This window comes from Flavonifractor sp. An306, from assembly GCF_002159455.1.
Taxonomy (GTDB): Bacteria; Bacillota; Clostridia; order Oscillospirales; family Oscillospiraceae; genus Flavonifractor.
The window spans coordinates 1-45851 of the sequence record NZ_NFIQ01000028.1 but is presented as its reverse complement, the minus strand read 5'-3'; the positions used below and the strand labels follow the sequence as shown (position 1 = coordinate 45851).

Below are 45851 nucleotides of genomic sequence, written 5' to 3'. Positions count from 1 at the left end.
TCTTTGTCCCGGTTGCCATCGTCATTTCCTCCAGTATGTTAATCTATCTTCTCTGTTAGACTGGATTACTCTGCTTATACGATAGCACATGAGGTAAATTCTGTCTATGCCAATGCGGTCGTTTTATCAACTAGAACAGGAAAAACCAATTACAAAAATACCCAGCTAAATATATTTTCGTACCACCACTTTCCCTACTTTTGAACTCCCTCCAGAACCCCCCTGGAATCCCTTGTGGCGGTTTTTCTATCAACTCAATCCTTGACTACCTCCACCCTTAAAACCCTGTGGCAGCCCCTTAAAAACCCATAATATCCCATTACAAAAAGCCAACTAACACATAGAACGGCCTTCCTCATTTGGTGGGAGCGTGAGCCCCCGTGTGAAAATCCGTGTGAAAATTTCCACCGACAAGGAGCTATGATTATCAACAATTATCTACGCAACACAATAAAAACCATTTCCCTCCGTTAATGTTGGCTCATCTTTTATCAAATACCAAAATGCTATATATAGCGAAAAAAGAAAGTGTACACACAATATATTGCGTAAATTAGCAATAAAAAAACAGATGGAGAAAAATCTCCATCTGTCTTTTTCTGGTTGCGGGGGAAGGATTTGAACCTTCGACCTCCGGGTTATGAGCCCGACGAGCTACCAAACTGCTCTACCCCGCGATATGGTGCCGGAGACCGGGATCGAACCGGCACGGGATTACTCCCACGGGATTTTAAGTCCCGGGCGTCTGCCAATTCCGCCACTCCGGCATGGAGGGCTCCGGTCTCGTAAAGCGCTTAATTAGAATAGCACAGGTGTTTAGCTTTGTCAAGAGAAAATTATAAATTTTTTGCCGACGGAAAGTACGCACATTTTCAGTGGGCACTGGCATATACTGATATGTACGTCACACAGGAAGGAGGAATTTCCAGAATGAGGATACATGACGAGAACGAGACCGCATCCCGCACCGAGCCCAAAGGGGACGTGGACGACCTGATCTTCCGCGCCGGCCCCGGTTGGTCGGCCAGCGACCGATAAAAACCGCCCGCCTTCGGGCGGTTTTTTGATGCCCGCACTTTACATTGCCGCCGCCGTTGGATATAATAGTAGGGCTATTTTATGGAAATGAGTGTGGATCTATGTTACAGTTCGACGAATATAAGGTAAAGCTCAACAACCTGCGGCCGGAGCTGGACGAGTTGGACCAGGCCCTGGGCCTGGACGCCGCCAGGCAGGAGGTGGAGATGCTGGAGTCGGAGAGCGCCTCCGACGGATTTTGGGACAACCTGGAAAAGGCCCAGAAGGTCCAGCAGCGGGTAAAGAATCTGCGGGACAAGATCGAGGGCCAGGAGAAGCGCAAAACCCAGTGGGAGGATCTGATGACCCTGTGCGAGCTGGGCAACGAGATGGAGGACGAGAGCCTGGTGCCCGAGGTGGAGGAGGGCTTTGCCAAGCTGGAGAGCGCCATCGAAGAGGCCAAGATGTCTACCCTGTTTACCGGAGAGTACGACAACTCCAACGCCATTCTGACCTTCCACGCCGGCGCCGGCGGCACCGAGGCCCAGGACTGGGCCCAGATGCTGTTCCGGATGTACACCCGCTGGGCGGAGCGCCACGGCTTCACCTGCAAAACCCTGGACTATCTGGACGGGGACGAGGCGGGCCTGAAGAGCGCCACTATCCTGATCGAGGGAGAGAACGCCTACGGCCACCTGCGCAGCGAGCACGGGGTACACCGGCTGGTGCGGGTTTCCCCCTTTGACGCCAACGCCCGGCGGCAGACCTCCTTCGCCGCGGTGGAGGTCATGCCCGACCTGCCGGAGGACGCCGATGTGGAGATCCGGCCGGAGGACTATGAGATGCAGGTGTTCCGCTCCTCCGGCGCCGGCGGCCAGCACATCAACAAGACCTCCTCCGCCGTCCGTCTGATCCACCACGCTACCGGCATTGTGGTGTCCTGCCAGACCGAGCGCAGCCAGTTCCAGAACAAGGACACCTGTCTGCGGATGCTGCGGGCCAAGCTGGTGGAGCTGAAGATGCAGCAGCACGCCGAGAAGATCTCCGATATCAAGGGGGTCCAGCTGAAGATCGAGTGGGGCAGCCAGATCCGCTCCTACGTCTTTATGCCCTATCAGCTGGTGAAGGACAACCGCACCGCTTACGAGACCAGCAACGTCAACGCCGTGATGGACGGCGACCTGGACGGGTTTATCAACGCCTATCTGAAGGCGGAGGCCACGGGAAACTGGGCGGAAAAATAAAATATGGAAGTCAAAGGGAGCCGGGGCAGAAATCCCCGGCTCCCTTTTCCGCATTTACAAAATGCATATAATTTTACGTCATATTTTCCACGGAAGGCCTTGTAATTAGGGTTACAATTTGTTACCATTGTAATGAATCAGCAAGACCCCAAAACCATCAAAGGAAAGGCGGTACAAAGATGAAGAAAGCTGCGGGAAAGCTCCTGTCCCTGCTGCTGTCGGCTGCCATGCTCAGCGCCCTGGCGCTGCCGGCGTCGGCTGCGGAGGAGACCGGAGCCACGGAAGACGGCGTGGTGATCCTGTACACCAACGACGTACACACCTATATCGACAACAACGTGGGAGAGGGCAACGAGAACGGTTTGACCTACTCCAAGGTGGCCGCGCTGAAGGACAGCTATGACAACGCTCTGCTGCTGGACGCCGGCGACCACATCCAGGGCACGGCCTACGGCTCCATGGACAAGGGCGAGACCATCATCAAGCTGATGAACGCCGCGGGCTATGACGCTGCCACCCTGGGCAACCATGAGTTTGACTATGGTATGGAGGGCTGCATGCAGGCCATTGAGTGGGCCGACTACCCCTACCTGTCTTGCAACTTCTACCATGAGAAGGATGGCGTGGCCGGCGACCCGGTGCTGGACAGCTACAAGGTCTTTGAGGTGGACGGCGTGAAGATCGCCATTGTGGGCATCACCACCCCCGAGTCCTTCACCAAGTCCACGCCTTCCTATTTCCAGGATGAGAACGGCAACTACATCTATGGCATTGCCGGCGGCGAGGACGGCTCCGCCCTGTACGCCGCGGTGCAGGAGGCGGTGGACGCCGCCTCCAAGGAGGCCGACTACGTGGTGGCCCTGGGCCATCTGGGCGTGGACGCCTCCTCCAAGCCCTGGACCTCTGAGGAAGTGATCGCCAACACCACCGGCCTGGACGCCTTCATTGACGGCCACTCCCACTCCACCGTGGAGATGAAAGAGGTTGCCGACAAGAACGGCGACACCGTGGTGCTCACCCAGACCGGCTCCTACCTGAACGCGGTGGGTCAGATGACCATTGCCGCCGACGGCACCATCACCACCAAGCTGCTCTCCGGCGAGGATCTGGCAGAGGTTACCCCCGACGCCGACGTGAAGGCCATCGAGGATGCCTGGGTGGCTGAGATCAACACCCAGCTGGGCCAGGTGATCGGCCACATCTCCGACACCCTGGACAACTATGACGCCGACGGCAACCGCCTGGTGCGCAAGCAGGAGACCAACACCGGCGACTTTGCCGCCGACGCGCTGTACTACCTCTTTGACAACATGGACCTGGATGTGGACGTGGCCATCATGAATGGCGGCGGCATCCGCAACGAGGCTATTACCGGCGATATCTCCTATCTGACCTGCAAGAGCATCCACACCTTCGGCAACGTGGCCTGCCTGCAGACCGTCACCGGCCAGCAGCTGCTGGACGCTCTGGAGTGGGGCGCCAAGGACGCCACCGCCGACGGCTCTGTGGAAAACGGCGGCTTCCTCCAGGTTTCCGGCCTGAAATACACCATTAACACCGCTATCCCCTCCACCGTCCAGCAGGACGACAAGGGCGTTTGGACCGGCGGCCCCACCGGGGACTACCGCGTCACCGACGTGCAGGTGCTCAACAACGAGACCGGCGCCTATGAGCCTCTGGACCTGAAGGCCAGCTACAACCTGGCCGGCTACAACTACACCCTGCGTGACCTGGGCGACGGCTTCGCCATGTTTGACGGCGCCGTTAACGTGCTGGACTACGTGATGGAGGACTACATGGTCCTGGCCAACTACGTCCAGTCCTTCGAGAACGGCGAGGTTACCGGCTATGCCCAGCCCGCCGGCCGGATCACCCTGGTGAATGAGCCTGTGGCCACCGAGTATCCCGCCGACCTGGAGGAGGGCGCCTGGTACTACAAGGCCGCCGTGTACGCGCTGGACAATGGCCTGATGAACGGCACCAATACTGGCTTTGCGCCCAATGCCAAGGTCACCACCGCCAGCGTGTATCAGATGCTCTACAACATGGAGGGCAACCCCGCTGTGGAGGAGATCACCGTTTCCGGCAGCGAGGGCGGCTGGTATACCGACTGCATCAACTGGGCAGCTTCTCAGGGCCTGTACCTGGGCGGCGACACCTTTACGGGGGACAGCGTCATCACCCGCTCCGCTATTGCCCGGCTCTTTGCCAACTACGCCGAATGGAAGGGCGTGGAGGCTCCCGCCGACGACGGCTCCATGAAGACGAAGGTGACCGACTACGACTCCATCCCTGCCGAGGATCTGGAGGGCATGACCTTCTGCTACTATGCCGGCCTGATGCGGGGCAATCAGGGCATGCTGATGCCCACCGGCGAGCTGAGCCGCGCTGAGTTTGCCCAGCTGTTGATGAACTTCGACCAGTTCATGGCCACCCAGCAGACCGACGCCGCTGCCTGAGCAGTAAAAAGACCACAACAAGAGAGGGACGCCGCACATGCGGCGTCCCTCTTTATTTATAGCTTAATCAGGCTTAGTGGTTCAGCAGGCGGACCCGGAGCACGCCCTCCAGGGCGCGGATCTCATCGGCCACCTGGTCGTTGACCCGGCTGCCCACATCCACAATGGTATAGGCGTAGTCCTTCTTGGATTTGTTGGTCATGTTTTCCACGTTGACTCCGTCCTTGGAGAGCACGCCGGTGATGTTGGCGATGGCGCCGGGAATGTTCCGGTGGATGATGCACAGCCGGGACACCCCGCTCCACTCCTGCACCAGGGTGGGCAGATTGACGGAGTTTTTGATGTTGCCGTTCTCCAGATAGTCCCGCAGCTCCTGAGCGGCCATGACGGCGCAGTTCTCCTCGCTCTCGGGGGTGGAGGCGCCCAGGTGGGGGATGGCGATAACGTTCTTGCCCTGGAGGATCTTGTTGTTGGGGAAGTCGGTGACATAGGCGGCCACCTTGCCGGACTCCAGCGCGGCCAGCATGTCGTCGTCGTTGACCAAAGTACCCCGGGCCAGGTTCAGGATGCGCACGCCGCCCTTCATCATGTGGATGGCGCCCTCGTTGATCATGCCCTTGGTTTCGGGGGTCTGGGGAACATGGATGGTGATGTAATCACAATTTTTATAGATGGTGTCCAGATCCATGGCCCGGTGGACCAGGCGGGACAGGGAGAGAGCGGCATCCACGCTGAGGAAGGGGTCGTAGCCGAACACGGTCATGCCCAGCTTGGTGGCGATGTTGGCCACCTGCACGCCGATGGCGCCCAGGCCGATGACGCCCAGCATCTTGCCGGACAGTTCGGGTCCCACAAACTGGCTCTTGCCCTTCTCCACCACCTTTTCCAGGTCGGCGCCCTCGGCCAGCTGGGCCTTGACCCAGGCGTTGCCCTCAGTGATCTTCCGGGAGGCCAGCAGCATGCCGCATACCGCCAGCTCCTTTACGGCGTTGGCGTTGGCGCCGGGGGTGTTGAACACCACGATACCTGCCTCGGAGCAGCGGTCGATGGGGATATTGTTGGTGCCCGCCCCCGCCCGGGCCACGGCCCGGAGGGAATCGGGGAACTGGTAGTCGTGCATGTCGGCGGAGCGGACCAGGATACCGTCCTCATTTTCCACGTCGCCGCTGATGGAATAGCGGGTCTGGTCCAGCACGGACAGACCGGCGGGGGAGATCTTGTTCAACGTCTTGATGCGAAACATGTGAGGGCCCCTCCTGTTCAGTTGTTTTTGTCAAAGGCTTTGATGAAGTCGCACAGCTTCTCCACGCCCTCGGTGGGCATGGCGTTGTAAATGGAGGCCCGCATGCCGCCCACGGAGCGGTGGCCCTTCAGGTTGGTGAAGCCTGCCTCCACGCTCTCCTTGATAAACTTGGCGTCCAGCTCCTCGCTGGCGGTGCGGAACACCACGTTCATGTCGGAGCGGGAGCCGGGCTCCACGGCGCAGGTGAACAGCTTGGAGTTGTCCACCACGTCGTACAGCATCTGGGCCTTGGAGTGCTTGATGGCCTCCATGCCGGGGATGCCCCCCTGCGCCTCCAGCCAGTCCAGCACCAGGCCCAGCATGTAGATGCACCAGCAGGGCGGGGTGTTGTACATGGAGTCCTTGTCGATCATGGTCTTGTAGTTCATCATCAGGGGGGTGTAGGGCAGTTCGTGGCCGGCCAGCTCCTCCTTGATGATCACCACCGTCAGGCCGGCGGGAGCCATGTTCTTCTGGGCGCCGGCAAAGATAATGCCGTACTTGCTCACGTCCACCGGCCGGGAGAGAATATCGGAGGACATGTCGCACACGATGGGCACGCCGCCCGTCTCGGGGACGTACTGCCACTCGGTACCGTAGATGGTGTTGTTGGCGCAGTAGTAGAAGTAGCTGGCATCAGGATCCAGCTTGAGCTGGTCCTGGGTGGGGATGTAGGTGTGGTTTTTATCGGCGGAGGAGGCGGCCAGGTTGATCTGGCCGTACTTCTGGGCCTCCTTGTAGGCGATGTTGGAGAAGTTGCCGGTGACGGCGTAGTCAGCCTTGCCGGTCTTGCCGATCAGGTTCAGGGGCGCCATGGAGAACTGAGAGGAGGCGCCGCCCTGGAGAAACAGAACCTTGTATCCCTCCGGCACGTTCAGCAGCTTGCGGAACTTGGCCTGAGTGTCGTCAAAGATCTTCTGGAACACCTTAGATCGATGGCTCATCTCCATAACGGACATACCGGAGCCCTGGTAGTTGGTGATCTCGGCGCCGGCGCGCTCCAGCACCTCCAGGGGCAGCATAGACGGTCCTGCGGAAAAGTTGTACACACGCTGGGTTCCCATGTTGATGGCCTCCTCTGAATTGTATTGGATTTCTGTCTGGTGTTCCACGTGGGACGAACACACTTTATTTGGATAAAGTACATTATAGCCAAACGGACAGGGAACTGTCAATAGCGTGGAATCACCAAAAGCGCCTCCGCTCAGGCAAAATCTTTGTGAATGTTTCAACGAACCCTTTGCACTCCACTGGTATTTATGGTACAATGCCTTTGAATTGAGAGTTTAGTTTTCCCCAACGGGGGAGAGGAGAGAGGCTGATGCGGCTGTCCGACATCAAACGAATTCTGAACGCCACGGTGCTGTGGGGGGAGGAGCATCTGGACCGGGAGGTCATGTCCGCCTGCGGCAGCGATTTTATGAGCGATGTGCTGGCCTATGTGAAGAATCAGGCCCTTCTGCTGACCGGCCTGGTGAATCCCCAGGTGGTGCGCACCGCGGATATGCTGGAGATGACGTGTATTATCTTTGTGCGGGGCAAGGTACCCGGACCGGGCATTGTAGAGCTGGCCCGGGAGCGGGACATTGTGGTGATGACCTGCCCCAAGCGCATGTATGAGGCCTGCGGCCTGCTATATTCCAATGGATTGCGAGGGAACTGCGATGGAGACGATTAAACTGGTGTACCCCGTGGAGGGCGGCGACCTGATTGAAGCGGGGGAGGCCTCCAGTAAGATGAAGCTGACCCTGAAGAAGCTGGGACTTCCTCAGGATGTGATCCGCCGGGCGTCCATCTGTATGTATGAAGGGGAGATCAACATGGTCATCCACGCCGACGGCGGTCAGGCCGAGGTGGAGGTGGACGCCGACCAGATCACCATTCGGATGGAGGACACTGGACCCGGCATCCCTGACGTGGCCCAGGCCATGCAGGAGGGCTTTTCCACCGCCGGGCAGACCGCCCGGGAGCTGGGCTTTGGGGCGGGCATGGGACTGCCCAACATCAAGCGGTATTCCGACGAGATGAGTATTGAGACCGAGGTGGGGAAGGGAACCACCGTGACGGTGCGCATCAAGATTCCCCAGTGATGCGCGTCAGAGCTGAGGAAGGGAGGTATGGCCTGTGGCAATGAGACATGCCGTGGTAATGGACCACAAGCGCTGCCGTGGCTGCACTTCCTGCATCAAGAACTGCCCTACCGAGGCCATCCGGGTCCGGGGCCGCAAGGCCACCATTCTGCCCGACCGGTGTATTGACTGCGGCAACTGCATCCGGGTATGTCCCCACAAGGCGGTAAAATCGGTGGGAGACAGCCTGGACATTCTGAAGGAGTACGACTGCTGCGTGGCCCTGCCGGAGCCTGCGCTCTATGGGCAGTTCCACCATCTGGACAACGTGGACGTGGTGCTCAACGGCCTGCTGAAGATCGGCTTTCATCGGGTATACGAGGTAGCCAAGGCCGCCGAGATGCTCTCCGACTACGAGCGGCAGACCATCAAGGAGGGGCCGCCGGCGGTAACCCCCCAGATCTCCTCCTCCTGCCCCACGGTGCTGCGGCTGATCCGGATGCGCTTTCCCAAGCTGATGGACCATGTGGCCTCCACCATCCTGCCCATGGAGCTGGCGGCCATTCTGGCCCGGCGGGAGGCGGCGGAGGAGACCGGACTGCCGCCGGAGCGCATCGGGGTGTTTGCCATTGTGCCCTGCTCCTCCAAGGTGACGGCGGCCCGGGTGTCCGAGGGGCTGAGCCAGCCGGTGCTGGACGGGGCCTTTGCCATCCGGGACATCTACCTGCGGTTGCTGGGTCCCATGCGGGAGCTGGAGGAGCTGGAGCCCATGTCCTCCGCCGGGATCATGGGCCTGGGCTGGGCCTCCTGCGGCGGGGAGAGCACCGCCCGCCTGGGCGAGCGGTGCGTGGCGGTGGACGGTATTGAGAACGTCATCCGGATGCTGGAGGAGATTGAGGACGGCCGCCTGCCCGAGGCGGATTTTCTGGAGCTGTCAGCCTGCACCCAGGGGTGCGTGGGGGGCTGCTTCACGGTGGAGAATCCCTACGGGGCCAAGATGCGGATGAAGAGCCTGATGAAGGGCCAGCCGGTGTCCCGCAACCGGTTTACCCTGACGGGGGCCGACCGGGAGCTGGTGCGGCGGGATAAGCAGCTGCAGTACTTACCCACCTTTGTGCTGGACCGGGACCGGGAAATGGCCATCAGCAAGCAGCGGCGGATCCAGGAGCTGGAGTCCCATCTGCCGGGGCTCCACTGCGGCTCCTGCGGGGCTCCGTCCTGCCACGCCTTTGCCGAGGACGTGGTGCTGGGCCGGGCTTCGGTGGACGACTGCATTTTCAAGGTGCGGGAACGTATGCGGACCATGGCGGGCAAGGAGGAGGCCGACGATTATCTGCCGCCCCCCTTCCGGCGCTGCCAGACAGAAGCATCCAGACGATAATCAGGCAAGCCGCCGGACCGGAACCAGGTCGCGGCGGCTTGTTTCTATAAAAAAGAGGGGGAGTTTGTATGACAGTAAAAGCGCTTCAGGAACAGCTGGGCTGGACGGTCTTTCATATGGCCGGGCCGGACCGTCAGGTGACGGGGGCCTACGCCGGGGACCTGCTGAGCTGGGTGATGGGCCGGGCGGGGCAGGACTGCGCCTGGCTTACCATCATGTCCAATCAGAACGTGGCGGCGGTGGCCCTCATGGCCGACGTGGCCTGTGTGGTGCTGACCGAGGGGGTGCGGCCCGACGAGGATCTGCTCCGCCGGGCCAGGGAGAAGGAAGTGAACCTGCTGGGGGCGGGGGAGGACACCTACACCGCCGCCTGCCGCCTTCACGACTGCCTGAAATGACCGGAAAAGAGAGCGATATCCGTGAAGTTTTACTATGATCTGCACCTCCACTCCTGTTTATCGCCCTGCGGCAGCGACGAGATGACCCCCGCCGATCTGGCGGCCATGTGCGCCCTGGCGGGGCTGGACATCGTGGCCCTCACCGACCACAATACCTGCGGCAATTGCGCCCCCTTCTGCCAGGCCGCCCGGGAGCGGGGGCTGCTGGCTCTGCCGGGGATGGAGCTGTGTACCCAGGAGGACATCCATGTGGTGTGCCTGTTCCCAGACCTGGAACGGGCGGAGGCCTTCCAGAGGCTGGTCTATGACCGCCTGCCGCCCCTGCCCAACGACCCCGCCGTCTTTGGCCGGCAGCTGCGTATGGACCGGGAGGACACCGTTCTGGGGGAGGAGGAGCGGCTGCTGGCCTGTTCTGCGGCCATTGCCGTGGAGGAGGTGCCCGCTCTGGCGGCGGGACTGGGGGGCGTAGCCTTCCCCGCTCACATTGACCGGCCTTCCTACTCCCTGCTAGGGGTGCTGGGACTGTGGGACCCCTCTCTGGGCTTTCCGGTGGCCGAGCTGTCCCACAGCTGCCCGCCGGACCTTCCCAACCGGCCGGATCTGGCCGGGGTGCGCTTTATTACCAACTCCGACGCCCACTATCTGGATCAGGTGTGGGGGGCGGAGCACGCTATGGACCTGCCCGACCGCACAGCGGAGGCGGTGCTGGACTGGCTGCGTGCTCCCAAAAAGTGAGGACGCCTTAATTTTTTCTTTACAAGAATTTGGAGGCATGTTATACTGCACCTAAGTAAAGTTTATAGGTAATAAGAATACATCTGCTGCACTGACCGGGGAGTCAGTGCAGCAGATGTCATAAAATGTGCAGTATGAAGGATATAACACAAGGTTTAGAAAGGAAGGACGCATCCATGCCAAACTGCAAGACCGTCGTTCCCTATCGGGGGACCCCTGAGCAGGAGGAGCGCCTGCGGCAGGTGATTGCCGAGCACAAGGGCCAGCCCGGCGCCACCATGCCGGTGCTTCAGGCCGCCCAGGAGATCTTTGGCTATCTGCCGGAGGAAGTACAGATTATGGTGGCACAGGGGCTGGACATCCCCCTGTCCGAGGTGTACGGAGTGGCTTCGTTTTACGCCCAGTTCACCCTGAATCCCAAGGGAAGATATCAGATCTCCATCTGCCTGGGTACCGCCTGCTACGTCAAGGGAGCGGCGGCCATTCTCAACGCCGTGGAGCAGAAGCTGGGCATCGCCCCCGGCGCCATCACCCCCGACGGCAAGTTCTCCCTGGACTCCTGCCGCTGCGTGGGGGCCTGCGGTCTGGCCCCGGTTATGATGGTCAACAACGACGTGTACGGCCGGCTCACCCCCGATCAGGTGGGGCCGATCCTGGATATGTACAAATAAGGGGAAGTTATGAAAGAGATCGCCCTCTATACCCTGGATATCGCCCAGAACTCCATCACCGCCCAGGCCAGGCATCTGGAGGTGACCCTGGCGGAGGAGGGGGAGACCATCACCCTCACCATCGCCGACGACGGGAAGGGGATGAGTCCCGAGCTGCTGGCCACGGTCAGCGACCCCTTCACCACCACCCGCACCACCCGGAAAATGGGGCTGGGGCTGCCGCTGCTGCGCATGGCGGCGGAGCAGACCGGCGGGAGCCTGCGCATTGAGAGCCAGCTGGGGGTGGGCACCACGGTGACGGCCGTCTTTCAGGCCAGTCACATCGACTGCCCCCCGGTGGGGGATATGGCGGGGAGCATCACCCTGCTGCTCCAGGGCGCGCCGGAGCTGGAACTGTGCTACACCCACAAAATGGGTGAGGAGCAGATTGGCCTGGATACCAGGCAGCTGCGTGCGGAGCTGGGGGAGGCGGTCTCCCTGGCGGAGCCGGAGGTGGTCCTCTGGGTCCGGGACTACTTACAGGAACAGGAAACGCTGTTACGAGAACATAAGGGGATGAAAGCATGAAAAGTCTGGCAGAGCTGCGGGCCATCCGGGAGCGGATGGAGAAGCAGATTGATTTGCGGGAGTCCAGCGACGACCGGATCCGGGTAGTGGTGGGCATGGCCACCTGCGGCATCGCCGCCGGCGCCCGGCCGGTGCTCAACGCCTTTCTGGAGGAAGTGAACAAGCGGGAGCTGAAGAACGTGACGGTCTCCCAGACCGGCTGCATCGGCGTGTGCCGGCTGGAGCCCATTGTGGAGGTCTACGTGCCCGGTCAGGAGAAGGTCACCTATGTGAAGATGACCCCCGACAAGGTGGCCTCCATCGTCAGCGAGCATCTGGTAAACGGCCGGGTGGTGGAAGAGTACACCATCGGCGCGGCGGAATAAGGGGAGGGGACAGAGATGAGTTTGGTTCGTTCCCACATTCTGGTGTGTACCGGCACCGGCTGCTCCTCCTCGGAGAGCCCCAAGATCATTGAGGAATTTGAGAAGCAGCTGGCCGCCCAGGGCATGGACAAGGAGGCCAAGGTGGTGCGCACCGGCTGCTTCGGCCTGTGCGCCCTGGGGCCCATCGTCACCGTCTACCCCGAGGGGGCCTGCTATACCCATGTCACCGTGGACGACGTGGAGGAGATCGTCTCCGAGCACATCGTCAAGGGCCGCATTGTCCAGCGGCTGCTGAACAAGAACGGCGGCGGCGAAGGGCCGGTGACCTCCCTGGCGGAGACCAACTTCTACAAGCATCAGTTCCGCATTGCCCTGCGCAACTGCGGCGTCATCAACCCTGAGAGCATTGACGAGTACATCGGCGTGGGGGGCTATGAGGCCCTGGGCAGGATCCTGACCGAGCAGATCCCGCCCCAGCAGGTCATCGACACCGTGAAGGCCTCCGGCCTCCGGGGCCGTGGCGGCGCCGGCTTCCCCACCGGCACCAAGTGGCAGTTCACCGCCGACGCGGTGAGCCCTGACGGCGTCAAGTACGTCTGCTGCAACGCTGACGAGGGCGACCCCGGCGCCTTCATGGACCGGTCGGTGCTGGAGGGCGACCCCCTCAGCGTCATTGAGGCCATGACCATCGCCGGCTACGCCGTGGGAGCTCACCAGGGCTACATCTACGTCCGGGCGGAGTACCCCATCGCTGTCAAGCGGCTGGAGACCGCCATCGCCCAGGCCAAGGAGTACGGCCTGCTGGGAGAGAACATCTTCGAGTCCGGCTTTGACTTCGACCTGGAGCTGCGGCTGGGCGCCGGCGCTTTCGTCTGCGGCGAGGAGACCGCCCTCATGCGCTCCATCGAGGGCCACCGGGGCGAGCCCAAGACCCGGCCCCCCTTCCCGGCGGTGAAGGGCCTGTTTGACCGGCCCACCCTGCTGAACAATGTGGAGACCTACGCCAACATCACCTGGATCTTCAACAACGGTCCGGAGAAATTCGCCGCCATCGGCACCGAGAAGAGCAAGGGCACCAAGGTGTTCGCCCTGGGCGGCAAGATCACCAACACCGGCCTGGTGGAGATCCCCATGGGCACCACCCTGCGCACTGTGGTGGAGGACATCGGCGGCGGCGTCCCCGGCGGCAAGAAGTTCAAGGCCGCCCAGACCGGCGGCCCCTCCGGCGGCTGCATCCCCGCCGCCCTCATCGACACCCCCATCGACTATGAATCTCTGGGCGCCATCGGCTCCATGATGGGCTCCGGCGGCCTCATCGTCATGGACGAGGACAACTGCATGGTGGACATCGCCAAGTTCTTCCTGGAGTTCATTGTGGACGAGTCCTGCGGCAAGTGCTCCCCCTGCCGCATCGGCACCAAGCGGCTGCTGGGCCTGCTGACCAAGATTACCGAGGGCAACGGCGAGCCGGAGGACCTGGACACCATCGAGGAGCTGTGCAACCACATCAAGCAGTCCGCCCTGTGCGGCCTGGGCCAGACCGCCCCCAACCCGGTGCTCTCCACCCTGAAGCACTTCCGGGAGGAGTACGAGGCCCACGTGTATGAAAAGCGCTGCCCCGCCGGCGTGTGTAAGGCCCTGATCCAGTACGTGGTGGACCCCACCAAGTGCAAGGGCTGTACCCGCTGCGCCCAGGGTTGTCCCACCGGCGCCATCTCTGGCGCGGTGCGGGCTCCCCATATCATCAACCAGTCCAAGTGTATCAAGTGCGGCGCCTGTATGGACCACTGCCGCTTTGACGCCATCAGCAAGCAGTAAGGGAGGGAACGGACATGGACGAAAAGATGGTATCTCTGCGCATCAACGACATCCCCGTCACCGTTCCCGCCGGGACCACTGTGCTGGAGGCGGCCCGCTCCGCGGGCTTCAATATCCCGTCCCTCTGCTTTTTGAAGGACATCAACGAAATCGGCGCCTGCCGCATCTGTGTGGTGGAGGTGAAGGGGGCCAAGAGCCTGGTGGCCTCCTGCGTCTATCCCGTAACTGAGGGCATGGAGGTGTACACCAACACCGAGCGGGTGCGCAAGTCCCGCCAGCTCACCCTGGAGCTGATCCTGTCCAACCACCGGATGGACTGCCTGACCTGCGCCCGCAACAGCCACTGTGAGCTGCGCCAGCTGGCCAGCGACCTGGGCATCGACGCGGTGCGCTACGCCAGCGACAATATGTATCCCCAGATCGAGGACTCCGCCCCCCATCTGGTACGGGATAACTCCAAATGTGTCCTCTGCCGCCGCTGCACCGCCGTGTGCCGGGCCACCCAGGAGGTGGGGGTCATCGGTCCCAACGACCGGGGCTTTGCCACCCACATCGGCTGCGCCTTTGACCGGGACCTGAACGAGGTGGACTGCGTCTCCTGCGGACAGTGTATCGTGGCCTGTCCTACCGGCGCCCTCAGTGAGAAGGACGACACCGGCAAGGTGCTGGCCGCCCTGAACGACCCCAAAAAGCACGTGGTGGTGGGTCCCGCTCCCTCCGTCCGGGTCACCCTGGGCGAGTGCTTCGGCATGCCCATCGGCACCAATGTGGAGGGCAAGATGGTTACCGCCCTGCGCCGTCTGGGCTTTGACAAGGTGTTTGACGTGGACACCGCCGCTGACTTCACCATTATGGAGGAGGGCACCGAGTTCCTCAGCCGCCTGAACGGGGGAGGCAAGCTGCCCCTCATCACCTCATGCTCCCCCGGCTGGATCCGGTACATGGAGCAGCACGCCCCCGAGATGATGGCCAACGTGTCCACCTGCAAGTCCCCCCAGCAGATGTTCGGCTCTCTGGTCAAGACCTATTACGCCGAGACCATGGGCATTGATCCCGACGACATCTTTGTGGTGTCCATCATGCCCTGTACCGCCAAGAAGTACGAGGTGCGCCGGGAGGAGCAGCGGCTGCCCAACGGCTGTATGCCGGTGGATGTGTCCCTCACCACCCGGGAGCTGGGCCGCATGATCACCCAGGCGGGCCTGCTCTTCGACCACTTGCCTGACGGTACATTTGACGAGATGCTGGGCATCTCCACCGGTGCCGCCGCCATTTTCGGCGCCTCCGGCGGCGTAATGGAGGCCGCCCTGCGCACGGTGGTGGAGCAGCTCACCGACGGCGGTATGGCCCCCCTGGAGTACAAGGAGGTCCGGGGCATGGAGGGCGTGAAGGAGGCCAGCTACGAGCTGCTCGGCCGCACGGTGCGGGTGTGCGTGGCCTCCGGCCTGCACAATGTGAAGCTGGTGCTGGACGGCATCAGGGACGGCTCCATGCAGTACGACTTTGTGGAGTTCATGGCCTGTCCCGGCGGCTGCATCAACGGCGGCGGCCAGCCCATCCAGCACGCCGACGTGCGTAACTTCACCGACATCAAGGCCCTGCGGGCCGCCGCCCTGTACAAGCAGGACGAGGATATGGAGTACCGCCGCAGCCACAAGAACCCGGTGGTCCAGACGGTGTACCACGCCTACCTGGGCGAGCCCGGCGGCCACAAGGCCCACGAGCTGCTCCACTGTACCTATATCAAGCAGAAGCGCTATCGGGTATAACACAAAAAGCGGCCAGTCCCTTCGGGGACTGGCCGTTTTCTCATTTGGAGCGGGTCAGCCTGATGCAGGTCAGGCAATAGGTGACCTGGAGCACTCCGAACACTACCAGCACCGCCAGGGCGGGCAGCAGGCCGATGTCAAAGGAAAAGTTCAGCACGGTGAACACCACCCACAGCCCCAGACAGGCGCCGGTGGTCACCCGGAGCGCCTGGTAGGACGCCTGGCCGATCTGGGCGCGCTCAGCTTCGTCGCAGCTGTCCATCCACTTCTTCTGGAACTTGGTGTCGTACACGCTGCCCCGCTTCTCCGGGTTCATCCGCCGGGTCAGGTCCACTGCCCGCTGCTGGAGCAGAACGACCAGAACGATGGAGGCCAGGAACAGAAGGGCAGTTATCAGGGGAGTGTCACTGAGAAAAGCCGCTGACAGAAAGAAAAAGTCCAGAATGGTTGCCAGAGCGGTGACCAGCAGCACATAGCTGAGGGTAATCTCGATGCTGTCTGCCAGCTGCTCATCCTCCCCGTCCCAGCGGTCGTACCGGCCCTTGGCGGAGCGGTACAGTCCCAGGCCGATACCCAGCAATACCAGCGAGCTCACCGGGATGCCCCAGGGCACCACCACCCGCAGGGCCTCTGTCAGCCCGGTCTGGAGCCAGCCGGCCAGCCCGGAGAAGCCGGCGATACTGACGAAAAAGCCGCCCGCCCCACCCAGCAGCGCAAAGAGCAGCACCGAACCCAAAAACTTGGGCAGCGCCTTGCGGTTTTCCCGCGCAACCTGATCCTTCATCCTATTCATCCTCCTCATAGCTGAAAATGTCCTCCACAGTGACGCCGCACAGCCTGGCCAGCTTCAGGGCCAGGGTGACGGAGGGGGAGTAGTCCCCCCGCTCAATCTGGCTGATGGTCTGCCGGGACACCCCCGCCATGCGGCCCAGCTCCTGCTGGTTGACCCCCAGCCGGGCCCGGTGTTCCTTCAGCCGGTTGTGTAGTGGCATCGGATCCCCTCCTTGCCTTGCTAACTATCTTTGTCAAAATGACAACTTTCCTTGTCAAACATAGGATAGCATTGACAAGGAAACTTGTCAAGAGGGGAAATAAAAAAGACCAGCTCCGTAAGGAGCTGGTCTTTGCCTGAGGAATTGGCTCAGCCGGCGTTGCCGGAGCCGGGGCCGGCCTCTTCGGCGGTGAGGGTGAGCACCCCGTCGGCTTCAACAGCGTTGATGCCCAGCAGGGTGTTGATGCCCTCGGCGGAGACATAGTAGTTGCCGCCGATGAGCAGGGCGGACACCTCCACCGGAGCGCCGTCCACGGTGACGGTCAGGTTGGCGTAATCAATGGCGGTGCCATCGGCACGGGGAGCCAGGGACGCGGCGGTATATTCGCCGCCCTTGGTGAGGACCACGCCGTTGTTCCAGGTCAGGTCAAAGGCGGCGGTGGTGCCCTTGAAGGCCACGGCCAGATCCCGCAGACGGTAGAACACCGTGTCGCCCAGACCGCTGCTCACCGCGTCGTCGGCGGAGTACAGCAGGCCGTTGACCACCACGTTGTTGGCCTCGTTCAGGTTGATGCTCTTGTTGTAGGGGGTGGCCAGCTCACCGGCATTGATCTTCTCAATGTAGGCTGCCCGCTCAGGGTTGTCCAGCTGCAGATCCACGCCGGTGATCTTCCAGTTGTTGTCCACCACGGGCTCCAGGGGATCGTGCTCGGCCAGATAGGCCACCAGCATGTCCCGCACGGAGGCAGAGGACTCCCACTGCTTCTCGCCGGAGATAATGCCCTCGTTCTTCAGACCGGTGTAGCGGTAGTCGTTGACGCAGAGGGTGAGGGTCATGTCGTCAGTGAGGGGCTCGCCCTTAAAGGTCACGTTTTCAATGCGCTCACCGGCGGGCTTGGACAGGTTGACCTCATAGTTCAGGCCGATGAAATGGTCGTGGAGGTAGCCGGCCTTGTCCGGGTTGAAGGAGATGTTGATGTCCCCGGGTTGCCACTGGTTCCAGCACTCGGCGGCCCACTCCATGTAGGCCTTCATCTCCGCGCCGGTCACCTCTACGGTGTACAGCACGTTGGGGTACTTGTAGATGTCGAACATGTTGCCGTAGTTCAGATCACCCTGCTTCAGGTCGCTGGTGTCCTTGAACAGAGCCACGGCGGTGACGTCGGCGCCGGAGTTCTCCAGCTGGACGGTGCCGATGAGGTCGATAACGGCGGTATCCTGGAGCCGGCCCTCGGGCAGGCCCTTGATCTCATTGACGGGCTGGAAGTCGGCGGCGGCGTGGCCCAGCACGTTGTCCTGAATGAAGGACACGGCTTTTTCCTGGGCGGCCTTGACGGCGGGTACATCCCGCAGGCCCTGGTCGGGCTCCACGTCCTTCATGGAGACGGTCTCCACCGTGGCGGAGGTGATCTCCTTGTCGGCGTTGAGGGTCAGGTCATAGCGGACCACCTCGCCGGCGTTGTTCTTGGTCTCGCCCACGGGGATGGCGCCGTCGTTGTTGATGTAGGTGGTGTGGGTGTGGCCCAGCTGGAGCACGTCCACCTCCGGGCACTTGTCCAGAATGGTCTGGGCGGCGTCGGCTCCATCGGTGGAGTACTCGGCGGACAGACCGGCATGGGTGGAGGCCATGATCACGTCAGCTCCGTCGCCGATTTCCTCGATGCAGTCGGCCACTGCGTCGGCCATAGACTCAAAGGTCAGGTCGGCCACGCCCTGCTTGGTGCCGTCCCACCGGGGGATGTTGGGGGTGGTCACGCCGATGATGGCGACCTTCACACCGCCCCGCTCCACAATGGTGTAGCCTGCGCCAGTGAAATAGCTGCCGTCAGCGTTCTTGATGTTGGCGGCCAGCACCGGCACATCGGTCTGGGCGATGATCTCCTTCAGGGTGTCCACCCCGAAGTTGAACTCATGGTTGCCCAGGACCCAGGCGTCATAGCCCATGTAGTTCAGAGCGGCGGGCACCGGGTGATCCGTGGTGTCCTTGGAGTACAGGTCGTCGGTCATGATGGTGCCCTGGATGGTGTCGCCCGCGTCCACCAGGATGGTGTTGGGATTCTCCTCCCGCACCTGGCTGACATAGGTGGAAATCCGGGCCAGGCCGTCTCCGGTGCTCTCCTTCATGTCCTCATAGGAGTAGCCCCAGATGTTGCCGTGGGTGTCCGAGGTGCCGATGATGGTCAGATGGGTCTCTCCATCCGCCGCCAGAGCGGTGACGGACAGGGAGAGCACCATGGCCATGCTCAGCGCCACGGACAGAATTTTGCCGAACTTTTGTTTGTGCATACAGACAGCTCCCTTCCTTTCATTGAGGTACTGTAATCATACCATAGGTTGGGATTCCTGTCGATAAAAATTGTGCAAATTTGATAAAAAGAAACAGGCGAAACTAACAGAAACTTACAAATCAAACGGAACGTTCCAGTGCATCCAGGCCGGCCTCCACCGCCGCCGTGACAGCCTCGGCAAAGGTGGGGTGGGGACGTACCGGCCGGAGCAGCTGCTCTGCTGTCAGACCCAGGGACACCGACAGGGTCAGCTCGGCGATCAGGTCGGAGGCCCGGTAGCAGCACAGCTGTCCCCCCAGCAGGGCGTGGGTTTCTTTGTGAAACACCAGCTTTACAAAGCCCCGCTTGCCCCCCTCGATAAGGGTGCGGCCATTGGCTCCCATGACGCACTTGCCGCTGACCGCCGGGATGTTCCGGGCCTTGGCCTCGTCCAGGGTCAGGCCTACCTGGGCCAGTTCCGGGTCGGTGTATACGCAGGAGGGGATGGGGGAGGTGCCGCGCAGGGGCGTTTTCCCCAGCAGCAGGTGGGCCACCACGTCCCCCTCTGCTTCCGCCTTGTGGGCCAGCATGGCCCCGCCGATGGCGTCCCCGATGGCGTAGATGGAGGGGATGGAGGTGCGGAACTGACCGTCCACCGTCAGAAAGCCCCGGTCCATGGCGGGGGAGACCCCATCAAACAGGCCGGCGGTGGCGGGTTTTCGTCCGGCGGCCACCAGCACCGTGTCGGCGGCGAGGGTGTGCTCCTCTCCCTTGTGGGTGAAGCGGACGGCGGGGCCGGGCTGGATCTCCGCCACCGAGGCCCCGGTGTACACCGTCACCCCCGCCTTTTTCAACTCCATGGTCAGGCTCTGGGACAGCTCCCGGTCCAGGTTGGCGATGAGCCGGTCCAGGGCCTCTACAATGGTGACCCTGCACCCGGCGGAGGCCCACACCCAGGCCAGCTCCACCCCAATGACGCCACCGCCGATGATGAGCAGATGGTCCCGGGGGCGAATGTCGTCCAGCAGGCCGTCGCTGTTGGATACACCGGGCAGGTCCATCCCCGGAATGGGGAGAGGGGCAGGGAGAGAGCCCACAGAGACCAGGATGGACCTGCCCTCCCAAAGCGTGCCGTCAGCGGTTCTGAGGGTGTTGGGGCCGGTGATGACAGCCTGGGCGGGGATAATCTCCACCTTGGCGGCTTTCAGCTGTTTTTCCATGCCGGAGCGGAGGGTGGCTACCACGGATTCCTTTTCTGCGGCCAGCTGGGACCAGTCGCACCCCGGCTTGGCCCCGTGGAGCAGGGCCTTGGTGGGGATGCACCCCCGGTTCAGGCAGGTGCCCCCCACCTGACGGGGCTCGAACAGGGCCACGGACAGGCCGCCTCTGGCGGCCCGGAGGGCGGCGGCGCAGCCGCCGGGTCCTCCGCCGATGATGAGTAAATCGTGCATATTCAGCCCTCCGGGAAGGAATACCGCACCACCGGATGGCGGGCGGCGGCGGTCTCATCGGGGCGGCCCACCACGGTGGAGTGGGGGGCGGCGTGGAGGGCTTCCGGGTCCTCCTTGGCCCGGCGGAGGATGTCCGCCAGCACCGCCGCCGCCTGATCCAGCGTCTCGGGGGCCTCGGTCTCGGTGGGCTCGAACATCAGCGCCTCGTGGACGATGAGGGGGAAGTACATGGTGGGCGGGTGGATGCCGTCGTCCAGCATGGCCTTGGCCACGTCCAGAGCGGATACTCCCGTCTCCTTCTTCAGCCCCTCCAGGGTGAGGACAAACTCGTGCATACAAAGCCCGGGGAAGGCGGCGGTGTAGCCCGCCTCCTCCAGCTTGCGCTTTAAATAGTTGGCGTTGAGCACCGCCCCCTGGGCAGCCTCCGCCACCCGGGCGTTGCCCAGCCGCATCAGGTAGGCAAGAGCCCGGATCACCACCAGGAAGTTGGCGTGGAAGGCCCGCACCTGGCCGATGGAGTGCTCCCCGCCGTTGCCGCACAGGGCGGAGCCGGGCATAAAGGGGGCCAGAAATTCCTTGCACCCCACCGGGCCGCTGCCGGGCCCGCCGCCGCCATGGGGGGTGGCGAAGGTCTTGTGCAGGTTCAGGTGGCACACGTCAAAGCCCATGTCTCCCGGCCGGGCTACCCCCATGATGGCGTTCAGGTTGGCCCCGTCGTAGTACACCAGGCCTCCGGCCTCGTGGACGATTTTTGTGATCTCCAGAATGTCCCGCTCAAAGAGGCCCACTGTGTTGGGGTTGGTGAGCATCAGACCCGCCGTGTCCGGGCCGCAGGCGGCCCGCAGGGCCTCCAGATCCACCAGCCCGTCGGCGTTGGAGGGGATGTTGCGGACGGTGAAGCCCGCCATGGCCGCCGAGGCCGGGTTGGTGCCGTGGGCGGAGTCGGGCACCAGGATCACCGTCCGGGCGTTGTCCCCCCGGTGGCGGTGGTAGGCCTTGATGAGCAGCAGGCCGGTAAACTCCCCGTGGGCCCCGGCGGCGGGCTGGAGGGTCACCCGGTCCATGCCGGTGATCCGGGCCAGGGCGTACTCCGTCTGGGCCATGGCCAGCTGGCAGCCCTTGACGGTGTGGCCGGGCTGGAGAGGGTGGATGCCGGTAAAGCCGGGGAGGGCGGCCATATCCTCTCCCAGCTTGGGGTTGTATTTCATGGTGCAGGAGCCCAGGGGGTAAAACCCGTCGCACACCCCGAAGGCCCGCCGGGCCAGCGCCTGGTAGTGGCGGGACAGGTCGCTTTCCCCGATCTCAGGCAGCCGGGGGGCTTTTTTGCGGGCGAATTCCTCCGGTACCGGGCACTCCGGCACGTCCAGCGGGGGCAGCAGATCGGTGCCCCGGCCGGGGCGGCTGCGCTCAAAAATCAGTTCCATATGCCCAGCACCTCCTTCACAATGGACACCGTCTGGTCCAGTTCCTCCCTGGTCTGCTTTTCGGTGACGCACCACAGCAGCCCGTCCTTCAGGGGCAGCCCTCCCAGGATGCCCTTGGCCTCCAGCCCCGCCAGCACGTCGGCGGGACCCCGCAGATCGGTGACAAACTCATGGAAGAAGGGACCGGGATAGCGTAGCTTTACGCCGGGCAGCTTGCACAGCTCTCCGGCCAGATAGTGGGCTTTGGCGTAACACTGCTCGCCCACCTGCTTCAGGCCGCCGGGACCCATCAGGGACAGGTACACCGAGGCGGTGAGGGCGCACAGGGCCTCGTTGGAGCAGATGTTGGAGGAGGCCTTCTCCCGGCGGATGTGCTGCTCTCTGGCCTGCATGGTGAGCACAAAGGCCCGGCGGCCTTCCTGGTCGGTGGTCTGCCCCACGATCCGGCCGGGGAGCTTGCGCATCATAGCCTGGGTGGTGGCCATAAAGCCCAGATAGGGCCCGCCCCAGGACAGGGGCAGCCCCAGAGGCTGGCCTTCGCCCACGGCGATGTCGGCCCCCCATGCGGCGGGGGGCTCCAGTACCCCCAGAGTGATGGGATTCACCCCGGCGATGAGCTTGGCCCCACCCTCATGGGCGATTTGGGCCAGGGCGGCCCCGTCCTCCAGCAGGCCGTAAAAGTTGGGCTGCTGGATGTACACACAGGCGGTCTCGCTGTCCACCAGCCCCGTCAGGTCGGTGCGGCCGTCCTTCACAGGGGCCACCACCACCTCGGTGCCCGCCCCGAAGCAGTAGGTCTGGATGGTGGCGATCACGTCCGGGTGGGCGGCGCCGGATACGATGGCCTTTGTCCGCTTCCGGTCCCGGCACATGGCCACCCCCTCCGCCGCGGCGGAGGCCCCGTCATACACCGAGGCGTTGGCGGCGTCCATGCCGGTGAGCTCGCAGATCATGGTCTGGAACTCGAAGATGGATTGCAGCACCCCCTGGCTGATCTCCGCCTGATAGGGGGTGTAGGCGGTGACGAACTCCTCCTTGGCGGCGATGCGGCTCACCGCCGAGGGAATATAGTGGTCGTAGGCCCCGGCTCCCCGGAGAATGGTGGAAAACCGGGTATTCTGGGCAGCCAGCTTCTCCAGGGCCCGGCGGACCTCCAGCTCGCTCTTGGGCTCCGGCAGATCCAGGGGGCCGTCGATGTACACCTCATCCGGGATATCCCGGTACAGGTCCCGGGGGCCGGTCAGCCCCAGGGCCTCATACTGCCGCCTCCGCTCCTCCGGGGCGGCGGGCAGATATCCTCCCATATTACCCCTCCTCGGCGCAGTGGGCCTCATAGGCGGCGGCGTCCAGCAGATCCTCCTCGCCGGTGAGCTGCTCCACCTTCACCAGCCAGGCCCCATAGGGGTCCTCGTTCACCAGGGCGGGATTGTCCAGCAGCTCCTCGTTGACCTCGGCCACCACGCCGGACACCGGGGAGAGCACGTCGGATACCGCCTTGACGGATTCCACGTCTCCCAGGGCCTCCCCGGCGCTCACCTGGTCCCCGGACTGGGGCAGGTTGACGAACACGATGTCCCCCAGGGCGTCCTGGGCAAAGTCGGTGAGGCCAACGGTGGCCACCCCGTCCTCTACCAGCAGCCACTCGTGGGATTTGGTATACTGCAACTCCTTGGGAATGTTCATGATGATTACCTCCTGTATATTTATGCACAATAATTACGCTCTCTTATAAAATGGGGTTTTGACGACCTCCGCCTCCACCTTCCGGCCCCGGACGTCCACCTGCACCACGGTGCCCGGTTCCTTGTAGGCCACGTCCACCATGGCCATGGCAACCGCCTGGCCCAGCCAGGGACAGTGGGTGCCCGAGGTGACCACGCCGATCTGCTTCTCCCCGTCGTACACCGGGCACTCCTCCCGGGCGATCCCCCGGCCGGTGATTTTCAGGCCCACCCGGCGGCGGGAGATGGGCCGGGCCTGTTCCAGGGCGGCCTTACCGATGAAATCAGGCTTTTCCAGCTTGACGAAGATGCCCAGCACCGCCTCGTAGGGGTTGATGGCGGGGGAGAGCTCGTGGCTATACAGGGGCATGGCGGCCTCCAGCCGCAGGGTGTCCCGGGCGCCCAGGCCGCAGGGGATCAGCCCGAAGGGTTCCCCCGCCTCCAGCAGGGCGTCCCACAGGGCGGGGGCGTCCGCCGGGGCGCAGTACAGTTCAAAGCCGTCCTCCCCGGTGTACCCCGTGCGGGAGACCATGCAGGCCATGCCCTTTACAGTCCCCCGCAGCACAGCGCTGTAGTTCTTTTCCGGGATGTCGGAGGTGAGCTTGCGCAGGATCTCCTCCGCCCTGGGGCCCTGAAGGGCCAGCTGGGCCACCCGGTCCGACCAGTCCTCCATAGCGCAGTCCCCGGTGAGATGCTCCCGGATCCAGGCGGCGTCCTTGTCTTTGTTGGCGGCGTTGACCACGATGAAATACACCGTGTCGCTGACCTTGTAGACGATCAGGTCGTCCACCACGCCGCCGTCCTCGTAGCACATGGGGGAGTAGCGGGCCTGGCCCTCGTACATGCCGGAAAAATCGTTGGTCATCAGCCGGTTGACGTTGGCCAGAGCGTCTGCCCCCCGGAGGACCAGCTCCCCCATGTGGGATACGTCGAACAGGCCGCAGGCGGAGCGCACCGCCTTGTGCTCGGCAATGACGCCGCTGTACTGCACCGGCAGCAGCCACCCGGCGAAGGGGACGATCTTGCCTCCCGCCGCCACGTGCCGCTCATAGAGCGGGGTTTTTTGTTCCATCTCCAATTACCTCCTTTTCAGGCAGCAAAAAAGCGCATGGCAAAAAAGCCATGCGCCTCTGTCCTGGTACCTGAGAGTTTTGCCCCCGTCGGCGCGGAGCGTGCTCCGCTTTCCAGAGTTTCGTCAGGGGCCGGTCCTTCTGCCTGAGAGATCACTGCGCTGCCCCTTCGGCGGCGGCCTGTGCCGCGCTCTCCCGGTCCCGTCATCCGACAATATAAACTTGTGGGTTTGCTTTCAACCTCAGTATAGGGGAGCGGGCTGGAAAAGTCAACCGCCAGTTTTCCGCCGCACCCTTTTTTCCCAAACACATAAGATAGAGTACGGCGGGGAAGGGAGGAAGATGCCGTGAAGCATGAATTGGATATCTGGCTCATCGGCGGGGACCGGCGGCAGGTGCGGCTGGCCGGCCTGCTGGCGGAGGACGGACACAGCGTACATACCCTGGGGCTGGGCCCGGCGACGGGCGGTGTGCGGGAGGAGCGGGAGCTGGCCGGGGCGGCTCTGGCGGACTGCGTGGTGCTTCCGCTGCCGGCGGCCGCCCCTGGAGGGCGGCTGAACGCGCCGCTGGCGGAGAAGCCTTTGCCCATGGAGGCGGTCTTTGCCGCCCTGCGGCCGGGGCAGATCATCTGCGCCGGCCGGGTGGACGATGCCACCCAGGCCATGGCCCGGGACCGGGGGCTGGTCCTCCACGACTACTTTGCCCGGGAGGAGCTGGCGGTGGCCAACGCGGTGCCTACCGCCGAGGGGGCCATCCAGATCGCCTTGGAGGAGATGCCCGTCACCCTCCACGGCAGCCGGGCTCTGGTCATCGGCTACGGGCGGCTGGGCCGGGCCCTGGCCCCCCGGCTGGCGGGGCTGGGGGCAAAAGTCAGCGTGGCCGCCCGGAAGTACGCAGACCTGGCCTGGGCGGAGGGCTTCGGCTTCGGCACCGAGCACACCGGGGAGCTGAAAGGCTGGCTGTGCGGCTACGATCTGGTGGTGAATACGGCGCCCGCTTTGGTGCTGGGCAAAGAGGAACTGGAGGAGCTGAAGCCGGAGTGCGTGGTCATCGACCTGGCTTCCCTCCCCGGAGGGGTGGACTTTGCCGCCGCCAAGGCCCTGGGGATGAAGGCGGTGCAGGCCCTGTCCCTCCCCGGCAAGGTGGCCCCCGCCACGGCGGCGGCCTACCTGCGCAGCACCATCTGTCACATTTTACATGAGTTAGGAGTGTAGCTATGGAACCCATTCGGGTGGGATTCGCCTTTTGCGGGTCCTTTTGTACCTTTCGTCAGGCCATGACGGCCCTGGAGCGGGTCCACGACCGCTACGGCGACGTGACGCCCATTGTCTCCGAGACCAGCGCCGCCACCGACAGCCGGTTCGGTCCGGCCCACGAGTACATGCGGGAGATGGAACGCATCTGCGACAAACGGGTGATCGACTCCATCCCCAAGGCCGAGCCCATCGGCCCCAAGCACCTGCTGGATGTGCTGGTGATCTGCCCCTGTACCGGCAATACCCTGGCCAAGCTGGCAAACGGCATCACCGACACCACTGTGACCATGGCGGCCAAGGCCCACCTGCGTAACGGCGGGCCAGTGGTGCTCTGCCTGGCCACCAACGACGGCCTGGCGGCCTCGGCCAAAAACATCGGCACCCTGCTGGACAAGAAAAACGTCTACTTCGTCCCCTTCGGCCAGGACGATCCGGTGGAAAAGCCCACCTCCCTGGTGGCCGACTTTTCCCGGGTAAACGACGCCATCGACGCCGCCCTGCGGGGGGAGCAGCTCCAGCCCCTGCTGCTGCGGGGCGCCTTATAAGGACACATTACAACCCTGCGTTTCTATAAATGTTTGAGCGGGCAGCTTGGCTGCCCGCTCTGTTTTTCCTCTTTCAAAGAAGATCGTTATATGATTTCGCTGTCAAACCAAGGTGGAAAATGGTTTTTTTACATAGGAGTAATAATCGCTCATGGTAAAGTCAGCGGGCAGTCCTATCAACTCAGACTTGCCCTCCTGAATATGGTGCTTGCCTATTGAGAGCCATGACGCGAACATTTCCGGATCATTTTACCGCTTATCCTCTACCCATTTCCGGGTTTGCTCTCTCAGGAAGGTCAGCCGGTCGCCAAAGGAGAGGTTTTGTCTGTCCGCTTCTTCCAAACTCCATTGCAGATGATTGTTAAAGCTCTCTGCAGTTTCTCCTGTAATCGTCCACGCTCTTGGAATTTCAATTGTAATCTCGTCAGGAGCATCCAGCGTGACCTGACCCTGTGCCTGTGATAATTCCAGCTTGTCGTACTGGTTAGCCTGCAGACAGGTTCCCTTGGAAAGCTGCTTGGGCGCCGTAAACTTTGTATGACATTGTATGACGCCTGGACAGGCGCTGTTTACTGTATTCACCATTGGTATTCACACCTTTATTTTCATGATTGAAACTTGGCAAATGCCCGGTATACTTCGTCCCGATTGATATACTCTGTGCGGATCAGACCGGCCTGCCAGGGCTTTTTGGCAACCCGCTCCCGATTATGGTCGATTTTTGCGTCCAGGGCATCCAGGAATCGATCCATAAAGGGCTCAAAGGAGTCTTTCAGCAAATCAGACAGCCGATCGCTGATGCCCGCATGTTCCATCTGGCCTGTGAGGGACTGATACTGCTGGGCGAGATATTTGCCCAGGTCGGCGTCACTGTCCTGGATGGCGTAGGTATCCCATTCCGGTTTTTTGATCTGTTCGGAAAGATCTTTGGCGTATACAGCGGCAAAGGCCAGATCATCCGTGCTGTATGGAGCCGGGTTGCTGGCGGTTGGGGCGGCAGGGGTACCCACCGATGAGGAGGCAGCGTGTTCCCGCAGTCTGGCAGCCATATAGCCGTCGTCCTGTTTCAGCCACTGCTTGCCGGGATCGGTGATGTCTGCGTAAATGTCATGTTCCGCAAGATATGCGCTGTACGCGTCCGCCTTGCTGTCGATGGCAGCCAGAACACTTTCCCGCATATCTTCGGATACGCCGGACTGTCCCATCCCCTCATAGAATCCACCGATATTGTCGGCATAGGAGGTAGCCAGTTCCCCCTTGGCTTTTGTGTACAAGTGGTCCAGCGTCTGCATTTCCTGCTCCAGCTTTTCCCCGGTGTACTGGGTCTGGATGCGGTCTTTCAGCACCGCGTAGCGAGAGGCCAGATAGTCCGCCTTGGTCTCAAACCGCTGGGCGTTGTCAAAGCAGATATCCATGTTCAAAAAATCTTCCTGCACGCCGCGCCAGTCGATTTCATCTCCCAGCCCGTTTGCCTCCAGTTGAGCGCGGAACGCATCCAGGCTCTCCTGACTGACCTGACCTTCTGTCATCAGCTTCACTGGCTTGGAGGGGTCCAGTTTAAAGGAGTCTCCAATCTGGATGAAGTCCAGGCGGTACTGCTTCATGTACTGATTCATCAGTGCGTCTTCTTCGGTGTACTGCTCTTCCTCTGAAGCAGGGCGAAGCTCCGCCGCCGGGTCAAGCCTGGCATTGATGGGCGTAGCCTCCGGTGTTTCCAGGATCTGCAGGCGGTTGGGAAGACAGAAGCCGCTGAGTTCCAGCCGATCCCGGTTTGCGGAATTCGGTTGGGTCCATGCCTGCCCCTGCGAACGGGCGGCAAACAGATCTGTGCCGCCCTGTTTGCGGCCAATATGGTTGAGCCAGGTGCTGTTCAACCAAGGGTTTGCGCTGATTTGACCAATATACATGTGCACTCCTCCAGATAGAATGCCTGATACGCCATGCCTTTTCCGTATCTTTGCTCAGACCTTCCTGCAAAAGTAAAGAACATTCCTTTGTCTGCTCAGACAAAATTATCCATATATATTATCGGCTGGATTTGAAAAAAACTAAGATATTTCTAACATAGAATCAATCTGTAAGAGCTGTTTTTTTATGCCCGTTTCTCCCATAAAAATCCCCCTGATGTCAACTACATCAGGGGGATTTTGTTCCGGTCCGTTTCACTGGACCTGTTTATGATGTGGATGCCGCGCTCTGTTGTGGTTACAGATAGCTCTTGAGGGTGTCCACCAGGTCGGTGTGCTCCCAGGGCAGGTCAATGTCGGTGCGGCCGAAGTGACCGTAAGCGGCGGTCTGCTCGTAGATGGGCCGGCGCAGGTCCAGCTTCTCGATGATCTTGGCCGGGCGCATATCGAAATGCTTGTTGACGATCTCGGACAGCTGCTCCTCGCTGAGCACGCCGGTGCCGTAGGTGTCCACCAGCACGCTGACGGGGTGGGCCACGCCGATGGCGTAGGCCAGCTCAATCTGGCACTTGCGGCACAGGCCGGCGGCCACCAGGTTTTTGGCGATGTACCGGGCCATGTAGGCGGCGGAGCGGTCCACCTTGGTGGGATCCTTGCCGGAGAAGCAGCCGCCGCCGTGAGCGGCGGAGCCGCCGTAGGTGTCCACGATGATCTTGCGGCCGGTGAGGCCGGTGTCGCCCACGGGGCCGCCCACCACGAAGCGGCCGGTGGGGTTGACGTAGAACTTGGTGTCCTTGGTGATGTACTGGGCGGGGATGATGGGCTTGATGATCTCCTCCACCACGGCCTCCCGCAGGTCCTTCAGGGCGATGTCGGGGTCGTGCTGGGTGGACACCACGATGGCGGGGCAGGAGAGCACCTGGCCGTCGTCGCCGTACTCCACGGTGACCTGGCTCTTGCCGTCGGGGCGGAGCCACTTCAGCTTGCCGGACTTGCGCACGTCGGTGAGCTGCCGGGAGAGCTTGTGGGCCATGGAGATGGGGGCGGGCATCAGCTCGGGGGTCTCATCGCAGGCGTAGCCGAACATCATGCCCTGGTCGCCGGCGCCGATGAGGTCGGCCGCGTCGGTGCCGCCCTCCTGGTGCTCGAAGGACTGGTTGACGCCCATGGCGATGTCGGGGGACTGCTCGTCAATGGCGGTCATGACGGCGCAGGAGCGGTAGTCGAAGCCGTAGGCGGGATCGGTGTAGCCGATGCGCTGCACGGTGCGGCGGACGATGGAGGGGATGTCGGTGTAGTGCTTGGTGGTGATCTCGCCCATCACCGTCACGATGCCGGTGGTGGTGAAGGTCTCGCAGGCCACGTGGGCCGTGGGGTCGGCGGCCAGGATGTCATCCAGGACGGCGTCGGAGATCTGGTCGCATACTTTGTCGGGATGGCCCTCAGTGACGGACTCCGAGGTAAACAGACGCTTTGCCATAATAGTAACCTTCCTTTCTGTGTGGGACGTGAAAAACGCGCTCCGCCGGATGGCGGAGCGCGCAGAACTCGTCCATCCTCATCTTTCGATTTCCTCGCCGGATTTGGCACCTTGCTTCTGCAGGTTGCCGGGCTTCATCGGGCCGTTCCCTCCACCGCTCTCGATAAGGCTATTCAATTGACTGTGGATATTTTATCGGGTTTTCACCACTTTTTCAATAGACAAATAGACGAAATTGTATAGGGCCGGAAAAATCTTTTTGCGTTAAGCCTTCCAGCCGTTGAGGTATTCCACCTGCTCGTCGGTGAGCTTGTCGATGGCCAGGCCCATGGCGGCCAGCTTCACCCGGCCGATCTCGTCGTCGATCTCGTCGGGCACCTGGTAGACCTTCTTCTCCAGGCTGTCCTTGTGCTTGACCAGCCACTCCAGCGCCAGAGCCTGGACGGAGAAGGACATGTCCATGATCTCCGCCGGGTGGCCGTTGCCGGCGGCCAGGTTGACCAGCCGGCCCTCGCCGATGACATTGAGCACCCGTCCGTCGGGCAGGGTGAAGCCCTCAATGTTGTCCCGGCGGATTTCACGCTTGACGGCCATCTTGGCCAGGCTGGCCACGTCCACCTCGCAGTCGAAGTGGCCGGCGTTGGTGAGGATGGCGTTGTGCTTCATCACTTCAAAGTGCCGGGGGGTGATGACGTCCTTGCAGCCGGTGACGGTGACGAAGATATCGCCATACTTGGCGGCCTCGTCCATGGGCATCACCCGGAACCCGTTCATGGTGGCGTCCAGGGCCTTGAAGGGGTCCACCTCGGTGACGATCACGTTGGCGCCCATGCCGCTGGCCCGCATGGCCACGCCCTTGCCGCACCAGCCGTATCCGGCCACCACCACCGTCTTGCCCGCCACCACCAGGTTGCTGGTGTGCATGATGGCGTCCCACACCGACTGGCCGGTGCCGTACTTGTTGTCATAGTAGTGCTTGGCCTTGGCGTCGTTCACCGCCATCATGGCGCAGGGCAGGATGCCCTCCCGCTCCCGGGCTTTCAGACGCAGGATGCCGGTGGTGGTCTCCTCGCACCCGCCGATGAGGTGTTCCGCCAGGTCGGCGCACTTGCCGCCCAGCAGATGGATCAGGTCGCCGCCGTCATCCACCACCAGATGGGGCTTGAACTTCAGGGTCTCGATCAGGTGGCTCTCATACTCCTCGGCGGAGGCGCCGTGGATGCCGAAGGTCTCCACCCCCAGGTCGGCCAGCCCGGCGGCCACGTCGTCCTGGGTGGACAGGGGGTTGGAGCCGGTGAGGTGAACCTCCGCGCCCCCCTTGCTCAGTACGTAGCCCAGATTGGCGGTCTTGGCCTCCAGGTGGACGGACACCGCCACCCGCAGCCCGGCGAAGGGCTGCTCCTTCTCGAAGCGGGCTTCGATGCCGCTGAGGGCGGGCATAAAGTCCCGCACCCAGCTGATCTTCCGGCGGCCGGACGGGGCCAGGGCCATGTCTTTTACGATACTCATATGCTTCCTCCTTGGGGGGCGGCCACAGACGGGCTGGGTCCGTCCCAGAAATCTAATGTCAGCAGGGGCTTTGTCTTACGGAATTCCCGCACCCGGCGGTGCAGATCCAGCAGCTGCTCCGCCGTGGGGGAGGGGGGCGCGCCGTAGGCGGGGCAGGTAAAGAACCAGCAGAATTTGGCGCCGCTTTCAATGACCCGGTCGTAATACTCCTCGGTGGCCACCCGCTCGGCGTTCTCCGCGGTGCAGCGGCAGGCCACCCCGAAGGGCAGCTTGTCCCGCTTGAGCTGCTCGGTGGCCCGCACCGCCCCCTCGGGGTCCAGGTCCACCTGGATGGCGGGGAAGAGGTTGGCCACCCGCAGCAGGTCGGCCCGCAGGGTCTGGGTGATGGAGGCCGGGGGGGTGAAAGCGGCGAACACGCAGTCGGTGTGCTTGTTGCACAGGGCGATGAGCTCCTCCTCCCGGGCCAGGGGGTTGCCGCCGCTGAAAATAAACAGGTGGCAGCCCTTGGCCTTGCGGGAGTCGATCTCCTCGTCCAGGCTGTCAAACTCCATGGAGGGGCGCACCCCGAAGATGGACGCACCGCATCCGGCACAGTCCATGGCGCAGGGGAAGGAGGGGTCGATGATCACCGCCCAGGGGGCATTGCCCTGACCGAAGGGCTTTTCCCGGTTTTTTCGGGGCCAGTCCAGCAGGCCGCCGTGGATGATGAAGTTTTCAAAGATCTTTTTCAGCACCCGGCTGTCCACGTCGGTGTACATGCTCCGGAGCAGCTGGTTCCAGTTGTTGTCCGGGTCGGTCATGGCCCGGTGGAGCAGATCCTGATAGGGCGGAGAGAGCTTTTCCCCCGCGAATTTGTCCACCCACTCCATCAGTCTGGGGAGGTTGGCGTCCGGGTCCCGCTCCAGGTAGTCCAGCGCCCGTGCGATTCCAAAGGCGCGCAGACGGACCGGAATGCTCATAGATGTGTGCTCCTTTCCCCAAAAGGTCGGTCGGGATAATGTAACAATTCTACCATATCCCATGCGCCGCCGCAACACCATAGACAAATTCTCCAGCCTGTTGCATTTTCTGACAAAAGGGGCAGAATGTCTAGTGGGAGGGCCGCCATTGACAAGCCTTGCGGTCCCGGACTATACTATACTTGGATTGATATGCGCCTGACTGGGAGTGAATAATATGCGCGCCGGACTGATCACCTTCCACTTCGCCCACCACTATGGAGCTCAGCTCCAGGCTCTGGCCACCATGAAGGCCATCCAGGCCCTGGGCCACGACTGCCAGATCATCGACTACCGCCTGCCCCACACCACCCGCACCAACCAGCTCTTTAAAAAGAGCGCCTCGGTGCGGGCGGTGGCCGCCGATGCCCACACCGCCCTCCACTACGGCTCTTTTCAGCGGCGGTTCCGGCGGTTCGAGGCCTTTGTGGCGGAGGAGATGGCCCTCTCCCCCCGGCGGTACACCAGCGTGGACCAGCTGCGGGCCGAGGCGCCGGAGTACGACGTATATGTGGCGGGCAGCGACCAGATCTGGAACCCCTATATTTTTGCCAACCGGCAGTTTGACCCCGCCTTTCTGCTGGATTTCGGGGGGGCGGTCCGGCGGATCGCCTACGCCCCCAGTCTGGGGGTGCCCACCCTGCCGGAGGACAAGGCGGCTGAGCTGAAGGGCTTTCTGGCTCCCTTTTCCGCCCTCTCCGTCAGGGAGAAGCGGGGACAGGTGCTGCTGCGGGAGGCGGCGGACTGGGATGCCCGGGTGGTGCTGGACCCCACCCTGCTGCTGAACGGGGAGGACTGGGGGGCGCTGGCCAACCCCACCCGCTGGAAGGGGCCCTATATCCTGTGCTACTTTGTCTCCGACCCGGGGGAGGCCGCTCCCTACGCCCTGGCCCTGTCCCGCAAGACCGGCTGGCCCATCGTCCAGATGGCGGGGGCCCGGCGGAAGATCGATGGGGCGGCGGAGCTGGTCTTTGACGCGGGTCCCCGGGAGTTTCTGGCCCTCTTTCGGGACGCCGCGGCGGTGGTGACCAACTCCTTCCACGGAGCCGCCTTCTCCCTGCAGTTCCGGAAAAACTTCTTTACCTCCATGTCCCCCAAGGAGCGGGCCCAGCCCACCTTCTCCCGGATCTACAGCCTGCTGTCCCGGCTGGGGTGCGCCGACCGGATCATCGGCCTGGACGACACCGCCCCCCTGGAGGCGCAGATGGACTATGACAAGGTGTATGAGCGGCTGGAGGCCGAGCGGGCGGACTCCCTGGCCTACCTGAAGGCCGCCCTGGAGGGGACCGCCCTGCCGGAGGAGCAGCCCCAGCCCGACGCCCCAGCCAGGCCGAATTTGTGCGCCCGGGAGGACTGCACCGGCTGCACCGCCTGCGCGGCGGTGTGTCCGGTAAACGCCATCACCATGGAGGCCGACCACGAGGGCTTTTTGCGGCCGGTGATGGGGGAGAGCTGCATCCTCTGCCGCAAGTGTGAGGCCACCTGCCCCATGCTCCACCCACCGGTGCCCGGCCCTGCTCCGGCCCAGGCCCACGCCGTCTGGAATTCCGACGAGGCCGAGCGGCTCAAGAGTTCCTCCGGCGGCTTCTTCTCCCTGCTGGCCCGCCACGTGCTGGAGCAGGGGGGCGCGGTGTTCGGCGCGGTGCTGGACGAGACCATGACCGCCCGCCACGTGTGCGCCCGCACGGAGGAGGAGCTGGCCCCCATGCGGGGCTCCAAGTACGTCCAGAGCGACCTGGGGGACGGCTTCCGCCAGGTGAAGGAGCTGCTGGACAACGGCACGCCGGTGCTCTTTTCCGGGGTGCCCTGCCAGGTGGACGGCCTCAAACGCTATCTGGGCAAGCATTACGACAGTCTGCTGACCTGCGATCTGGTGTGCCATGGGGTGCCCTCCCCGGCGGTGTTCCGGGCCTGGCTGGGCGGTCTGGAGACCGCCCGGGGTGCCAAGGTCACCGGGGTACGCTTCAAGGACAAGTCCCACGGCTGGTCCCACCCCTGGCTGACCGTCACCTTTGCCGACGGCAGCGTCTATACCGAGGACTTCAATCGCACCGGCTACGGCCGGGGTTTTGGGATGCAGCTGTTTTTGCGGCCGGCCTGCGCGCTGTGCAAGTACACCTCCACCAGCCGCCCCGCCGACTTCACCCTGGCGGACTACTGGGGCCTGGATCCCAAGCTGGAGCTGCCGGTGGAGCGGGACAAGGGGGTGTCCATGGTGCTGGTGAACAGCGCCAGAGGCCAGGTGGTGTACGATGCCCTGGCCGGGCAGTTCGGCCAGACCGACCGGCCTCTGGAGGAGGCGGTGACGGGCAACCCCCGGCTCAAGAGCCCCCTGAAGGCAAACCCCAAGCGGGGTGCCTTCTTCGCCGCCTTTGCCGCCCTCCCATTCCAGGAGGTGGAGAAACGGTTCCTGGCCCTGCCCCCCCTCCATTACCGGGCGGCGGCCAGGGTGCTTACCCCCGCCATGAAGGACAGGCTGCGTAAGCTGCTGAAATAATGTTTACAATTTATTCGGGAATTTTTTCCCGAAAGCTGGTATCATAACAAACACTGTGTTTGCGTCGGGAGGTAATTCTGTTTGAGAAGATCCGTTGACACCTGGCTGGACCGCTTTTGCTACAAGCATCCCAAGCTGGGTATTCCAGGCCTGATGAAATATGTCGTCATCCTCCAGGGAGTGGTCTACCTGCTGGACATCTTCAGCAACGACTACCTGTCCTTCCTGCTGATGTTCTCCACCCAGGCTATTCTCCACGGGCAGGTGTGGCGTCTGTTCACCTTCCTGTTTCTCCCCCTGGAGTCCAGCAATGCTATCTTCTTCCTCCTCTCTCTCTACTTTTACTGGTTTATCGGCAGTACCCTGGAGCGGGAGTGGGGGTCGGTGAAGTTCACCGTCTTTTACGCTGTAGGGGCCCTGCTCACCCTGATCTCCGGCTTTGTGCTGGATCTCTGGGGATTTGGTCTGGCCATCAACATGTTCTATGTGAACATGTCCATGTTCTTCGCCTTTGCCACCCTCTACCCCGACCTGCAGGTGCTCTTCTTCTTCATTATCCCGGTGAAGGTCAAGTGGCTGGCCTGGCTGGACGCCGCCCTGTACGTCATCCAGTGTGCCCGGTATATTGCCGGCGGCATGTGGTTTTTGTGCCTGCTGCCCCTGGTGGCGGTGGCCAATTATGTGCTCTTTTTCTGGTCGGATATCATGGACCGCCTGGGCCGGACCCGGACCCGCCACTCCGCCCAGACCATCAACTTCAAAAAGGCCACCAAGCAGGCCCAGCAGCAGAAGGGCTATATCCACAAGTGCGCCGTCTGCGGCAAGACAGACACCGATTACCCCAACGAGGAGTTCCGCTACTGCTCCAAGTGCAACGGCTACTACTGCTATTGCTCGGAGCATATCCACAACCACGTGCATATTGAGTGAAAAGCAGCGCCCCGGGCATGGCCCGGGGCGCTGCTTTTGTAACCGCTCTGTTGTTTCCCGCCTCCCGGCCTTCTGATAAAATAGACATATCAAAAGGAAGGAGGAGACCCTGTGAAACGAACTGTCTTTTGCGCACTGGCGCTGCTGCTGGCGCTGCTCACGCCGGCCGCCGCCAACTCCACTCCCACCCGGCTGGATGGGGTGGGGGGCTCCGCTCTGGAAGTGGACGAGAACTGCCCCGTCACGGTCTCCGCCGAACAGCTCACCTTTCAGATCCAGCGGGACAACGACTATGGGCGGCTGTGCGCCCAGGTGACCGCCGTCTACCAGATGGAAAACCCCACAGAGGAGCCCCTTACCGTGCCTATGGCCTTCTACCTGGAGGAGCGGAAGGGCCAGGTGGGAAGCGGCCTGGAGCCCAGCCAGGTGTCGGTTACCGCTGACGGACAGGCCCTGTCCTTCACCCAGCGGGAGGTGGAGAACGGCGACCCGGACCGGGAACGCACCGCACTGGTGTATACGGTGGAGTTTCCCGCCGGCGGGACCCGGGAGGTGGCGGTAAGCTACCCCAGCTTCAGCTACAGCATCCAGGAGGGCACCACTTATTGGCGACACACCTTTACCTATCTGCTCTCCCCGGCCCAATACTGGGCCCACTTCGGCACGCTGGATGTGGAGATCTCCGCCCCGGAGGAGGCCCCCTATATCATCGACTCCACCCTCCCGCTGGAAGAGGCGGGGGAGGGGCGCTATACCGCCCATTTTGACGGCCTGCCCGAGGGGGAGCTGGAGTTCACCCTTTACCGGGAACCCTCCATTACCCTGTGGGACCGGTGCAACGCCTTTCTCCAGGATGCCGGATATGCCATGTTCTTTCTGGGCCCGGTGATTCTGGTGGTGGCCGTCCTGGTCATCGTCTGGGTGCTCCTCCGCCGGCAGCGGCGCTGAGCACCGGGCTGTTGGTGTACTCCAGCCCGCAGGGCTTTGGGGTGGGGAAGCACAGGCCGTACAGGTCGGTGTACCGGCTCTCCGCCTCAAACAGCCGCCGCGCCGGGCCGTCCAGAGCCCTGGCCTGGGCGGGCTTGGTGAGGACCGGGAGGGCGCAGGTCCCTTTCATCCGCTTCAGCAGGGCCTGACCCCGCTCATTGAGCCCCAGCACCCGCACATAGGGGACCGCCAACCGGCGGTCCTCTTGCGTTAGCCCCAAAAAGGCCCCCACCGCCAGCCGCCGCAGCCGGGCATGGGTGTACCGGCGGGTCTTGGCCAGGGTGTAAAACTCCTCCAGGGAACAGGCCTGCCGGGCCGCCCGCACCAGCCGGGCGGGCAGCCCCTCCGCTCCGCCGCCGTCGGGGAGGGCGGCCCAGTCGGCCTCCTCCATGGTCCGCAGCCTGGCCAGCACCGCCCGCTCCGCCCAGAGCAGGGAGGCGGGCTGGCCCAGGGCCTCCAGGGAGCCGTCCGGCAGCAGGGCGGCGGCCTCCTCCCTCCGGCCCTCCCGCAGCAGGGCCCGGATGTGACTGGCGGAGGCGAAGCCCTCCATGTGCCCCGTACTGTCATGGCCCGCCCCCCGGCGGGCCACCGTCATGGGTGCCATGCCGCTGCCCAGGGCGCGGAGGGCGCGCAGATACTCCACCCCCAGGTTGTTGTTGGGGGAGGAGAGACAGGGACAGTCCGCCGCCGCCTGCCGGGCGGCGGGGAAGGACAGACCGCGGCCCAGCGCCTCCTGCAGCCGGGCGGGGTAGCCGGGGGCGTCCAGGGCGTCGGCGGTCTGCCGCAGGGCCTCCAGGCTGCCGTCCTCGCTGCCGAAGGAGAGAATATCCACCACCCCTGTAGCCTCCAGCAGGCCCACCGCCCCCCGGGCGAAGGCCTCCGCCGACGCCATGGCCCAGGGGGTGGGCAGCTCCAGCACCAGATCCGCCCCTCCCGCCAGGGCCAGGGCCGAGCGGGTCCACTTGTCCGCCGCGGCGCACTCCCCCCGCTGGACCCAGTGCCCGCTCATCACGCACACCACCGCCCCGTCCTGGCCCAGAGCCGCCCGGGTCTGGGCCAGGTGATAGGCGTGTCCCAGATGGAATGGATTGTACTCCGCCACGATTCCGGCCACCGCCATAGCTGTTCCTCCAAAGGGAAAGGAGAAAAATTCCTCCTTTCCAGCAAAATATGGGTTGTCCTTTTGTGAGAAAAGGGATAAAATAAGACGTGCGAGTTTATTTTACTACACAATGGCTTGTCTCACAAGCCGGAGTAACTGTTTAAGGAGAGATGGAACCAATGAAAGTTTTGGTCATTAACGCCGGCAGCTCCTCCCTGAAGTATCAGCTCATGGACCCGGAGAGCCGGGAGGTTCTGGCCAAGGGCCTGTGCGAGCGCATCGGCATCGACGGCCGCCTGACCCACAAGATTCCCGCCAAGGACGCCAAGTATGAGTTCGAGATCCCCATGCCCACCCATGCCGAGGCCATCCAGGCCGTGCTGGACGCCCTGCTCTCCAGCGAGCACGGCGTGATCAAGAGCGCCTCCGAGATCGACGCGGTGGGTCACCGCGTGGTCCACGGCGGCGAGAAGTTCGCCTGCTCTGTGCGCATTGACGACGCGGTGATGGCCGCCCTGGAGGAGTGCATCCCCCTGGCCCCCCTCCACAACCCCGCCAATATCACCGGCATCAAGGCCTGCGAGAAGGTCATGCCCGGCGTGCCCATGGTGGGCGTGTTCGACACCGCCTTCCACCAGACCATGCCCCCCAAGAGCTATATCTACGCGCTGCCCTACGAGTACTATGAGAAGGACAAGGTCCGCCGCTACGGCTTCCACGGCACCTCTCACCGCTATGTGTCCGCCCGGGCCGCCGAGATGCTGGGCAAGCCCATCGAGGAGCTGAAGATCATCACCTGCCACCTGGGCAACGGCTCCTCCGTGGCCGCCGTGGACTGCGGCAAGAGCGTGGATACCTCCATGGGCTTCACCCCTCTGGCCGGCCTGCCCATGGGCACCCGCTCCGGCGATCTGGACGCCGGTATCCTGGAGTACCTGATGGGTCAGTACGGGTACGACATGAAGGAAATGATGACCGTCCTCAACAAGAAGTCCGGCGTGCTGGGCATCTCCGGCGTGTCCTCCGACTTCCGGGATGTGGAGAACGCCGCCAATGACGGCAACCAGCGGGCTGCCCTGGCGCTGGAGACCTTCCAGTACAACGTGAAGAAGCTCATCGGCGCTTATGCCGCCGCCATGGGCGGGGTGGACGTGATCGTGTTCACCGCCGGCGTGGGCGAGAACGACGCCATCACCCGGTACAACGCCGCCTCCGGCCTGGAGTTCATGGGCGTGAAGATGGACGCCGAGGCCAACAAGGTCCGGGGCAAGGAGAAGGTGATCTCCGCTCCCGACTCCAAGGTGAAGGTGCTGCTCATCCCCACCGACGAGGAGCTCATGATCGCCATGGATACCGCCGCCATCGTCAAGGGCTGAGCCCGGCGGCAGACGAGCTGAAACAGAAAAGCCGGCAGACAGGAGCCTGTCTGCCGGCTTTTTGCGGCCTTATTGCTGGCGGTAGGACTGGAACTTGCCCAACACCGCCTGAAGTTGGTTGGGGGTGAGGTTGATCCCGCCCCCCGCCAGCCGGGCGTGGTAGTACACCTTGGCCAGAAACTCCAGCTGCTGGGCGGCGTCAAAGGCAAAGGACAGGCTGCCTCCCACCGCCAGCAGCCCATGGTTGCCCAGCAGACAGCCGTTGTACCGCTCCCCCATGGCGTCCCAGGCCGCCTCCGCCAGCTCCAGGGAGCCGAAGGGGTAGTAGGGGATGCAGGGCACCTGGTCGCCGGAGTAGGCCACCAGGTAGTGGATGGGCTCAATGGCCCAGCCCAGGCAGGAGAGAATGGTGGCAAAGGAGGAGTGGGTGTGGACCACGCCGTTCACGTCCCCCCGCCGCTGGTAGAACAGCCGGTGGAGATCCAGCTCGCTGGAGGGCTTCCGGGTTCCCTCCACCACCCTGCCCTCCAGGTCGGTGACCACCACGTCGGCGGGGGTGGTGGAAAAATAGTCCATGCCGGAGGGGCTGATGGCCATGAGCCCCCGCTCCCGGTCAAAAACGCTGATATTGCCAAAGGTGCCCTCGGTGAGCCCGGCGGTGACCAGCTTCTTGCCGTACTCCACCACCAGCTCCCGCTGTGTCTGCAGCAGCATAACAGATCCTTCCTTTCCCGCGGACTGATTGGCTTAAGCATACGAAAGGCGGCGGAAAAAGTCAAGGGTCGGGATTGACAGGGGAGAGAGGGTCGCATACAATAAAACCGCAAGCAAGGAGGCGGAGGTATGACCACAGAATCGCTGGGCCGGGCGCTGCGCTATACGGCGGCCTACCGGCCCCTTTTGGATACCCCGGAGCTGAAGGGGATGCTCCGGTTGCTGGACAAGCTGGCGGCGGGGGACGGCGCCGGGGCGGCGGAGGAGTACGCCCAGATCTTTTATCTGCTGCGGCAGGGGGGCTTCCGGGGGCTTGGAGACTGGTTTTACAGCCAACTCCGGGACGGCAGCTTTCCCTATGCCCGGCTGGTGGAGCGGGGAGAACGGGACCCGGAGCTGGAGCGGGCGGCGGAGCGGGAGGTGGGTCTGTTCCAGGCTCTCGCCCAGCTGGACTGCGAGGAGCTGCTGGCCGTGCTCCGTGAGAGCGCGCCGGAGGCGGCGGAGCTGCCCCGGTGGACGGCGGGGTGCCCCTTTACCTTTGAAACGCTGACCCAGTTCTACCGCACCCACGGCTCCGGCCTGCTCTCCCGCAGCCGGGCCTTCCTGTGGGAGGACGGGGAGCTCTACCCGGTGGAGGACCCGGACTGCCCGGGCCCCGACGAGATGCTGGGCTACGAGCTCCAGCGGGATCAGGTCATCGCCAACACCCGGGCCATGCTGGAGGGCAAGGCGGTGAACAACGTGCTCCTCTACGGCGACAGCGGCACCGGCAAGTCGGCCACGGTGAAGAGCCTGCTCTCCCAGCCCGGTTTCGACCAGCTGCGGCTCATCGAGGTGCAGAAGGAGGGACTGGCCGACATGCCCCGGCTGATGCGCACCCTGGGGGGCCGGCAGCTGAAGTTCATCCTGTTCATTGACGATCTGGCCTTCGACCAGGACGACACCACCTATTCCGTCATGAAAACCATTCTGGAGGGCGGGCTGGAGCGGCGGCCCGCCAACGTGGCCATCTACGCCACCTCCAACCGCCGCCATCTGGTGCGCCAGACCTTCTCCGACCGGGCGGGGGACGAGGTGGACGCCAGCGAGACCATTCAGGAAAAGACCTCTCTGGCCGAGCGGTTCGGCCTGCGCATCCCCTATCTGGCTCTGAACCAGGGGGACTATCTGAACATGGTGGAGCGGATGGCGGAGCTGTACGGGGTGGAGCTGGACAAGCAGGAGCTGCGCACCGGCGCCCTGCGGTGGGAGATGCGCCACCCCGGCCGGACCCCCCGGACGGCCAAGCAATTTATCGCCAGCCTGCATCTGGCGGACAAACAATAAGGAGGAGACCCCATGAAAAAACACCACATGTTCCGACGGCTTCTGGCCGGTGTGCTGGCGGCGGGGCTGCTGTCCCTGCCCGCCCTGGCGGCGGAGGACACCCAGCAGCCCCAACTGCCTGACCCCTGGGCGGTGAGCGCCCTGGCGGACAGCTACGCCCTGGGTCTGGTGGACGACAACTACACCAGCTACATCCAGAGCACCGTCACCATGGAGCAGCTGGAGAGCATGAGCAGGATCGTGGCCGACAAGCTGGCCCTGCTGGAGCTGCCCCAGCGGACGGCGGATACCGTGGGTCTGGTGGTGGACACCACCCGGGGCGGGGTGATGAACGCCCTGTACCAGCAGGCAGCGGCCTATGAGCTGCCCGGCGTGGAGGAGGGGGCCGCCTCCTTCCTGGCCGGGCTGGGGGTGGTCCAGGGGGACCAGGCCGGGGAGCTGGCCCTGGAGCGCCCCTGCACCTATCAGGAGGCCATGGTCATGGCCAACCGCCTGATCCTGGCGGTGTATGACGCCAACGACGCCGGAGCCAAGGGCCTGCTGTGGAAGGCCACCAACGGGGAGAACACCCTCTATCTGCTGGGCACCATCCACCTGGACCGGGATAACGTGTACCCCCTCCACAAGTCCCTCCGGGACGCCATCGACGCCTCCCAGACTGTGAGCTTTGAGCTGGATCTGAACGACCAGGAGGGGCTGGCTCTCCTCCAGAGCCTTCAGACCTACTCCGACGGCACCACCCTGGCCGACCACATCAGCCCCGAGCTGTACCAGCGGGTGCAGGCCCAGGCCGAGGCCCTGGGGATGGGCGCCAACGGCCTGGACGCCTACAAGCCCTGGGCTCTGGCCTCCACCTTCAGCACCCTGAGCATGACAAACGACACCACCGGCGCCAACGCCATGACCATTGACCTGTACGTGAACGCCCGGGCGGTGAACGGAGGCAAGACCATCGACGCCGTGGAGACCTACGCCTTCCAGGGCGGGATTTTCGACGGCCTTTCCCCGGAGTATCAGGAGACCTACCTGGACGCCTCGCTGTCTCTGCTGGAGATGGCTCAGGGGGGCGAGACCGACCCGGCCATGGAGGAGGCCGCCCAGCAGCAGGAGGAGATGATGTCCGGCATGTTTGCCGCCTGGAAGGCCCGTGACCCGGAGGCCTTTGCCCAGGTCTATGACAAGGCCTCTGTCATCAACAGTGACGACGAGCTCAGCGCCAAGCTGTTTACCGAGCGGGACCCGGGCATGATCCAGGCCGCCGCCTCCTATCTGGAGACCGAGGGGGAGAACACCTTCTTCCTGGCGGTGGGGGCCGGCCACATGGTGGACCCCGGCGGCATCGTCTCCGGCCTGCGGGAGCTGGGCTATACCGTGGAGCTGGTGGAGTGAAAGCCCTGATTGAGCTTTGTGCCAAAGGAGGATAAGCATGATTCTCAAAGGCAACTTTATCTGGATGCCGGCCATGGACCGGCTGGAGGTACGGGAAAACGCCTGGCTGGTCACCAGCGGGGAGACCGTAGTGGGTATTTATGACCAGCTGCCCCCGGAGTACGCCGGGCAGCCGGCGGAGGACTGGAGCGGCAAGGTGATCATCCCGGCCTTCAACGACCTGCACATCCACGCACCCCAGTTCCTCAACCGGGGCATCGGCTACGACACCCGGCTGCTGGACTGGCTGGACACCTATACCTTCCCCCTGGAGGCCAGGTTCCGGGACCTGGACTTCGCCCGGCGGGCCTGGAAGGTCTTTCTCAACCGGCTGTGGGCGGCGGGCACCATGCGGTTTTCCGCCTTCGCCACCATCCACAAGGAGGCGGCCTGGGCGCTGATGGAACTCACCGAGCAGAGCGGCCTGCGGGGCCTGGTGGGCAAGGTGAACATGGACCGCAATGCCGCAGACAACCTGCGGGAGGAGACGGCGGCCTCCCTGGCGGACACCGAGGAGCTCATCTGCCGCAGCCGGGCGGAGCTGAAGCACGTGGGCTTCATCCTTACCCCCCGGTTTGTCCCCTCCACCACCGGGGCGCTGATGGAAGGCCTGGGACAGCTGGGGGAGCGGTACGACCTGCCGGTGCAGTCCCACCTGTCGGAGAATCCCAGCGAGGTGGAGTGGGTGCGCCAGCTCCATCCGGACATCCCCACTTACACCCAGGTATATGAGAATTTCGGCCTGCTGCGGAAGGACAAGACCATCATGGCCCACGCCATCTACCTCTCCGACGGGGAAAAGGAGCTTCTGCGGGAGAAGGGGGTTACGCTGGCCCACTGTCCCTGCTCCAATGTGAACCTGTCCAGCGGGGTGATGCCCCTGCGGCGGAATCTGGAGGAGGGGCTGCGGTGCTGCGTGGCCAGCGACGTGGCCGGGGGCCACACCGCCGCCATGAACCGCAGCGTGGCCGCCGCCACCGCCCTGTCCAAGGTCAACTGGCTCTCCCACCCGGAGGAAGCCCACCTGACTCTGACGGAGAGCTTTTACCTGGCCACCCGGGGGAGCGGAGCCTTCCTGGGGCAGGTGGGGAGCTTTGAGCCCGGCTTCCAGTTCGACGCCCTGGTGCTCTCTCCCGCAGACCCGGCGGAGGACCTGCTGGAGCGCACCCCTGTGGAGCGGCTGGAGCAGTTCCTCTGCGACGGGGACGACCGGGACATCGCCGCCCGCTACTGCGGGGGCGTTTTGGTGGAAAAGCCCTTTGCCACAATGGAATAATCCCTGGGGGCGCGGCCATGCCGCGCCCCTTTTTTGTCCGCTTTACTTCCCGGCGGAAACATGATACAATACCTCCGACTGGTCTCCACACCCGGTCCAAGCACGGCTGTGCCGTGTTCGTTCCGCGGCTTCGGTCCCAAGGCCGCCCGCGGTTCTCTAAATACCAAAATGGAGGAATCAAACATCATGCGCAAGTTTACCACGAAAGACCTGACCCTGGCGGCTCTGGTGGCCGCCCTGTACGCCGTGCTGGGCTACTTCGGCAACATCTTCGGCCTCACCTTCGGGGTGGTGCAGATCCGCTTTGCCGAGGCGCTGACCGTGCTGCCCTTCCTGTTTCCGGCCACCGCGCCGGGCCTGGCTCTGGGCTGCCTGATCACCAATCTGCTCTCCCCCTACGGCCCCCTGGACATGGTGCTGGGTACTCTGGCCACCGCCATCGCCGCCTTCCTCACCGCCCGGATGCCCCGGTGGTACCTGGCGGCCCTGCCCCCGGTGCTGGTCAATATGGTCATCCTGGCTCCCATGTGGTCCTGGGCCGAGGTGGGCGCCGTGAACAGCGCCTTCTGGGCGGTCTGCGGCTTCAACGCGGCCACCTTCGCGGTGGGCGAGGTGGCGGCCTGCTACGTACTGGGGACGGTCCTTCTGCTGGCCCTGCCCAAGGTGCGTTATTTCCGAACCATGATCCCGGAGCGCCGCCTGGCACACTTCTGAGGCGGCTTTGCCCGGCGTATGACAAGGAGGAGCTGTTATGAAAGTCCGTAAAGCCGTCATTCCCGCCGCCGGTCTGGGCACCCGGATGCTGCCCGCCACCAAGACCGTCCCCAAGGAGATGCTCCCCATGGTGGACAAGCCGGTGATTCAGTATATCATCGAGGAGGCGGTGGCCTCCGGCATTGAGGATATCCTCATTGTCACCAACCGGGCCAAGTCCGCCATGGATGACTACTTCGACTACTACCCCGAGCTGGAGACCCGTCTGCTCCAGTCGGGCAAGGAGCGGGAGCTGGTGGAGGTCCGCCGGGCCGCCGACCTGGCCAATATCTTCTACGTCCGTCAGAAGGAGACCCGCGGCCTGGGTCACGCCATCTACCGGGCCAAGCGGTTTGTGGGGGACGAGCCCTTCGCGGTGCTGCTGGGCGACGACATCATGCGGGCCCAGAAGCCGGTGACCCTCCAGCTCATTGAGGGGGCGGAGAAGTACGGCACCTCCGCCGTGGGGGTGCAGAAGGTGTCTACCGAGGCCATCTCCCGCTACTCCTCGGTCAAGGTGCAGCCCCTGGAGGAGCGGATCTTCGACGTGTCCGACATGAACGAGAAGCCCACCCCCCAGCAGATGTTCTCCAACTACGCCATTCTGGGCCGCTACGTGCTCACCCCCGATATCTTCGATATTCTGGAAAATGTAAAGCCGGGGTACGGCGGGGAGATCCAGCTCACCGACGGCCTGCGGGAGCTGTGCAAGAAGAACCGGATGGTGGCGGTGGACTTCGAGGGCCGCCGCTACGACACCGGCAATATCTGCGGTTTCCTGGAGGCCACCATCGACTTCGCCCTGGAGCATAAGGCCACTGCCGCGTGGCTCCGGCAGTTCCTGAAAGAAAAGGCCGCCCAGCTGGAACACAAAGGATAAGAAAAGGCCCGCCGCGTGTGGGTGTCCCCTGACAGGGGTAACTTTGCAGGTGTCTGAAACCCCGGCAGATATTGCTTCAGCAGTATCTGCCGGGGACTTCTTTTTGTCTCACGCACCCTTGGCGGTGGACTGACCTTTCGGCTGTGGCAGTTCCACACAGCCAATGTCATTGTAGTGAATTTCCACCG

40 protein-coding genes, 2 tRNA genes and 2 riboswitches are annotated in these 45851 nt (G+C 63.2%); of the genes, 23 read left to right on the top strand and 19 right to left on the bottom strand.

The genetic code is table 11. The features are described 5' to 3' along the window. Nucleotides 1-600: 600 nt before the first annotated feature. Nucleotides 601-677, bottom strand: a tRNA-Met gene (locus tag B5F88_RS08875). Nucleotides 678-680: 3 nt separating this feature from the next. Continuing rightward, nucleotides 681-767, bottom strand: a tRNA-Leu gene (locus B5F88_RS08870). Between the two features lie 372 nt (nucleotides 768-1139). Here B5F88_RS08870 and prfB point away from each other — a divergent pair. Continuing rightward, nucleotides 1140-2261, top strand: a complete 1122-nt coding sequence (gene prfB, locus B5F88_RS08860) for a peptide chain release factor 2 (protein WP_087344530.1) — start codon at nucleotides 1140-1142, stop codon at nucleotides 2259-2261. 179 nt (nucleotides 2262-2440) lie between these two features. Further along, complete coding sequence (locus B5F88_RS08855; RefSeq protein ID WP_087344527.1) at nucleotides 2441-4720, top strand: bifunctional UDP-sugar hydrolase/5'-nucleotidase; 2280 nt, start codon at nucleotides 2441-2443, stop codon at nucleotides 4718-4720. Nucleotides 4721-4793: 73 nt separating this feature from the next. Here the strand turns inward: B5F88_RS08855 and B5F88_RS08850 are convergent, their stop codons facing one another. Both B5F88_RS08850 and serC read right to left on the bottom strand, forming a co-directional pair. Further along, a complete protein-coding gene (locus B5F88_RS08850) occupies nucleotides 4794-5963 on the bottom strand; it encodes a phosphoglycerate dehydrogenase (protein ID WP_087344525.1) in 1170 nt (389 codons plus the stop codon). Between the two features lie 17 nt (nucleotides 5964-5980). Further along, on the bottom strand, nucleotides 5981-7066 hold the full coding sequence (gene serC / locus B5F88_RS08845; RefSeq protein ID WP_087344521.1) for a 3-phosphoserine/phosphohydroxythreonine transaminase: 1086 nt from the start codon (nucleotides 7064-7066) through the stop codon (nucleotides 5981-5983). Between the two features lie 257 nt (nucleotides 7067-7323). On the opposite strand from serC, the gene B5F88_RS08840 reads away from it, so the two are divergent. The 10 genes from B5F88_RS08840 to B5F88_RS08795 all read left to right on the top strand — a co-directional run bounded on the left by B5F88_RS08840 (nucleotide 7324) and on the right by B5F88_RS08795 (nucleotide 15775). After that, nucleotides 7324-7680: a DRTGG domain-containing protein gene (locus tag B5F88_RS08840; RefSeq protein WP_087344518.1), complete on the top strand. Its 357-nt coding sequence runs from the start codon at nucleotides 7324-7326 to the stop codon at nucleotides 7678-7680. Beyond that, nucleotides 7667-8092: an anti-sigma regulatory factor gene (locus B5F88_RS08835; RefSeq protein WP_087344517.1), complete on the top strand. Its 426-nt coding sequence runs from the start codon at nucleotides 7667-7669 to the stop codon at nucleotides 8090-8092. Before B5F88_RS08840 ends, B5F88_RS08835 begins: the two co-directional genes overlap by 14 nt. Before the next feature lie 40 nt (nucleotides 8093-8132). Beyond that, on the top strand, nucleotides 8133-9452 hold the full coding sequence (locus B5F88_RS08830) for a [Fe-Fe] hydrogenase large subunit C-terminal domain-containing protein (RefSeq protein ID WP_242959701.1): 1320 nt from the start codon (nucleotides 8133-8135) through the stop codon (nucleotides 9450-9452). A gap of 68 nt (nucleotides 9453-9520) precedes the next feature. Beyond that, nucleotides 9521-9850 carry a DRTGG domain-containing protein gene (locus B5F88_RS08825; RefSeq protein WP_087344511.1) on the top strand — a complete coding sequence of 110 codons (330 nt, stop codon included), beginning with the start codon at nucleotides 9521-9523 and terminating at the stop codon, nucleotides 9848-9850. A gap of 21 nt (nucleotides 9851-9871) precedes the next feature. Further along, a complete protein-coding gene (locus B5F88_RS08820) occupies nucleotides 9872-10585 on the top strand; it encodes a PHP domain-containing protein (RefSeq protein ID WP_087344507.1) in 714 nt (237 codons plus the stop codon). A 176-nt stretch (nucleotides 10586-10761) separates the two neighbouring features. After that, nucleotides 10762-11256 (top strand): NADH-quinone oxidoreductase subunit NuoE, encoded by a 495-nt coding sequence (nuoE, locus tag B5F88_RS08815; protein ID WP_087344504.1) that lies wholly within the window; start codon nucleotides 10762-10764, stop codon nucleotides 11254-11256. Nucleotides 11257-11265: 9 nt separating this feature from the next. Further along, entirely contained in the window at nucleotides 11266-11823 is a 558-nt protein-coding gene (locus B5F88_RS08810; RefSeq protein WP_087344501.1) for an ATP-binding protein, read from the top strand. Then, nucleotides 11820-12188 carry a (2Fe-2S) ferredoxin domain-containing protein gene (locus B5F88_RS08805; protein WP_087344498.1) on the top strand — a complete coding sequence of 123 codons (369 nt, stop codon included), beginning with the start codon at nucleotides 11820-11822 and terminating at the stop codon, nucleotides 12186-12188. The genes B5F88_RS08810 and B5F88_RS08805 overlap by 4 nt, the downstream gene beginning before the upstream one ends. Nucleotides 12189-12203: 15 nt before the next feature. Beyond that, complete coding sequence (locus tag B5F88_RS08800; RefSeq protein ID WP_087344495.1) at nucleotides 12204-14006, top strand: NADH-quinone oxidoreductase subunit NuoF; 1803 nt, start codon at nucleotides 12204-12206, stop codon at nucleotides 14004-14006. A 14-nt stretch (nucleotides 14007-14020) separates the two neighbouring features. Then, the gene (locus tag B5F88_RS08795) at nucleotides 14021-15775 is read left to right on the top strand and encodes an NADH-dependent [FeFe] hydrogenase, group A6 (protein WP_087344491.1); all 1755 of its coding nucleotides are present in this window, start codon (nucleotides 14021-14023) and stop codon (nucleotides 15773-15775) included. Nucleotides 15776-15815: 40 nt separating this feature from the next. Here B5F88_RS08795 and B5F88_RS08790 read toward each other — a convergent pair whose 3' ends face one another. The 8 genes from B5F88_RS08790 to gcvT form a co-directional block, all read right to left on the bottom strand. Then, the gene (locus B5F88_RS08790; RefSeq protein WP_162612146.1) at nucleotides 15816-16559 is read right to left on the bottom strand and encodes a DUF3169 family protein; all 744 of its coding nucleotides are present in this window, start codon (nucleotides 16557-16559) and stop codon (nucleotides 15816-15818) included. A 1-nt stretch (nucleotide 16560) separates the two neighbouring features. Continuing rightward, nucleotides 16561-16767 (bottom strand): helix-turn-helix transcriptional regulator, encoded by a 207-nt coding sequence (locus tag B5F88_RS08785; RefSeq protein WP_087344485.1) that lies wholly within the window; start codon nucleotides 16765-16767, stop codon nucleotides 16561-16563. 149 nt (nucleotides 16768-16916) lie between these two features. After that, complete coding sequence (locus tag B5F88_RS08780; RefSeq protein ID WP_087344482.1) at nucleotides 16917-19052, bottom strand: 5'-nucleotidase C-terminal domain-containing protein; 2136 nt, start codon at nucleotides 19050-19052, stop codon at nucleotides 16917-16919. Nucleotides 19053-19173: 121 nt separating this feature from the next. Next, nucleotides 19174-20484, bottom strand: a complete 1311-nt coding sequence (locus B5F88_RS08775) for an FAD-dependent oxidoreductase (protein WP_087344478.1) — start codon at nucleotides 20482-20484, stop codon at nucleotides 19174-19176. 2 nt (nucleotides 20485-20486) lie between these two features. Beyond that, entirely contained in the window at nucleotides 20487-21908 is a 1422-nt protein-coding gene (gene gcvPB, locus B5F88_RS08770) for an aminomethyl-transferring glycine dehydrogenase subunit GcvPB (RefSeq protein ID WP_087344475.1), read from the bottom strand. Continuing rightward, complete coding sequence (gene gcvPA, locus B5F88_RS08765) at nucleotides 21899-23212, bottom strand: aminomethyl-transferring glycine dehydrogenase subunit GcvPA (protein ID WP_087344472.1); 1314 nt, start codon at nucleotides 23210-23212, stop codon at nucleotides 21899-21901. The genes gcvPB and gcvPA overlap by 10 nt, the downstream gene beginning before the upstream one ends. Nucleotide 23213: 1 nt before the next feature. Further along, nucleotides 23214-23591 (bottom strand): glycine cleavage system protein GcvH, encoded by a 378-nt coding sequence (gcvH, locus tag B5F88_RS08760; protein WP_087344469.1) that lies wholly within the window; start codon nucleotides 23589-23591, stop codon nucleotides 23214-23216. Nucleotides 23592-23624: 33 nt separating this feature from the next. Continuing rightward, nucleotides 23625-24707 carry a glycine cleavage system aminomethyltransferase GcvT gene (gcvT, locus tag B5F88_RS08755; protein ID WP_343286462.1) on the bottom strand — a complete coding sequence of 361 codons (1083 nt, stop codon included), beginning with the start codon at nucleotides 24705-24707 and terminating at the stop codon, nucleotides 23625-23627. Between the two features lie 115 nt (nucleotides 24708-24822). After that, a riboswitch (glycine riboswitch) is annotated at nucleotides 24823-24907 on the bottom strand. Between the two features lie 139 nt (nucleotides 24908-25046). On the opposite strand from gcvT, the gene dpsA reads away from it, so the two are divergent. Together dpsA and B5F88_RS08745 are read left to right on the top strand one after the other, a co-directional pair. Then, nucleotides 25047-25913, top strand: coding sequence for a dipicolinate synthase subunit DpsA (gene dpsA, locus B5F88_RS08750; protein ID WP_242959699.1), 867 nt, complete (start codon nucleotides 25047-25049; stop codon nucleotides 25911-25913). Nucleotides 25914-25915: 2 nt separating this feature from the next. Next, on the top strand, nucleotides 25916-26500 hold the full coding sequence (locus B5F88_RS08745; RefSeq protein ID WP_087344463.1) for a dipicolinate synthase subunit B: 585 nt from the start codon (nucleotides 25916-25918) through the stop codon (nucleotides 26498-26500). 249 nt (nucleotides 26501-26749) lie between these two features. On the opposite strand, the gene B5F88_RS08740 is transcribed toward B5F88_RS08745, so the two are convergent. From B5F88_RS08740 to B5F88_RS08720, 5 genes are all read right to left on the bottom strand, one after another. Beyond that, nucleotides 26750-27085, bottom strand: coding sequence for a hypothetical protein (locus B5F88_RS08740; protein WP_087344460.1), 336 nt, complete (start codon nucleotides 27083-27085; stop codon nucleotides 26750-26752). A gap of 20 nt (nucleotides 27086-27105) precedes the next feature. Next, nucleotides 27106-28407, bottom strand: a complete 1302-nt coding sequence (locus B5F88_RS08735) for a hypothetical protein (RefSeq protein WP_087344457.1) — start codon at nucleotides 28405-28407, stop codon at nucleotides 27106-27108. A 298-nt stretch (nucleotides 28408-28705) separates the two neighbouring features. Next, nucleotides 28706-29887: a methionine adenosyltransferase gene (metK, locus tag B5F88_RS08730; protein WP_087344452.1), complete on the bottom strand. Its 1182-nt coding sequence runs from the start codon at nucleotides 29885-29887 to the stop codon at nucleotides 28706-28708. A gap of 75 nt (nucleotides 29888-29962) precedes the next feature. Further along, nucleotides 29963-30057: riboswitch (SAM riboswitch) on the bottom strand. Nucleotides 30058-30151: 94 nt separating this feature from the next. After that, complete coding sequence (locus B5F88_RS08725; RefSeq protein WP_087344450.1) at nucleotides 30152-31396, bottom strand: adenosylhomocysteinase; 1245 nt, start codon at nucleotides 31394-31396, stop codon at nucleotides 30152-30154. Continuing rightward, the gene (locus B5F88_RS08720; protein ID WP_087344447.1) at nucleotides 31393-32355 is read right to left on the bottom strand and encodes a radical SAM protein; all 963 of its coding nucleotides are present in this window, start codon (nucleotides 32353-32355) and stop codon (nucleotides 31393-31395) included. The genes B5F88_RS08725 and B5F88_RS08720 overlap by 4 nt, the downstream gene beginning before the upstream one ends. Before the next feature lie 217 nt (nucleotides 32356-32572). Between B5F88_RS08720 and B5F88_RS08715 the strand changes: the two genes are divergently transcribed. From B5F88_RS08715 to B5F88_RS08705, 3 genes are all read left to right on the top strand, one after another. Next, on the top strand, nucleotides 32573-34891 hold the full coding sequence (locus tag B5F88_RS08715) for a polysaccharide pyruvyl transferase family protein (RefSeq protein ID WP_087344444.1): 2319 nt from the start codon (nucleotides 32573-32575) through the stop codon (nucleotides 34889-34891). Between the two features lie 81 nt (nucleotides 34892-34972). Then, a complete protein-coding gene (locus tag B5F88_RS08710; RefSeq protein WP_242959697.1) occupies nucleotides 34973-35821 on the top strand; it encodes a rhomboid family intramembrane serine protease in 849 nt (282 codons plus the stop codon). A 111-nt stretch (nucleotides 35822-35932) separates the two neighbouring features. Continuing rightward, nucleotides 35933-36769: a hypothetical protein gene (locus tag B5F88_RS08705; RefSeq protein ID WP_087344441.1), complete on the top strand. Its 837-nt coding sequence runs from the start codon at nucleotides 35933-35935 to the stop codon at nucleotides 36767-36769. Here the strand turns inward: B5F88_RS08705 and B5F88_RS08700 are convergent. Beyond that, nucleotides 36732-37928 (bottom strand): nucleotidyltransferase family protein, encoded by a 1197-nt coding sequence (locus tag B5F88_RS08700; RefSeq protein ID WP_087344438.1) that lies wholly within the window; start codon nucleotides 37926-37928, stop codon nucleotides 36732-36734. The genes B5F88_RS08705 and B5F88_RS08700 overlap by 38 nt on opposite strands. 161 nt (nucleotides 37929-38089) lie before the next feature. Here B5F88_RS08700 and B5F88_RS08695 point away from each other — a divergent pair, with 161 nt between their 5' ends. Further along, entirely contained in the window at nucleotides 38090-39286 is a 1197-nt protein-coding gene (locus B5F88_RS08695; protein ID WP_087344434.1) for an acetate kinase, read from the top strand. A 69-nt stretch (nucleotides 39287-39355) separates the two neighbouring features. Here B5F88_RS08695 and B5F88_RS08690 read toward each other — a convergent pair whose 3' ends face one another. Next, nucleotides 39356-40000 carry a class II aldolase/adducin family protein gene (locus tag B5F88_RS08690; RefSeq protein ID WP_087344431.1) on the bottom strand — a complete coding sequence of 215 codons (645 nt, stop codon included), beginning with the start codon at nucleotides 39998-40000 and terminating at the stop codon, nucleotides 39356-39358. Nucleotides 40001-40129: 129 nt separating this feature from the next. Between B5F88_RS08690 and B5F88_RS08685 the strand changes: the two genes are divergently transcribed. The 5 genes from B5F88_RS08685 (at nucleotide 40130) to galU (ending at nucleotide 45663) form a co-directional block, all read left to right on the top strand. Next, nucleotides 40130-41326, top strand: a complete 1197-nt coding sequence (locus B5F88_RS08685) for an ATP-binding protein (RefSeq protein WP_087344428.1) — start codon at nucleotides 40130-40132, stop codon at nucleotides 41324-41326. Nucleotides 41327-41338: 12 nt separating this feature from the next. After that, nucleotides 41339-42715: a TraB/GumN family protein gene (locus B5F88_RS08680; RefSeq protein WP_087344423.1), complete on the top strand. Its 1377-nt coding sequence runs from the start codon at nucleotides 41339-41341 to the stop codon at nucleotides 42713-42715. Between the two features lie 37 nt (nucleotides 42716-42752). Then, complete coding sequence (locus tag B5F88_RS08675; RefSeq protein ID WP_087344420.1) at nucleotides 42753-44030, top strand: amidohydrolase family protein; 1278 nt, start codon at nucleotides 42753-42755, stop codon at nucleotides 44028-44030. A gap of 186 nt (nucleotides 44031-44216) precedes the next feature. Continuing rightward, nucleotides 44217-44744: a QueT transporter family protein gene (locus B5F88_RS08670; protein WP_087344417.1), complete on the top strand. Its 528-nt coding sequence runs from the start codon at nucleotides 44217-44219 to the stop codon at nucleotides 44742-44744. A gap of 37 nt (nucleotides 44745-44781) precedes the next feature. Next, entirely contained in the window at nucleotides 44782-45663 is an 882-nt protein-coding gene (gene galU, locus B5F88_RS08665; RefSeq protein WP_087344413.1) for a UTP--glucose-1-phosphate uridylyltransferase GalU, read from the top strand. The last annotated feature ends 188 nt before the right edge of the window (nucleotides 45664-45851 follow it).

Coding starts and splice junctions, on each gene's coding strand:
- prfB (WP_087344530.1), top strand. CDS start 1,140: ATGTTACAGTTCGACGAATATAAGGTAAAGCTCAACAACCTGCGGCCG.
- B5F88_RS08855 (WP_087344527.1), top strand. CDS start 2,441: ATGAAGAAAGCTGCGGGAAAGCTCCTGTCCCTGCTGCTGTCGGCTGCC.
- B5F88_RS08850 (WP_087344525.1), bottom strand. CDS start 5,963: ATGTTTCGCATCAAGACGTTGAACAAGATCTCCCCCGCCGGTCTGTCC.
- serC (WP_087344521.1), bottom strand. CDS start 7,066: ATGGGAACCCAGCGTGTGTACAACTTTTCCGCAGGACCGTCTATGCTG.
- B5F88_RS08840 (WP_087344518.1), top strand. CDS start 7,324: ATGCGGCTGTCCGACATCAAACGAATTCTGAACGCCACGGTGCTGTGG.
- B5F88_RS08835 (WP_087344517.1), top strand. CDS start 7,667: ATGGAGACGATTAAACTGGTGTACCCCGTGGAGGGCGGCGACCTGATT.
- B5F88_RS08830 (WP_242959701.1), top strand. CDS start 8,133: ATGAGACATGCCGTGGTAATGGACCACAAGCGCTGCCGTGGCTGCACT.
- B5F88_RS08825 (WP_087344511.1), top strand. CDS start 9,521: ATGACAGTAAAAGCGCTTCAGGAACAGCTGGGCTGGACGGTCTTTCAT.
- nuoE (WP_087344504.1), top strand. CDS start 10,762: ATGCCAAACTGCAAGACCGTCGTTCCCTATCGGGGGACCCCTGAGCAG.
- B5F88_RS08810 (WP_087344501.1), top strand. CDS start 11,266: ATGAAAGAGATCGCCCTCTATACCCTGGATATCGCCCAGAACTCCATC.
- B5F88_RS08805 (WP_087344498.1), top strand. CDS start 11,820: ATGAAAAGTCTGGCAGAGCTGCGGGCCATCCGGGAGCGGATGGAGAAG.
- B5F88_RS08800 (WP_087344495.1), top strand. CDS start 12,204: ATGAGTTTGGTTCGTTCCCACATTCTGGTGTGTACCGGCACCGGCTGC.
- B5F88_RS08795 (WP_087344491.1), top strand. CDS start 14,021: ATGGACGAAAAGATGGTATCTCTGCGCATCAACGACATCCCCGTCACC.
- B5F88_RS08790 (WP_162612146.1), bottom strand. CDS start 16,559: ATGAAGGATCAGGTTGCGCGGGAAAACCGCAAGGCGCTGCCCAAGTTT.
- B5F88_RS08785 (WP_087344485.1), bottom strand. CDS start 16,767: ATGCCACTACACAACCGGCTGAAGGAACACCGGGCCCGGCTGGGGGTC.
- B5F88_RS08780 (WP_087344482.1), bottom strand. CDS start 19,052: ATGCACAAACAAAAGTTCGGCAAAATTCTGTCCGTGGCGCTGAGCATG.
- B5F88_RS08775 (WP_087344478.1), bottom strand. CDS start 20,484: ATGCACGATTTACTCATCATCGGCGGAGGACCCGGCGGCTGCGCCGCC.
- gcvPB (WP_087344475.1), bottom strand. CDS start 21,908: ATGGAACTGATTTTTGAGCGCAGCCGCCCCGGCCGGGGCACCGATCTG.
- gcvPA (WP_087344472.1), bottom strand. CDS start 23,212: ATGGGAGGATATCTGCCCGCCGCCCCGGAGGAGCGGAGGCGGCAGTAT.
- gcvH (WP_087344469.1), bottom strand. CDS start 23,591: ATGAACATTCCCAAGGAGTTGCAGTATACCAAATCCCACGAGTGGCTG.
- B5F88_RS08745 (WP_087344463.1), top strand. CDS start 25,916: ATGGAACCCATTCGGGTGGGATTCGCCTTTTGCGGGTCCTTTTGTACC.
- B5F88_RS08740 (WP_087344460.1), bottom strand. CDS start 27,085: ATGGTGAATACAGTAAACAGCGCCTGTCCAGGCGTCATACAATGTCAT.
- B5F88_RS08735 (WP_087344457.1), bottom strand. CDS start 28,407: ATGTATATTGGTCAAATCAGCGCAAACCCTTGGTTGAACAGCACCTGG.
- metK (WP_087344452.1), bottom strand. CDS start 29,887: ATGGCAAAGCGTCTGTTTACCTCGGAGTCCGTCACTGAGGGCCATCCC.
- B5F88_RS08725 (WP_087344450.1), bottom strand. CDS start 31,396: ATGAGTATCGTAAAAGACATGGCCCTGGCCCCGTCCGGCCGCCGGAAG.
- B5F88_RS08720 (WP_087344447.1), bottom strand. CDS start 32,355: ATGAGCATTCCGGTCCGTCTGCGCGCCTTTGGAATCGCACGGGCGCTG.
- B5F88_RS08715 (WP_087344444.1), top strand. CDS start 32,573: ATGCGCGCCGGACTGATCACCTTCCACTTCGCCCACCACTATGGAGCT.
- B5F88_RS08700 (WP_087344438.1), bottom strand. CDS start 37,928: ATGGCGGTGGCCGGAATCGTGGCGGAGTACAATCCATTCCATCTGGGA.
- B5F88_RS08695 (WP_087344434.1), top strand. CDS start 38,090: ATGAAAGTTTTGGTCATTAACGCCGGCAGCTCCTCCCTGAAGTATCAG.
- B5F88_RS08690 (WP_087344431.1), bottom strand. CDS start 40,000: ATGCTGCTGCAGACACAGCGGGAGCTGGTGGTGGAGTACGGCAAGAAG.
- B5F88_RS08685 (WP_087344428.1), top strand. CDS start 40,130: ATGACCACAGAATCGCTGGGCCGGGCGCTGCGCTATACGGCGGCCTAC.
- B5F88_RS08680 (WP_087344423.1), top strand. CDS start 41,339: ATGAAAAAACACCACATGTTCCGACGGCTTCTGGCCGGTGTGCTGGCG.
- B5F88_RS08675 (WP_087344420.1), top strand. CDS start 42,753: ATGATTCTCAAAGGCAACTTTATCTGGATGCCGGCCATGGACCGGCTG.
- B5F88_RS08670 (WP_087344417.1), top strand. CDS start 44,217: ATGCGCAAGTTTACCACGAAAGACCTGACCCTGGCGGCTCTGGTGGCC.
- galU (WP_087344413.1), top strand. CDS start 44,782: ATGAAAGTCCGTAAAGCCGTCATTCCCGCCGCCGGTCTGGGCACCCGG.